This is a genomic window from Lachnoclostridium sp. An181 (assembly GCF_002160325.1).
GTDB lineage: Bacteria > Bacillota > Clostridia > Lachnospirales > Lachnospiraceae > An181.
Genome location: NZ_NFKJ01000009.1, coordinates 1 through 57,671 on the forward strand (window position 1 = coordinate 1; position 57,671 = coordinate 57,671).

At 44.8% G+C, this 57,671-nt stretch carries 52 protein-coding genes and 1 other RNA gene (1 of these 53 running past the window's edge); all 53 read right to left on the bottom strand.

Going from position 1 to position 57,671, the window contains the following annotated elements; all coding sequences use genetic code 11:
- Window positions 1-233 precede the first annotated feature (233 nt).
- Entirely contained in the window at window positions 234-2,366 is a 2,133-nt protein-coding gene (locus tag B5F18_RS07025; protein WP_087156972.1) for an InlB B-repeat-containing protein, read from the bottom strand.
- A 70-nt stretch (window positions 2,367-2,436) separates the two neighbouring features.
- Window positions 2,437-3,798, bottom strand: coding sequence for a DNA repair protein RadA (gene radA, locus B5F18_RS07030; RefSeq protein ID WP_087156973.1), 1,362 nt, complete (start codon window positions 3,796-3,798; stop codon window positions 2,437-2,439).
- Window positions 3,799-4,067: 269 nt separating this feature from the next.
- A complete protein-coding gene (locus B5F18_RS07035) occupies window positions 4,068-4,481 on the bottom strand; it encodes an endosialidase (RefSeq protein ID WP_087156974.1) in 414 nt (137 codons plus the stop codon).
- 79 nt (window positions 4,482-4,560) lie between these two features.
- Entirely contained in the window at window positions 4,561-6,996 is a 2,436-nt protein-coding gene (locus tag B5F18_RS07040) for an ATP-dependent Clp protease ATP-binding subunit (RefSeq protein WP_087156975.1), read from the bottom strand.
- A 13-nt stretch (window positions 6,997-7,009) separates the two neighbouring features.
- Window positions 7,010-7,378, bottom strand: a complete 369-nt coding sequence (locus tag B5F18_RS07045) for a GntR family transcriptional regulator (RefSeq protein ID WP_087156976.1) — start codon at window positions 7,376-7,378, stop codon at window positions 7,010-7,012.
- A gap of 154 nt (window positions 7,379-7,532) precedes the next feature.
- Window positions 7,533-8,459 carry a cysteine synthase A gene (gene cysK, locus B5F18_RS07050; RefSeq protein ID WP_087156977.1) on the bottom strand — a complete coding sequence of 309 codons (927 nt, stop codon included), beginning with the start codon at window positions 8,457-8,459 and terminating at the stop codon, window positions 7,533-7,535.
- Between the two features lie 120 nt (window positions 8,460-8,579).
- Entirely contained in the window at window positions 8,580-9,851 is a 1,272-nt protein-coding gene (purD, locus tag B5F18_RS07055) for a phosphoribosylamine--glycine ligase (RefSeq protein ID WP_087156978.1), read from the bottom strand.
- Window positions 9,852-9,861: 10 nt separating this feature from the next.
- The gene (gene purN, locus B5F18_RS07060) at window positions 9,862-10,497 is read right to left on the bottom strand and encodes a phosphoribosylglycinamide formyltransferase (protein WP_087156979.1); all 636 of its coding nucleotides are present in this window, start codon (window positions 10,495-10,497) and stop codon (window positions 9,862-9,864) included.
- On the bottom strand, window positions 10,491-11,516 hold the full coding sequence (gene purM, locus B5F18_RS07065; RefSeq protein WP_087156980.1) for a phosphoribosylformylglycinamidine cyclo-ligase: 1,026 nt from the start codon (window positions 11,514-11,516) through the stop codon (window positions 10,491-10,493). The genes purN and purM overlap by 7 nt, the downstream gene beginning before the upstream one ends.
- A gap of 48 nt (window positions 11,517-11,564) precedes the next feature.
- Entirely contained in the window at window positions 11,565-12,077 is a 513-nt protein-coding gene (gene purE, locus B5F18_RS07070; protein ID WP_087156981.1) for a 5-(carboxyamino)imidazole ribonucleotide mutase, read from the bottom strand.
- A gap of 142 nt (window positions 12,078-12,219) precedes the next feature.
- Window positions 12,220-14,304 (bottom strand): aminopeptidase, encoded by a 2,085-nt coding sequence (locus B5F18_RS07075; protein WP_087156982.1) that lies wholly within the window; start codon window positions 14,302-14,304, stop codon window positions 12,220-12,222.
- Between the two features lies 1 nt (window position 14,305).
- Window positions 14,306-14,683, bottom strand: a complete 378-nt coding sequence (locus tag B5F18_RS07080) for a hypothetical protein (protein WP_087156983.1) — start codon at window positions 14,681-14,683, stop codon at window positions 14,306-14,308.
- Window positions 14,661-15,134 (bottom strand): VanZ family protein, encoded by a 474-nt coding sequence (locus tag B5F18_RS07085; protein ID WP_242955821.1) that lies wholly within the window; start codon window positions 15,132-15,134, stop codon window positions 14,661-14,663. Before B5F18_RS07085 ends, B5F18_RS07080 begins: the two co-directional genes overlap by 23 nt.
- A 15-nt stretch (window positions 15,135-15,149) precedes the next feature.
- Window positions 15,150-15,302 (bottom strand): hypothetical protein, encoded by a 153-nt coding sequence (locus B5F18_RS12600; RefSeq protein ID WP_204217095.1) that lies wholly within the window; start codon window positions 15,300-15,302, stop codon window positions 15,150-15,152.
- 18 nt (window positions 15,303-15,320) lie between these two features.
- The gene (gene pyrE, locus B5F18_RS07090; RefSeq protein WP_087156985.1) at window positions 15,321-16,001 is read right to left on the bottom strand and encodes an orotate phosphoribosyltransferase; all 681 of its coding nucleotides are present in this window, start codon (window positions 15,999-16,001) and stop codon (window positions 15,321-15,323) included.
- Window positions 16,002-16,062: 61 nt separating this feature from the next.
- A complete protein-coding gene (locus B5F18_RS07095) occupies window positions 16,063-16,965 on the bottom strand; it encodes a dihydroorotate dehydrogenase (protein WP_087156986.1) in 903 nt (300 codons plus the stop codon).
- Entirely contained in the window at window positions 16,965-17,738 is a 774-nt protein-coding gene (locus B5F18_RS07100; RefSeq protein WP_087156987.1) for a dihydroorotate dehydrogenase electron transfer subunit, read from the bottom strand. The genes B5F18_RS07095 and B5F18_RS07100 overlap by 1 nt, the downstream gene beginning before the upstream one ends.
- Window positions 17,739-17,754: 16 nt before the next feature.
- Entirely contained in the window at window positions 17,755-18,681 is a 927-nt protein-coding gene (pyrF, locus tag B5F18_RS07105) for an orotidine-5'-phosphate decarboxylase (RefSeq protein ID WP_087156988.1), read from the bottom strand.
- Between the two features lie 17 nt (window positions 18,682-18,698).
- Entirely contained in the window at window positions 18,699-19,976 is a 1,278-nt protein-coding gene (locus B5F18_RS07110; protein WP_087156989.1) for a dihydroorotase, read from the bottom strand.
- A gap of 91 nt (window positions 19,977-20,067) precedes the next feature.
- Window positions 20,068-21,261, bottom strand: a complete 1,194-nt coding sequence (locus B5F18_RS07115; RefSeq protein ID WP_087156990.1) for a S41 family peptidase — start codon at window positions 21,259-21,261, stop codon at window positions 20,068-20,070.
- A gap of 1 nt (window position 21,262) precedes the next feature.
- Window positions 21,263-22,453 carry a murein hydrolase activator EnvC family protein gene (locus B5F18_RS07120; protein ID WP_087156991.1) on the bottom strand — a complete coding sequence of 397 codons (1,191 nt, stop codon included), beginning with the start codon at window positions 22,451-22,453 and terminating at the stop codon, window positions 21,263-21,265.
- Between the two features lie 23 nt (window positions 22,454-22,476).
- The gene (gene ftsX / locus B5F18_RS07125) at window positions 22,477-23,394 is read right to left on the bottom strand and encodes a permease-like cell division protein FtsX (RefSeq protein ID WP_087156992.1); all 918 of its coding nucleotides are present in this window, start codon (window positions 23,392-23,394) and stop codon (window positions 22,477-22,479) included.
- A complete protein-coding gene (gene ftsE / locus B5F18_RS07130) occupies window positions 23,384-24,070 on the bottom strand; it encodes a cell division ATP-binding protein FtsE (protein ID WP_087156993.1) in 687 nt (228 codons plus the stop codon). The genes ftsX and ftsE overlap by 11 nt, the downstream gene beginning before the upstream one ends.
- A gap of 17 nt (window positions 24,071-24,087) precedes the next feature.
- On the bottom strand, window positions 24,088-25,176 hold the full coding sequence (locus tag B5F18_RS07135) for a PucR family transcriptional regulator (RefSeq protein ID WP_087156994.1): 1,089 nt from the start codon (window positions 25,174-25,176) through the stop codon (window positions 24,088-24,090).
- A gap of 141 nt (window positions 25,177-25,317) precedes the next feature.
- On the bottom strand, window positions 25,318-25,995 hold the full coding sequence (locus B5F18_RS07140; RefSeq protein ID WP_162607557.1) for a WecB/TagA/CpsF family glycosyltransferase: 678 nt from the start codon (window positions 25,993-25,995) through the stop codon (window positions 25,318-25,320).
- 74 nt (window positions 25,996-26,069) lie between these two features.
- Window positions 26,070-26,273 carry a small, acid-soluble spore protein, alpha/beta type gene (locus tag B5F18_RS07145; protein WP_087156996.1) on the bottom strand — a complete coding sequence of 68 codons (204 nt, stop codon included), beginning with the start codon at window positions 26,271-26,273 and terminating at the stop codon, window positions 26,070-26,072.
- A 121-nt stretch (window positions 26,274-26,394) separates the two neighbouring features.
- Window positions 26,395-26,580 carry a PspC domain-containing protein gene (locus B5F18_RS07150; protein ID WP_087156997.1) on the bottom strand — a complete coding sequence of 62 codons (186 nt, stop codon included), beginning with the start codon at window positions 26,578-26,580 and terminating at the stop codon, window positions 26,395-26,397.
- Between the two features lie 14 nt (window positions 26,581-26,594).
- Window positions 26,595-27,413 (bottom strand): DUF4097 family beta strand repeat-containing protein, encoded by an 819-nt coding sequence (locus tag B5F18_RS07155; RefSeq protein ID WP_087156998.1) that lies wholly within the window; start codon window positions 27,411-27,413, stop codon window positions 26,595-26,597.
- A 3-nt stretch (window positions 27,414-27,416) separates the two neighbouring features.
- Entirely contained in the window at window positions 27,417-28,121 is a 705-nt protein-coding gene (locus B5F18_RS07160; RefSeq protein ID WP_087156999.1) for a DUF1700 domain-containing protein, read from the bottom strand.
- Window positions 28,118-28,441, bottom strand: a complete 324-nt coding sequence (locus B5F18_RS07165; protein ID WP_087157000.1) for a PadR family transcriptional regulator — start codon at window positions 28,439-28,441, stop codon at window positions 28,118-28,120. Before B5F18_RS07165 ends, B5F18_RS07160 begins: the two co-directional genes overlap by 4 nt.
- Before the next feature lie 122 nt (window positions 28,442-28,563).
- Window positions 28,564-28,827, bottom strand: a complete 264-nt coding sequence (locus B5F18_RS07170; protein ID WP_087157001.1) for a DUF1294 domain-containing protein — start codon at window positions 28,825-28,827, stop codon at window positions 28,564-28,566.
- Window positions 28,827-32,423 carry a helicase-exonuclease AddAB subunit AddA gene (addA, locus tag B5F18_RS07175; RefSeq protein WP_087157002.1) on the bottom strand — a complete coding sequence of 1,199 codons (3,597 nt, stop codon included), beginning with the start codon at window positions 32,421-32,423 and terminating at the stop codon, window positions 28,827-28,829. The genes B5F18_RS07170 and addA overlap by 1 nt, the downstream gene beginning before the upstream one ends.
- Window positions 32,420-35,755, bottom strand: a complete 3,336-nt coding sequence (locus B5F18_RS07180) for a PD-(D/E)XK nuclease family protein (RefSeq protein ID WP_087157003.1) — start codon at window positions 35,753-35,755, stop codon at window positions 32,420-32,422. The genes addA and B5F18_RS07180 overlap by 4 nt, the downstream gene beginning before the upstream one ends.
- 225 nt (window positions 35,756-35,980) lie before the next feature.
- Window positions 35,981-38,923, bottom strand: a complete 2,943-nt coding sequence (locus B5F18_RS07185; protein WP_162607558.1) for a glycosyl hydrolase 53 family protein — start codon at window positions 38,921-38,923, stop codon at window positions 35,981-35,983.
- 498 nt (window positions 38,924-39,421) lie between these two features.
- A complete protein-coding gene (locus tag B5F18_RS07190; RefSeq protein ID WP_087157005.1) occupies window positions 39,422-39,982 on the bottom strand; it encodes a class I SAM-dependent methyltransferase in 561 nt (186 codons plus the stop codon).
- A gap of 7 nt (window positions 39,983-39,989) precedes the next feature.
- Window positions 39,990-41,249 (bottom strand): GTPase HflX, encoded by a 1,260-nt coding sequence (gene hflX / locus B5F18_RS07195; RefSeq protein WP_087157006.1) that lies wholly within the window; start codon window positions 41,247-41,249, stop codon window positions 39,990-39,992.
- A 10-nt stretch (window positions 41,250-41,259) separates the two neighbouring features.
- Complete coding sequence (locus tag B5F18_RS07200) at window positions 41,260-41,790, bottom strand: tetratricopeptide repeat protein (RefSeq protein ID WP_087157007.1); 531 nt, start codon at window positions 41,788-41,790, stop codon at window positions 41,260-41,262.
- A gap of 22 nt (window positions 41,791-41,812) precedes the next feature.
- Window positions 41,813-42,178, bottom strand: coding sequence for an ArsR/SmtB family transcription factor (locus tag B5F18_RS07205; RefSeq protein ID WP_087157067.1), 366 nt, complete (start codon window positions 42,176-42,178; stop codon window positions 41,813-41,815).
- Window positions 42,179-42,198: 20 nt separating this feature from the next.
- Window positions 42,199-42,882: a uracil-DNA glycosylase gene (locus tag B5F18_RS07210; RefSeq protein ID WP_087157008.1), complete on the bottom strand. Its 684-nt coding sequence runs from the start codon at window positions 42,880-42,882 to the stop codon at window positions 42,199-42,201.
- A gap of 4 nt (window positions 42,883-42,886) precedes the next feature.
- Window positions 42,887-43,660 (bottom strand): imidazole glycerol phosphate synthase subunit HisF, encoded by a 774-nt coding sequence (hisF, locus tag B5F18_RS07215; protein WP_087157009.1) that lies wholly within the window; start codon window positions 43,658-43,660, stop codon window positions 42,887-42,889.
- Window position 43,661: 1 nt separating this feature from the next.
- On the bottom strand, window positions 43,662-44,276 hold the full coding sequence (hisH, locus tag B5F18_RS07220) for an imidazole glycerol phosphate synthase subunit HisH (protein WP_087157010.1): 615 nt from the start codon (window positions 44,274-44,276) through the stop codon (window positions 43,662-43,664).
- Window positions 44,277-44,303: 27 nt separating this feature from the next.
- Window positions 44,304-45,767: a sensor histidine kinase gene (locus tag B5F18_RS07225; protein ID WP_087157011.1), complete on the bottom strand. Its 1,464-nt coding sequence runs from the start codon at window positions 45,765-45,767 to the stop codon at window positions 44,304-44,306.
- Complete coding sequence (locus B5F18_RS07230) at window positions 45,764-46,447, bottom strand: response regulator transcription factor (RefSeq protein WP_087157012.1); 684 nt, start codon at window positions 46,445-46,447, stop codon at window positions 45,764-45,766. The genes B5F18_RS07225 and B5F18_RS07230 overlap by 4 nt, the downstream gene beginning before the upstream one ends.
- Window positions 46,448-46,483: 36 nt before the next feature.
- A complete protein-coding gene (locus tag B5F18_RS07235; protein WP_087157013.1) occupies window positions 46,484-47,188 on the bottom strand; it encodes a YoaK family protein in 705 nt (234 codons plus the stop codon).
- 192 nt (window positions 47,189-47,380) lie between these two features.
- The gene (locus tag B5F18_RS07240; protein WP_087157014.1) at window positions 47,381-48,676 is read right to left on the bottom strand and encodes a KAP family P-loop NTPase fold protein; all 1,296 of its coding nucleotides are present in this window, start codon (window positions 48,674-48,676) and stop codon (window positions 47,381-47,383) included.
- Window positions 48,677-49,238: 562 nt separating this feature from the next.
- Window positions 49,239-49,588, bottom strand: a transfer-messenger RNA (tmRNA) gene (gene ssrA, locus B5F18_RS07245).
- A gap of 161 nt (window positions 49,589-49,749) precedes the next feature.
- A complete protein-coding gene (locus B5F18_RS07250; RefSeq protein ID WP_087157015.1) occupies window positions 49,750-50,034 on the bottom strand; it encodes a DUF1905 domain-containing protein in 285 nt (94 codons plus the stop codon).
- 69 nt (window positions 50,035-50,103) lie between these two features.
- Window positions 50,104-51,978: a ferrous iron transporter B gene (feoB, locus tag B5F18_RS07255; RefSeq protein ID WP_242955822.1), complete on the bottom strand. Its 1,875-nt coding sequence runs from the start codon at window positions 51,976-51,978 to the stop codon at window positions 50,104-50,106.
- Window positions 51,939-52,178, bottom strand: a complete 240-nt coding sequence (locus B5F18_RS07260; RefSeq protein ID WP_087157017.1) for a FeoA family protein — start codon at window positions 52,176-52,178, stop codon at window positions 51,939-51,941. The genes feoB and B5F18_RS07260 overlap by 40 nt, the downstream gene beginning before the upstream one ends.
- Before the next feature lie 104 nt (window positions 52,179-52,282).
- Window positions 52,283-52,798, bottom strand: a complete 516-nt coding sequence (locus tag B5F18_RS07265; protein WP_087157018.1) for an FUSC family protein — start codon at window positions 52,796-52,798, stop codon at window positions 52,283-52,285.
- The gene (locus tag B5F18_RS07270) at window positions 52,788-53,327 is read right to left on the bottom strand and encodes a YbhB/YbcL family Raf kinase inhibitor-like protein (protein ID WP_330394133.1); all 540 of its coding nucleotides are present in this window, start codon (window positions 53,325-53,327) and stop codon (window positions 52,788-52,790) included. The genes B5F18_RS07265 and B5F18_RS07270 overlap by 11 nt, the downstream gene beginning before the upstream one ends.
- Before the next feature lie 45 nt (window positions 53,328-53,372).
- Window positions 53,373-53,738, bottom strand: a complete 366-nt coding sequence (locus tag B5F18_RS07275) for a winged helix-turn-helix transcriptional regulator (RefSeq protein WP_087157019.1) — start codon at window positions 53,736-53,738, stop codon at window positions 53,373-53,375.
- A gap of 232 nt (window positions 53,739-53,970) precedes the next feature.
- Window positions 53,971-57,671 carry the 3' portion of an NPCBM/NEW2 domain-containing protein gene (locus tag B5F18_RS07280; protein ID WP_087157020.1) on the bottom strand. The gene runs 1,276 nt beyond the window's last position, so only the last 3,701 of its 4,977 coding nucleotides appear in the window; its start codon lies off the right edge, out of view; its stop codon occupies window positions 53,971-53,973.

A 57,671-nucleotide genomic window follows, 5' to 3' on the forward strand; every position in this document is an offset into this window, starting at 1 on the left:
TTTTTCGACAGCTCCGTTATCATATCATCCTCCCCTCCTTCTGTCAACGCTTTTTTTCCACAACTTTTCCACATTTTCAACTTACTTTTGGGGATTTATGGGGATAACTTACCTGTCTTTTATGTTTTCCACAATGTTTGTGTGTTTACGAAAAAGAAAACAGGCAGTTTGTCCATCAGATTCATTTCTTTCTCTGTTCCAAAACTGCCTGTTTTCTTATTTAGAGATACTGTTTATTTCATTTTTCTGCGTTTCATCACCATTGCCATGGCCGCCAATGCCATCATCGCTGTACCTGCCGGGAGCACAGCAACTGCTCCGTCTCCTGTTTTTACGGATTTCTCAGCATTCTTCTTTGCATTGCTGTTCACTGTACTTGTCGTTTCTTTATTTCCGGATGCAGCATTTGCGACTGTCTTTGACGCATCTGCCAAAAGAGTATCCGTTTTCTCTTCTTTTGTCCTTGTGGAAACCGGAACTAATTTTGCCATTGCATTTTTCAGCCCATCCTCTGCTGCTGTGACTTCTTCTTTAGTGGCCTGTGCATTTTCATATGCTGTTTCTGCCTGTGCGATCGCTGCTCGCAGTACTCCAAATCCTGCTGGTTCATAATCTTTCTCGGACAGACTTTCTGCCTGGCCAAGCAGTTTCTCTAAAGCATCTTTATCCGGTTTTCTTCTCAATTCACTTAATGCCTTCAAAAGCGCTTTGCCTGCCTCATCCACTTCCGGCTGCATGGCATTTCCGTCATCATAAACTGTCTGCGCTTTTAAAAGTGCATCGTCAAATTCTTTCTGTCCGATTTCCAGGAAATCTTTCAGGTCAATCGTTTTTGCAAATGCTATAATCTTTCCAAGGTCTGTCTTATCTCCTTGTTTGAAAGAGAGATACTGCATCAAAGTGACAATCTCCTGCCAGCTTTCATCTACCATTTCCTGAGTGATCGTTGGATCCCCTGCTGCAGCTTTTGCAAGAATCTCTTCTCCCCTTGCGATCGCTGCATCCAGTTTTTCCACTACGGATTCCAGCACCCCTGTTTTGTCCGTCTCTTTTGCCAGTTTCAGTGCATATTCCAAAACTGCTGTGGAAATGTTGCTTTCTTTCCATTTTCCATACAGAGCCATATCTTCTGTGACAGTGGATGCAAAATCCCATTTTTGGGTGTATGCATTGTCCACATACCATCCGTCAAGTACATATCCGGGATTTGCGTCCAGTTTATATGCATCGACTGTCTTTCCTTTTGTCACGGCAACTTTATATGTCTCCTCTCCAATATGGAAGGATACGTTTGCCACAAATCCAGAAAGCATTTCCGGAAGATTTCCGACTGCTGACTCATAAAATTCCAAATCTGTCTTTTTTTCAACCTCTTCCTCTGTTGCAACCTGATCAGTTCCAAAATAAACTTCTTCTAATTTTCCTACTTTGCCGCCTGTCACAGACGCATTGATATACTCTACATCTGCGTTGTCCTCAAGATAACCGTCTGTTCCGACAAACAGATCGTCCACGCGGCCTCCATCCATGCTGAAATTGAGACTGTCCACTGTACCTCTTGCAGCTCCATACACGGTATTTACATACATATCACCTGTAACATGTACATACATATCACCGGATGTTCCATTTGCACCTGCAATCAAAAGAAATTGTTGCACTTCTCCTGCATTTAGCTCAATTCTCGTTTCCTCTGCAGCTTGATATGCCATACCTCCACCGTAAATTGCCTGCAAAACGCCGCCGTTTACATTGACAGCAGCATGCTCTAAGACACATTCATTTTGATGGTCTTGTGTTGTCGGACAGGAATCAATTCCGTGTCCGAAACCAATGGAACCTGCATACAAATTGGTGATCTGGCCGCCGTTTATTGTGACAGTGCCGTTCACCGTATGGCTTTTGTGAAGACCACCTGCGCTTAAAATATGGATCAGCCCGCCATTGACTGTGATATTCGAACTTTCTACAACTTCATCGGAGTTGTGGGAACCGCCGAAAATGTAAAGCCTGCTGCCATCTGCTGCCAGGTATTCTCCTCCATCCCAGCTTATGAGCACGGAATAGATCCCCTCTTCTCCTTCTGAAACAGTGATCGGAGTTCCGTTCGCAAAAAAGCAGGTCCATCCATTCAATGTTTCCACAGATGGGCCTCCCTCCAACTCCTGCATCAAAGCAGCATTGGCGTTTCTCGTGGCCATACTTTGTATCTCGTCATTCCAGACACCTTGTCCATTCTCGCTTACATAATCCGGTATCCCTCGTCCTCCCTGTGCCGCCTGTGCTGCCTTTCCCGGAACGAAAGCTGCGCCCATCAGTGTCAGGACCATACAGAATGCTGCAAGCACACTACACACTTTTTTCATAAGCCTCTTCCTCCTTTTTCTATTTCTTCTATTATACTTCCGAAAAATTCTGGAATCAAGCAATATATATCTAAGAAATCAGACGCACCGCCTCGCTTATATTTTTTACTGCAATAATACCGATTCCCTTTATATTCTGAACCGCTTTTCTTGACACCTCCGGAAGGATGCATGTCTCAAATCCCAATTTTTTTGCCTCTGCCACTCTCTGCTCCGGCATGCTGACTGCACGCACTTCCCCGCTTAATCCGACTTCCCCGAATACGATCGTCTTCTCATCGATAGGACGGTTTTTAAAGCTGGACGCAATAGCCATGACAATGCCAAGGTCAATCGCCGGTTCACTGATCTTCACTCCGCCTGCAATGTTGACGTAAGCATCGCAGCCTGAAAGCTGCATTCCAAGCCGTTTCTCCAGAACAGCCATCAAAAGATTCACACGGTTGTAATCTGTCCCTGCTGCAGTCCGTCTTGGCATTCCAAAATTACTGTGGCAGACAAGAGCCTGGATTTCCAAAAGGATTGGTCTTGTCCCCTCCATAGAACAGGCGACAACCGATCCGGACGCGTGCTCTGGTTTTCCCTCCAGCATGAATTCCGAAGGGTTTGCAACCTCCACAAGCCCTTCCTGGCGCATTTCAAACACTCCGATTTCATTTGTGGAACCAAAGCGGTTTTTCACGCCTCTTAAAATGCGGTAGGAGGCATGACGCTCTCCTTCAAAATACAACACCGTGTCCACCATATGTTCCAGCACACGTGGTCCTGCCACAGTACCTTCCTTTGTGACATGCCCAACAATAAAGATCGTGATGCCAAGCACCTTGGCCAGTCTCATAAAAACACCCGTCGCCTCCCTTACCTGGGAAACACTACCCGGAGCGCTTGCCACCTCTTCACTGTACATTGTCTGAATGGAATCGATCACCACGATCTGTGGTTTTTCCTTTTCGATCAGATTCTGGATGAGCGTCAAATTTGTCTCACAGAATAATTTCAGAGTGTCAGAAAATTCTCCCAGCCGGTCCCCCCTCATTTTAATCTGAGCCGCAGATTCTTCCCCCGAAATATAGAGCAGCTCTTTTCCTGCCCGGGAAAGTTTTTGGCAGACCTGCAAAAGGAGCGTGGACTTTCCAATACCCGGATCTCCCCCCACAAGCACAAGAGATCCTTTGACAATCCCCCCTCCAAGCACCCGGTCCAGTTCATGAATACCGGTGTGGATCCTCTCCTCGTCCGATGCAGACACCTCTTTCAATTTGACTGCCGAAACATTCCCTCTGTTTCCTCCGACAGGCGTGTCTTTCACCTGCACCTGAAGTTCCTCTACAAACGTATTCCATTCTTTGCAGGCCGGGCACTGTCCAAGCCATTTCTTTTCTTCATGTCCGCAGTTTTGACAATAAAAAACTGTCTTTTTCCCTTTTGCCATATATCCCTTTCCTTTCTGATTTGATCACATTGATGGAAGAACAAAGTGGGCAAGCCCACTTCAACTCCCCCCTCCCCTCACTCATGAGGGGCCCTCCACTTTGCGCGCCGCCGCAATACCGCAAAGCGGTAAAGTCCCCTTTTGCGACGTGCGCATCCTCCCGGAGGGTTTTGTTCTATAGGAAATCGAAATTTCCTATAGAATAAACAAAGGGCACTGCATGTTTCACGCTGCAGTGCCCTTACGCTCTTTTGTCCTCTTATGTGTTTTTAAGCTTTGACGATCTTTACATCCACGCTGACATCTTCGCCAAGTTCTGCGCTCACGCTCAATTTTCCGCTCAAGTTGGTCTTCATCCTGCCCACATTGACATCATCCATATACACTATGTATTCGCAGCCCTCTTCAAGCTCCACTGTGATCTGTGCATCCTCTGCGCCTGACACAGTAAATGTCACTGCCTCATCTGTCATGTAAAAATCTTCCACAGCTGTTCCCGGAACGGATTCATATACGAACATTCCGTTCTTTTCAAGCTTTGTGATCTCTCGAAATGTTTTTACTTTATATATATCTCCCTGGAATTCAAAACCATCCAGTTTTGTCTTCTTATCCAGAGTATAATCTCCAAAACTCAACCCACCGTCTACTTCTGTTCTTAACAACTCTTTGACTACTGCCATTGCTTTCTTCCTCCTGCTAGGTACTTTTACATTTTTCTATTAAGAGCATCTTTATTATATAATAAACAGTTTTATTTTACTACCTATTTGTGTTTTTGGTTTGAAATTTTACTTTCTTTTTCACAACACTTACATCCACATCCTGCCCTGGCGCCACTTCATTTTCAAGAATTGCATCTGCAAGTGCATCCTCAAGCTCATTCTGCATAGCACGGCGCAGCGGACGGGCTCCGTATTTTTTGTCTGTTCCCACTTCCACAATATGTTTTTTCACAGACTCCTTGATGTGCAGGGTGATGTGCATCTGCTCCTGCACCCTCTTTTCAAATGCCTTGCACAGCAAAGTGACGATCCGTTTCATGTTCTCTTCATTCAGTGCATGGAAAACGATGATCTCATCAATACGGTTCAAAAATTCTGGACGGAACAGCTGTTTCACCTCATCCATCACGTTGTCCTTCATCTTTTTGTAGTCTCCGCTCTCATCTTCCTTGGAAACAAAACCAAGTTTCTTTGGCTCGATGATCGCCTTTGCCCCCGCATTGGATGTCATGATGATCACTGTATTGCGAAAATCGACTTTTCTTCCCTGAGAATCTGTGATATGGCCGTCATCCAGCACCTGCAGCAAAATATTGAATACATCCGGATGCGCCTTCTCGATTTCATCAAACAAGATCACGGAATACGGGTGGCGTCTTACCTTTTCGCTCAACTGTCCTCCATCCTCATGACCTACATATCCCGGAGGAGACCCGATCAGTTTTGCAACACTGTGTTTTTCCATGTACTCGGACATATCCACACGGATCATGGATTCTTCATCACCAAACAATGCCTGGGCAAGCGCTTTGGAAAGCTCTGTCTTTCCAACACCCGTCGGGCCCAAAAAGAGAAAGGACCCAATCGGTCTGTTCGGATCTTTGAGTCCGATCCTTCCTCGTTTCACTGCTTTTGCCACTGCTGTCACAGCCTCATCCTGGCCGATGACACGTTTATGCAGAACTTTTTCCAGATTTTTCAGGCGCATACTCTCTGTCTGAGCAAGGCGCTGTACCGGAATCTTTGTCCATGCAGATACCACATCTGCGATATTTTCCTCTTTGATGCACAGTTCTTTTTTGGCGTTTCTTCCATGGAATCGCTTTTTAGCGTCCTCATATTTTTTCTCCACTTCCTTCTGCTCTTTCTGCAAAAGGGACGCTTCCTCAAAATCTCCTCTTCGAATACTCTCTTCTTTTTCTCTTATGAGTCTGTCATTTAACTCTTCCAGTGTTTTTAACTGCTGAGGTACTTTAAACCCTGCCAGGCTGACTTTGGAGCACGCCTCGTCCAGGACATCCAACGCTTTATCCGGCAGAAACCGTTCGTTGATATAGCGTTTGGAGAGCTCCACAGCAGCTTTGAGCGCCTCATCTTCAATCTTCACATGGTGATGTGTTTCGTATTTTCTTCTGAGCCCTTCCATGATGGCCATGCACTGCTCCTGTGTCGGTTCCTCCACAGTCACTGGCTGAAACCTTCTCTCAAGGGCAGCATCCTTTTCAATATATTTCCTGTATTCTGTGATAGTCGTGGCTCCGATAAGCTGGATCTCCCCTCTTGCCAGAGATGGCTTGAGAATGTTGGATGCGTCTATTGCCCCTTCCGCACCTCCTGCGCCGATGATGGTGTGCAACTCATCCAGAAAGAGAATGACATTTCCTGCTGTCTTTACTTCCCGCACAAGCCCTTTCATGCGTTCCTCAAATTCACCTCTGTACTTTGATCCAGCGATCATGCCGGACAGATCCAGCGTTTTTATCCGTTTGCCTTTCATTCCCTCGGGCACAGTTCCATCCGCGATCCTCATGGCAAGCCCCTCGATGATGGCTGTTTTCCCTACTCCCGGCTCCCCGGTCAGACACGGATTGTTCTTAGTCCTTCTGCAAAGGATCTGCATCAGTCTTTGTATCTCCTCCTCACGGCCAATGATCGGGTCCAGTTTTCCCTCCTGGGCCTGCACAGTTAAATCCGTAGTGTACTGTTCTAAAACGCCGCCCTTTCTTGCATCCTCCTGCATGGACTCCGCATATTCCCTTGGATCAGCTCCAAGCACAGACAAGATATCCTGATAAATCTTCTGCAGGTTGATGTTCAATGTGAGCAGAATCCGGGCGCCCACGCACTCCACATCTTTTAACATGGCAAGGAGCATGTGTTCACTCCCGATTTTTTCCGCTTTAAATCTCAAGGCTTCATTCTGACTCTCCCGCAGAATATAATCCATCCTTGGACTGTTCTCTAATTTTATGCCATTTTCCTTTTCTCCCACCGGGGAGACAAGCTCATCCACAACCCGGTAAATGTCTTCCTCCTTTACGTGGTTCATGGCCAGCACCTGCGCAGCCACACCCGTATAGACCTTGCGCAGCCCCAAAAGAAGATGTTCAGTCCCTATGTACGGATGGTCCAATTGCTTTGCGATCATCTTTGCTGTCTTTAACACTTCCTGGGCCTGTTTTGTATAATTCATCTGTTACCTCCTGCTATTCATATTCTTCAAAAATCTCGTCAACAAGCGCATGTACTTCCTCCCTGGAAATCTGCTTACACCTTGCCTTTGCAAGCTGGATCCGCATCTGCTCCTTTAAGTCCTCCACTGCCTTTGCTTTGTCCGCATTGACCGCGATGACTGCGCCTTTTCTCCTGTCAAGCTGTATGAAACCTTCCTGCTTTAATACAGCGTACGCCTTGTTTACCGTGTGCATATTGATTCCCACATTCTCCGCCATCTGGCGCACAGAAGGGAGGGAGTCGCCTTCCCGGATAATGGAAGTGGCAATCCCAACAATGATCTGATTTCTGACCTGCATATAGATTGCCTCGTCGCTGTTGAAATCTATCTCTATCAGCATGTTCTTCACCTGCCTCTTTTTCCTTTGTCGATATGAAATGCCATGTGTTATATCTATATTATAACACAACTGTATTTTTGTCCAGAAAAAAACTTCCGCAGGATATTTCTTCCTGAAGAAGTTTTCTTATCTCTCTTACAGCGCGTACCTTTCATCAATCAAACAGTGGTGTGGAAAAATAACGTTCCGCCGTATCCGGAAGAATTGTCACGACAGTCTTGCCTTTTCCAAGTTTTTTTGCAAGACGAAGGGCTGCAACTGTATTGGTTCCGCTGGAAATCCCGCACAGAAGTCCTTCTTCCTTTGCAAGTCTTTTTGCCATTCCAAGCGCTTCCTCATCTGTCACGATCGTAATCTCATCGTAGATTTCTCTGTTCATAATACCTGGAATGATTCCGTCTCCAATGCCCATCTGAACATGGGTGCCGACCTTTTTTCCCGACAAAATCGCTGCATTTTCCGGCTCCGCCACCCAGATTTCAATATCCGGCCACGCTGCCTTCAACACTTCGCCCACTCCTGTAATAGTTCCCCCTGTTCCAAATCCGCAGCAAAAACCATCAATCTTTTTTCCTGCCTGCGCAAGTATCTCGGCTCCTGTCCCCATTCTGTGAGCTTGTGCATTGGCCACGTTTTCAAATTGCTGCGGAACGAAAACATTCGGGTTTTCCCGTTGCATCTTTAATGCTTCCTTGAGACAGTTTTCAATGCATTCCCCAATATTCCCTGCATCGTGTATCAGCTTTACCGTGGCCCCGTACTGCTCCACCAGTTTCTGCCTTTCCTCACTCACGGAATCCGGCATGATGATGATCGTCTTATACCCTTTCACCGCGCCGATGAGTGCAAGCCCAATCCCCTGATTGCCGCTTGTCGGTTCCACGATAATCGTATCTTTATGGATCAATCCTTCCTGTTCTGCTTTTTCAATCATATTCAAAGCGGTCCTTGTCTTGATAGATCCGCCGATATTGACTGCCTCAAATTTCACAAGGACTTCCGCGTCATTTTCGCCCGTAAGATGTGCAAGGCGGATCAATGGCGTATTTCCGACTGCTTCCAGCACATTTTGATATATCATGTCTTTACCTTCTTTTTTATTAATATATGAAACTCTGATTATGATTGTACCACGCCACATTTCAGAATTCCATAGAAGAAAGGGTGATGCGAAATTTTTCTTCGCAGCACCCTTTCTTTTTTACGCTTCATCAATTGCTTTTCCAATATCGTTTCTCTTATATTTGTTTGCAAATTGTACCCACTCTGTCGCTGCATATGCATTCTTTCTTGCTTCTTTTAAGTCAGCCCCTTTTGCAGTGATCCCAAGCACCCTGCCTCCGTTTGTGACAATCTTTCCGTCCTGGAATTTTGTTCCTGCATGAAAACAATAGTACCCATCTTGATCCTTGAATTTTTCCAATCCTTCAATCGGGTATCCTTTTTCATACTTCACCGGATATCCGTCGGATGCGAGCACGACACAGACAGCCGCATTGTCCTCAAACTCCAGGTTCACTTCATCCAATGTTCCGTCAATGCACGCCTCCACCACGTCAATAATGTCGGTCTTCATTCTCGGAAGTACAACCTGAGCCTCCGGGTCACCGAATCTTGCATTGTACTCCAGCACTTTCGGTCCATCTTCCGTCAACATCAGGCCAAAGAAAATAATTCCCTTAAATTCTCTTCCCTCTGCTCTCATGGCGTCGACGGTTGGCTGGAAGATATGCTTTTCACAAAATGCTTCCACTTCTTTTGTATAGAATGGACTTGGAGAAAAAGTTCCCATTCCTCCGGTGTTAAGTCCTTTGTCCCCGTCTTTCGCTCTCTTGTGGTCCTGAGCAGAAGTCATGGTCTTTACTGTCTTTCCATCCACAAAGGAAAGCACTGACACTTCACGCCCTGTCATAAATTCTTCTATAACCATGCAGTTTCCGGCAGTTCCAAACTGTTTATCCATCATAATAGAGCGCACACCGTCTTTTGCCTCTTCCAAAGTATTGCAGATCAATACCCCTTTTCCAAGTGCCAGTCCGTCTGCTTTGAGCACGATTGGGAATTTTGCCTTTTCCAGATACGCCATCGCAGCATCCGCATCTGTAAAATTTTCGTAGCCTGCTGTCGGAATATTATATTTTTTCATCAAATCTTTGGAGAATGCCTTGGAGCCTTCTAAGATCGCTGCGTTCTTTCTAGGCCCAAAGATGCGAAGTCCTTCTCTTTCAAATACATCCACAATGCCGCCCACGAGTGGATCATCCATGCCAACGATCGTTAAGTCAATGTTCTCTTCTTTTGCAAACGCCGCCAGTTTTTCAAACTCCATGGCCGCAATATCCACACATGCGGCATACTCTGCAATCCCGGCATTTCCCGGTGCGCAGTAAATTTTATCTACTTTTTCACTTTTTGCAACGCTCCATGCAATCGCATGTTCTCTTCCGCCGCTTCCTACAATCAATACTTTCATGGCCCTCTCCTTATCTTTGTGCCGTATCAATGGCTACCAATCCATCTTTTACCGATACTTTTCCGTTTGCTATCAAGTCCACTGCTTTTGGAAGGATCTTCCACTCTGCTTCTTCCATCACGCGTTTCTGAAGTGTCTTTGGAGTGTCCCCCGGCTGTACTTCCACTGCCTTTTGGAGAATGATAGGGCCCGTGTCCGTTCCTTCATCCACAAAGTGTACGGTGGCGCCCACTACCTTTACCCCTCTTTCAAGAGCAGCTTCGTGGACTTTGAGCCCATAAAATCCTGTTCCGCAAAAAGAAGGGATCAAAGACGGATGGATATTGATAATCTGGTTTCTGTATCTTTGTATCATTTGTTCTGGAATGACTACTAAGAATCCAGCCAGAACAATAAGGTCTGGCTGCAATTCGTCTATTTTATTCAAAAGTGCATCATTAAAAATTTCTCTGGAATCATAATCCTTTGGGGAAACGACATATGCCGGAATATTGTTTTGTTTTGCACGCTCCAGGGCAAATGCGTTTTTATTGTTGCTGATGACTCCGATGATCTGTGCGTTCGTAATCGTTCCGCATTTCCCGGCATCAATAAGCGCCTGGAGATTTGTCCCTCCGCCGGATACCAAAACGACTACTTTTAGCATACTGTTACTCCTTTTTCTCCTGCTTCCACATGTCCTACAATGTATCCGTCTTCCCCTGCATCTTTGATCGCTTTCAATGTAGCGTCCACATCGTTTTTGTCAACTGCCACGAGCATGCCAAGTCCCATGTTGAATGTATTGTACATCATCTGCTCTTCGATATTGCCGTTTTCTGCAAGCATCTTGAAAATCGGAGGGATCGGATAGCTGTCCTTTTTTACAACAGCATGCATTCCGTCGCAGAGCATACGAGGAATGTTCTCATAAAATCCACCGCCTGTGATGTGGCTGCAGGCTTTGATCTTTACACCGCTCTCTTTGATGGTGCGCAGCGCTTTTACGTAAATCTTGGTAGGTGCAAGCAGTGCCTCCCCAAGTGTTTTTCCAAGGGATTCATGGTATTCATTCAAAACCTCTGGTTTCATGTCAAAAACTTTTCTCACAAGGGAAAAACCGTTGCTGTGCACGCCGGATGATGCCATACCGATCAAGACATCTCCGTCTTTTAACTCTTTTCCTGTAATCAGGTCTTTTTCGTCCACAACACCTACAGCAAATCCGGCAAGGTCATATTCTTCTACAGGATAGAATCCCGGCATCTCTGCTGTCTCTCCGCCGATGAGCGCTGCGCCGGACTGCTTGCAGCCCTCTGCCACGCCGCTTACGATTGTAGCGATCTTTTCCGGTTCATTTTTCCCGCATGCAATGTAATCCAGGAAAAACAGAGGCTCTCCTCCTGCGCATGCAATGTCGTTGACACACATAGCCACACAGTCAATTCCGACTGTATCATGTCTGTCCATGACAAACGCCAGTTTTAATTTTGTTCCCACGCCGTCTGTCCCGGATACCAAGGTTGGTTTTTCCATATTTTTAAATTTTTCCATGGAGAATGCTCCGGAAAATCCACCGATATTTGTCAGCACTTCCGGTCTCATCGTCTCCTTGATATGTTTCTTCATCAATTCCACTGATTTGTAGCCAGCCTCGATATCTACTCCTGCGCTTTTATAATCCATAATGTCTCCTCCATCTGTCCGCATTTTTCTTTCGCGGAAATTGTATTTTTACATCTGTTCCATGTATGCCTTGTATCCAAGCTTGTCGAGCTTTTCGGCTTTTGCCTGCACGGTCTCTTTCATTTCTTTTGTATATGCTTTCAGTCTTTCAAGCAATTGTGAATCAGAAGTTGCAAGAATCCTTGCAGCAAGGATAGCTGCGTTCATTCCGCCGTCGATCGCAACTGTTGCAACCGGAATTCCAGGCGGCATCTGGACGATGGAGTAAAGAGCATCCTGTCCATCCAGGTTTTTTCCTGACATCGGAATTCCAATGACAGGCATCGGGAAGATCGCCGCGCACATGCCCGGAAGATGTGCTGCCATTCCTGCTCCGGCGATGATCACCTTAAAGTCTTTCTCTTCCGCAGATTTCGCGTATTCAAAGAATACATCCGGTTCCCTGTGTGCGGAAATAATTGTCATTTCGTATTCAATTCCCAGTTTGTCCAGCATGTCGGCTGCCTTTGCCATCACCTTCATATCTGAATCGCTGCCCATTACAATTCCTACCTTTGGCATAATGTTCCCTCTTTTCTTTTGATTTATTATTTTTCTTATAAGTAAAACCCTATTTATAAGTTATTTTACTAATACAAAAGAGCCCTGTCAATAAGGGCCCTCCTGTTCAATGATTATTAATTCTAATAATTGCACATCCTCTTTACTTATGACCTTTTTCAAATTCATCCAACGGGACATTGAGCTCTAATGTTCCCTCTAGCACAAAACGGCCGTCTTTTAAGAGCATCTCTCTGCTCCCGTCTCTTTTTACCACCTCAATGGACGCAATCTCCTCATAAGGGATCGTGATATCTGTATGGCACTGAAAATATGCCTTGGAAACATCTTCTTTCCTGAGAATAGAGATGGAGTTGTCCTTTGCCACGATTTCTTTTCCGTCCGGATTATACACCCGGTTCTCCTCACTCCAGGAATAGCATGTATCGCCCACTGCAAAATGCGGTCCCATCTTCTCCGCGATCAGAATGGTCAGTTTATCCTCAATTCCATACTTCTTTGCTGTGACATAAGCAGTTGTGTTCGTGCCGATCGCAAATTCTCCAAGCGGAAGTGTCTTGTGGTTGTAGAGAATGTTGTCTTCTATATATTTCTTGTTTTCCTCTTCCGAGTCAAAATTTGTACAGTTATATTTTGTGATCTTTCCATCCAGGAACTGGAGCTCCAGATTTTTGTACTGCAGCTCGTTCAAATATACTTTGCTCACGAACAAGGTTCCGTTTGTGCCTTCCAGAACCGGGGAGGTGAATACTTCTCCCACCGGGATATTGACATCTGCCACACAGTTTTCAAAAACCGTCTCCTTTTTGGGATCCTTTGGCTTATAAAGCTGCACTTTTAAATCTGTCCGGTTTTCCCCTTTTCCAAGAATGTGTACGTACTCTCCCTGGTCCAGTACATCAATAAGTTTTTGCTGGATCCGCTCATATTTTTTTGCATCCAGTGTATTGATCTTGATGACCTCCCCGAAGATTTCTTTATAATCCTTCCCTATCTCCGGCACAGGATAAGAAATGATGGTAAAGCTTCTTTCCTCGCCTTTGATGTAATGGTTGACCATCTGACCTGCCCTTCCATCGTACATGACAGACAATTCCTTTTGCTTTTTATTGTAGCGAAGAGCATGCACACAGGATTTCGGCGAAAAAGGATGTTCGCCGAACGTCTCCATCACCGCAGGACCTGCGTATGTCTCTGCAATCTTTTTATTTTGTTCATAGACTGTTTTCTGAACTTCCAGTTTGCGCTCTATGAACCGTTTATCTAAAAACAACGCTGCATCTTCCTTATGATCATAATCGTACTGCTTGTTAGGCACGCCTCCCGTATATCCGATTTTATGCGTTCCTTTTTTTGTGAGCACACTCATACCCGGACGCAGTGCCACAGTTTTTAAGCCCATGGCGGCAAAATTCTCCATCGCGATCTTCACAACTCTCTCAAATCCTATCGGAAAACGAACCTCCACAATTTTCTTTTTTTCCAAAGGTTTATTGCCATTGACAAATCCCATCCGATAGCCTTCTGTGTAGACATCCGCCATTTTTTTAACTGTCTCTTCATCCAACGACAGTAAATATCGCGCTCCCAGCATTTCGTTTTGAGAAATGTATTCTCCATACTTGTAAAGATAGCGCAAATCCCCAAGATCGCTCTCCTCCACGATCTTGACGGCAAAGCTATCTGTAATCCCAAGCTGCTCTTTGATTCTGTCAGCAAAAAACACATCGCAGTAGTCACTTGCATACCAATAGAGCGTATCCTTGATCTGCTTGATATCCGGAGTCTGTTCTTCTTCAAAAAGATTATATATCTCTATGAATAGCTCATTGAGTACTGCAAGATAGGACAGTTTTTCTTCATATACATAGGCGATCGCCCCGCGAAGTTCTGTATACAAAAAGGACAGAACAGCCCCGTACTCTTCCCCAATCTTTTCCGCTGCATAATCCGGGTTTGCATAGCTGCACTCATAGTTTCCCGGCAGAATGTCCTGGTAGAGAAGTTCATTTTCTCTTTGGCATTCTTCCAAAGAAAGCTCCCCGCCCTGTCTTAGCCTTCCGTGGACACTGTCGATCATAAGAAGAAAACGGGCAGTTTTTTGAAAAAAAGCGCGATAAGGCTCTGCCACTGTCTCCTCATCCAGACATTCTCTGATTCGTCCGATGGAAAGCTCATACCTTTCCAGAACCTCCTCGTTTCCATGCTCATTTACGTACTCTGTCATTCTACACCAATCCTCCTACAAACAATGCTGTCAGTCCAACACCCAACAATGTATTACATACAATGCCGATCTTACATGTCAGGTACTTTCTCTCCCTTTCTTTGAATCCTCTTGCCGCTGTGATCACTCCGTACCAGGAAATGAGCCAACAGATCGCCCCTCCGCCGCCAATAAGCCCTGGTGCATTCCCCCTCAGCAGATATGCTGCAAGGACGGAAAGTGCAAGCACTATACATACGCACGCAGCCGTAACACAGGAATAGACGCCTTTTTTTGCAGCTTTTAATACCGGTTGGCCGTGTTTTTTTCTGCCTCGTCGGCTGTGCACTCTTTTTTTCCTTCCTTCCTCAGAGCTTTTATCCGTGTCTTTTTTTCTCATCGTAACGTCTCCTCACCGTATTGCATATCATGAATAAAATAAATCCTGCCACGCCTCCGACAGTGTTTAAAAATAAATCGTCCACATCGAACGAACCTACTTTTGCAAAAAATTGAAAAATTTCCACACAAAGGCTCACACCAAAGCTGTAAAATAATGTGGAAAAAAAACTTCTGTATTTACTTGCCATCGGAAGGAAAAATCCGAACGGCACAAAAATCAAAATATTCCCAATCAAATTGGTAAATGTGGCAAAAAAACCGAGCTGTTCCCGGTATGTCCAAAACCGTTTGATTTCTTTAAACAGTTCCAGATTATACCGGAAATCTCTCAGTTCTCCTGACCTTCCATACCAGTCCGAAAAAAGCAGAAAATAAATCAAAAACAAAACATACAGGAAAAACAGTAATTTCCCAAGCATGCGCATGTGTTTTCTTCTATTTGTGTTCAAACCAGCACCCTTTCATTAAAACGTCAATTCTTTCTTGTTCTTCAGCAGTCTTGCTCCGCCGATGACTGTCAGGACTCCTGCCACGACACCTGTCACGATCATAACAATACCAAGCGCGATGCTGCCTGCTCCCACGGTTCCCATAGTCTTATATGCTTTTTCTTCCATAATCAAAACCGACCTTTCTTACTTTGCTCCGTATTGTTTATAATATGCGTCAATTGCCGCTTTTAATGTATCGTCAATGACAATTTCTCCTTTGTACGGTTTATTGTAAAGGCATTCCACCACTTCCTCCATGGTCACTATCGCCGCTGTGTCAAATCCATAAAGCTCTTTCACTTCATCCAAAGCACATTTTTCTCCGCCTTTTCCTACTTCCATGCGGTTTAGGGATACCATAAGTCCCACGATCTTTACATCTGCTGCACCTTTTACCTTTGGCACTGTCTCTTCCATGGACTTACCGGATGTGGTCACATCCTCGATCATGATAACCCTGTCCCCATCCTTTAACTTGCTGCCGAGAAAACTTCCTTTGTCTGCACCGTGATCTTTCTCTTCTTTCCTGTCTGAGCAGTAACGAACTTCTTTTCCGTACAATTCGCTGTATGCGATTGCTGTCACTACTCCAAGCGGAATCCCCTTATACGCTGGTCCGAACAGCACGTCAAAATCATCTCCGTATGTGTTGTGAATGGCTTTTGCGTAATACTCCCCCAGTTTTTTTAATTGAGAGCCTGTCACATATCCTCCTGCATTCATAAAGAACGGAGATTTTCTTCCACTTTTCAAAGTGAACTCCCCAAATTTCAAAACCTTGCTCTCCACCATAAATTCGATAAATTCTTTTTTGTACTGTTCCATTTTTTCATCTCCCTTATTTTTTATTTACGCTGATAGAATAGTCTGCAAAGCGTACTTTCTATTATTTTACAATTCCCACCAGATCAGATATTTGGTCAAATCCATATGTTTCCATATACTTTTCGATTCCTTTTACAACTTCTGCGGTGACATGTGGATTTACAAAATTTGCAGTCCCCACAGACACTGCGCTTGCCCCTGCAAGAAGAAATTCGATGGCATCGTCCGCTGTGGCAATGCCTCCCATTCCAATGATCGGAAGGGAAATCGCATTTGCCACCTGGTATACCATGCGCACGGCGATCGGTTTGATCGCAGGACCTGACACACCTCCGGTCTTATTTGCCAGGGCAAACGCTTTTTTATGGATGTCGATCTTCATTCCTGTGAGCGTATTGATCAAGGATACCGCATCCGCGCCCCCGGCCTCCACGGCCTTTGCCATCTCTGTGATGTCTGTCACATTTGGACTTAATTTCATGATCACCGGCTGTTTTGCATAGCGTTTCACTGCTTTTGTGATATCTTCAGCAGCTTTTGGATTCTGACCAAAGGCAATTCCGCCTTCCTTTACATTCGGACAAGAGATGTTGATCTCCAGCATGTCCACGTCCTCATTTGCCAGTCGTTCCACTACTTCACAGTAATCCTCTGTTGTCCTTCCGCACACATTCACGATGATCTTTGTATCATATTTCCGAAGAAACGGAATATCTCTTTTGCAGAACACATCAATCCCGGGATTTTGCAGACCTACGGCATTCATCATTCCTCCATAGGTTTCTGCGACTCTCGGGGTCGGATTTCCCGGCCAAGGTACATTTGCCACGCCTTTTGTGGTCACCGCACCAATTTCATTTAAGTCCACAAACTCGGCGAACTCTGCACCGGATCCAAAAGTACCTGATGCTGTTGTCACCGGATTCTTCCACTCTACTCCTGCTATCGTTACTCTTGTATCCATCAGATTTCCACCTCCGTAGCCAAAAATACCGGTCCGTCTTTGCAGATTCTTTTATTGTTGACATTGCTGTGTTCATCTTTTTCCTTTGTTTTACACACACATGCCAGACATGCGCCGATTCCGCATGCCATGCGCTCTTCCAAGGAAAGGTAGCATTCTATGCCATTTTCCAGAGCATATTCCTTGATCGCTCTAAGCATCGGTGTCGGACCGCAGGCATAGATGACTTCTGCATTCAGCGCGTTCTCGCGGATCGCATCGCAGACATTTCCTTTTGTCCCAATACTGCCATCCTCTGTGGCAATGTAAACTTTTCCGTTTTGTTCCAGTTCTTTATCCAAAAACGTATCGCTGTCCCTGTATCCGATGATGATCTGTTTCTCGCCTTTCAATTGTTTTGCCAATTCCAGCATCGGAGGAATCCCGATTCCCCCTCCAATTAAAAACGCCTTTTTTTCTTTTAACGGGAAACCATTTCCCAAAGGTCCGATGATGTAAAGCTTGTCTCCTGCCTGCATCCTGGAAAATTCTTCTGTCCCGGTGGAAGGTCCTGTCACACGGTACACAACTCTTAATGCCCCGTTTTCTTTATCAATCTCGCAAATACTGATCGGTCTTGGCAAAAGCTTACTTCCGTCATTGGTGTACATGGAAATAAATTGTCCCGGAACTGCTGTTTTTGCGGCATCTGTGCGGATCCACATACTGAATATATCCTTTGCCAGCGCTTCCTTCGAAATGACTTCCACCAGCTCTTTTCTTCTTTCTGCCATCGTCCTCTTCTCCTTTTTATCTGTTATTCAAAGCCTGACTGATATCTTTTACCATATCTTCCACAGCTGCCCTGGATGCGTCCGCAAAATTCTCCGGACCGAATTTGGCATATGCCTCCTGTTTATAGGCCGCAATGATTCCACGTGAGGAGTTTACGATCGCTCCAAGTCCGTCCTCATTGAAGAAATGTACCAAATCCTTTCCTTTTCCGCCTTGTGCGCCATAACCCGGAACGAGAATATAGGATTTTGGCATTACTTTTCTCAAAACTTTTCCCATTTCCGGATAAGTTGCTCCTACAACCGCTCCGATATAACTGTATTCTTCGCCCATGCACTCTTCGCCCCACTGAGCCACCTTCTCACCTACAAGCTCGTACAATGGCTTGCCGTCAATAAGCTGATCCTGGAACTCCCCGCTGGACGGATTGGATGTCTTAACAAGAATGAAAAGTCCCTTTTTTTCTTTTTTGCACACATCGATAAACGGATTCACCCCGTCAGATCCAAGGTATGGGTTTACTGTCACAAAGTCCTCGTCAAACGGTGTGCACTCTTTGCTGCCCACCATCACTTTACCAAGGTGTCCGACCGCATAGGCAGCGGACGTGGAGCCGATATCCCCCCGCTTGATATCGCCGATCACTACAAGTCCTTTTTCTTTGCAGTAATCCACTGTCTTTTTAAACGCGGCAAGTCCCGGGATGCCAAACTGCTCGTACATGGCGATCTGTGGTTTCACGGCAGGGATCAGATCGTATGTCTTGTCCACGATTTCCTTGTTGAACTGCCAAATCGCCTCTGCTGCACCTTCCAATGTCTCCCCAAATTCTGCAAACGCTTTTTTCTGGATATGCTCCGGAATGTAAGCGAGCATCGGGTCAAGTCCTACCACGATCGGTGCGTTTGTTTTTTTGATATTTTCTATTAATTTCTGAATCATAGATTATCTCCTCTCAATTATGCTTCGTAAACAACTTTTCCGTTTACAAGTGTATATTTTACTTTCCCCTTTACTTTCCATCCAGCAAAAGGGGTATTTTTTCCTTTTGATGCAAAGTCTGCAGGATCGATCACATACTCTTTGTCCGGATCAAACACAACAATGTCTGCGGTCATGCCCCGGGAAACAGAGCCTTTGTCCGAAAGCCCCAAAATTTTAGCCGGAGCATAGCTCATCCTCTCTGCCATCTGCATTGGAGTCAGGATTCCTTTATCCACAAGATATGTGTAAGTAAGACTGGCGGATGTCTCAAGACCCACGATTCCAAAAGCCGCTTTTGTAAAAGAACAATTTTTCTCCTCTGCAGCGTGCGGTGCGTGATCTGTGGAAATTGCCTCCATGATACCGCTTTTCAATCCTTCTCTCAACATTTCCACATCTTCTTTTGCGCGCAGCGGCGGATTCATTTTAAAGTTGCCGTCATCGCTCTTAATATCATCTGTTGTCAGGATAAAGTGGTGCGGACACACTTCTGCGCTCACTTCCAAATGGTCCTTCTTGGCCATCTCTACCATGGTCACGCTGTCCTTTGTGGAGCAATGGCAAAGGTGCAGTTTCACTCCTGTCTCTTTTGCAAGCAGAATATCTCTTGCAACGATCACATCTTCCACTGCATTGGAGATTCCCCTAAGGCCAAGCTCTTTTGCCTTTTTGTCCGCATTCATCACGCCGCCTTCCACCATGTTGATATCTTCACAGTGCGCAAACACGGCAATGCCATTCTCCTTTGCCAGTCTCATAGCCTTGCGGTAAAGCCCGGAATCCATCACAGATTTGCCGTCTTCGCTGATCGCCATACATCCGGCTTTTGCCATTCCCTCGATATCTGCAAGCTCTTTTCCATTCTGTCCAACTGTCACGGCCCCAAGCTGGATGACGTTGACCGGGCTTACTTCTTTTGCACGGCGATGCACGTCCTCCACTTTTTCTTTTGTATCGATCACAGGTTTCGTGTTCGGCATAGCACAGATAGTCGTCACTCCGCCCCTTGCCGCCGCACGTCCTCCGGTCTCCAATGTTTCTTTGTATTCGAGTCCAGGGTCACGAAGATGCACATGCAGATCAATAAATCCCGGCATCACAAAACATCCTTTTGCATTGATCACCTGTTCTGCCTCTTCCAAAATCTTCTCTGCAACATCTAAAATCTTACCGTCTTCAATCAGTACATCGCACACTTGATCCTTCTTGGTGTGCGGATCCACTACGCGTCCTCCTTGAATCAATACTTTCATTCTTCATTTCCTTTCTGAAAATTTACATACTATGTTTATTTTACCATACCCCAAAACAAAAAGGAATGCATAAATTGCATTCCTTTTATAGCTACATATTCTGTTTTATCACTTCGTATGCCCTATTAAGCTGATTATCTACATCCGGGTTATCCTCGTCATAAATATATTCCACTGTCTCATCCGGTGTGATACCTTTCCCGTCAATATTTCTTCCTTTTGGCGTGAAATATTCTGCGATCGTAAGTTTTACTTTTGTTCCATCCTTCAGATCAAAAATCTGCTGTACAACCCCTTTACCGTAGGTAGTCGTTCCTACAATGGTCCCTTTGCCGTAATCCTGAATGGCCCCTGCAAATATCTCAGATGCACTTGCGCTGTTTCCGTTGACAAGTACTGCCATCGGCTTATGGAACTCATGCTCTGCATCGGAAGTGATCTCCTGTTTCTCTCCATTTTTATCCTCTGTGTACACGATCAGGCCTTCCGGTAAAAGAAGATCCAGCATCTGGCATACTGTTCCAAGATTTCCTCCCGGATTGTTTCGAAGATCCACCACAAGCCCCTCCATGCCCTGGTTTTCCAGTTCACTCAGTGCATTGGCAAACTGATCATATGTGACTGTGTCGAATTCTGACACCTGAATATAGCCGACATTGTCATCCAGCATCACATAGTCAACCGTGTGCGCCTCCACTTTCGCGCGGGTTGCTGTCATTTCAATCTCCTGCTGGTCCTCACCCCGGAGAACAGAAAGTTTCACCTGTGTTCCTTCCTCTCCCTTGACTTCCTGTACAACTTCACTGAGATCCACTCCGGTGACTTCCTTTCCTTCTACCTTGTAGAGGGTATCCAACGCCTGCATTCCCGCTTTTTCAGCCGGTGAATCTTTATACACTTCCGTTATTGTGATGATACCGCTCTCTGGATCCTGCTGCATGACAGCGCCAATGCCTCCGTACTCACCGGCAGTACTTTCCTCAAGCGCCTTTGCTTGTTCCGCATCATAGTATACAGAATAAGGATCGCCGATCTTATTTACATATCCGGAGTATAGCCCCTCCTCCAGCTCCTCTTTGTCCAATTCATCGCTGCGGAGATAGTATTTGTCGATCAAATCTTTTATCTCCTCCAGTTTACTCTCATTCTGTTTTTCCACAACAGTCTTTTCCTCTGCAAAATAGGAAAATGCTGTTCTTGCGCCAAACAAGGCTGCTATTACGATTAATACAGCAAGGGCGCCACAGAGCGCCCCTTTTCTAAATTGCCTTTTATTGTCTTCCATTTTATTCCTGCCCCGCCTTTAATAAATAATCCATTGGATCTACTGCTGTCCCGTTTACTTCCACCTGAAAGTGAAGATGCACCCCGGAGGAATATCCTGTATTGCCTGTCACTCCAATCTGCTGTCCTTTTTTCACAGTCTGATTTGGCCTTACAGTCAGTGAAGAGTGATGCATGTACTTTGTCACAAGCCCTCCGCCGTGGTCAATAACTACCCAGTTTCCAGCGCTTTCACTCCATCCGGCAATGACCACCTTTCCATCCGCTGCAGCATAAGTTGGTACTTTTGCACCTCCTGTGGCAAAGTCCACTCCTTTATGGAAGGAATGGTCAAAGTCCCGGTACCCAAATCCGCTGCTTATCTGTCCGCTCGGACACGGGTAGGCAAAGATGCCCTCCCCTACAATCCTGCTTGCCCCGGCTTCTGTAAAGATAAGACCGCTCTCTTCCCCGAATTCTGTCTGTATCTTTGCGATCAACGTCAAAAGTTCCTGGTTTTCCGTGTCAAGGTATTTGTTGACCTCTTCCCGCCGTTTATTCTGCTGCTCTTTTAATTTCTGCATTTCATCGTACTCTTTTTTGAGCTGCTCTTCCTTTTCCTCGGTTTTTGCAACCGCTTTCTTCAAACTATCCATGGCAGCCTTATCGTACTTGGATACTTCTATAATATAATCTGCACGGTTGATAAAATCCGCAAAATTATGTGCACCGAGCATGATCTCAAAAACCTGCGTATTCCCGCTCTCGTACATATATTTGATGCGGTCTTTCATCTCATCATACTGCCTGTTTTCATCCAATTTGATCTGTACATACTCTTCTTCTGCTTTTTGGACTTCTTCCGCCTTCTTTTTCAGCGTCTCTTCCGTCCGCTGCATCTCTTCCAGTATCGCATTAAGCTGGCTTATCAAAAGCTGCTGTTCCAGCAAAGACTCTTCCGTCTGTTTTTTGTACTCCTCTGCCTTTTGCTTCTTCTCCTCTTCCAGCAACTTTCGCTCCTCTTCTTTTACAGCGTCCTCTTCTTTTGAAACCTCTCCGGTATCTTCGCCTGAATCTTCGGGCTCTTCCTGTACACCCAAGCCCTCCTCCGTTTGTATACCTTCAACTTCTGTGGCTTTGGAAGGAATACCAGGTGAAATGCCAAGTATCCCTGCAAGAGCGATTGCCAAAAAGCGTTTGCTCTTTCGTCTCATTCTTTCACCTTATTTTCAAATTATCACACTTTCAAATGTTTCCTTATGGTAAAGAAACTTCCCACAAACCCGATTCCGATTCCAAGTATCAGACCAATCGGCAAAAGCAGTTCGTAAACTGTGGATACCGGAAGGAAATCCAGAATGTTTTGCAGGATCCGGAATTTCACCAAAATGTAACTTACTGTCTTGCTGTACATAAAGTACAACAGAGTCAGCGGAATGACCGCTCCCAAAATTCCGATGAAAATTCCTTCAAACACAAACGGCGCTCGGACAAACATATCCTTCGCTCCTATGTATTTCATGATCGCTATCTCTTCACGCCGCACCGTGATTCCCATTGTAACGGTGTTGCTGATAAGGAAAATGGATACGGCCAGAAGGATCAGGATAATGGCAGCTGACACATACAGCACAAGACGATTGATACTGGATAAGGTATTGGCCACTACATCTGATTTGTTGACCTTTCGAACACCGTCCATGCCTTCTGCAAAGGATACAAGCTCTTTTTGGCCTGACACATCCTTCATATAAACGGCAAAGCTGTCGGAATCAGCCAGGGGATTGTCATCAGAAAATCCTTCTGCCAGTTTTTCTCCCTCTTCCGTGTCTCCAAAATACTGTTTCTGGAACTCTGACCAGGCCTCATCCGCGGATATATACTCGACCTTTTCCACATCATCCCTTGCCTCAAGCTGGGTTCTGATATTTTCACGTTGCTCCTCCGTGATATCCGGATTGAAGAACACGGTGATCGCTACCCCTTTCTCCGCCATCTTCACGATATGATTAAAATTATATACGATGGAAAAGAACAGTCCGAAGACAAATATACAAGCTGACATGGTTGCGATCGATGCAAAGGAAAACAGCTTATTCCTCCAGATGTTCTTGACTCCCTGTTTCACTGTGTAACCTACTGTACTAATCCTCATTGATATAACCACCTTCTTCTTCGTCACTGACAATGACGCCCTTCTTCATTGTAATGACACGTTTTTTCATCGCATTTACGATTTCCTGATTGTGGGTCACAACCAATACAGTCGTTCCCCTTTGGTTTGCTTCCTCCAACAGTTTCATGATCTCCCATGAGTTGGTAGGGTCGAGGTTTCCAGTCGGTTCATCCGCCAGCAAAAGTAGCGGTTCATTTACAACTGCCCTTGCAATGGCCACGCGCTGCTGCTCTCCTCCGGAAAGCTCCTTTGGAAATGCCTTATATTTCTGCGCAAGACCTACGAGGGAAAGCGCGGCCGGTACTTTCTTTTTGATGACTCTTGTCGGAGTCTCTGTTACGCGCAGTGCAAAAGCAATGTTTTCGTAGATATTTCTGTCTTTCAGTAAACGGAAATCCTGAAATACAACGCCCAGCGTTCTTCTGTATTTCGGGATATGTCTGTGCTTTAACCTCTCCAGATTCTGCCCGTTTACGATCACACATCCGGAAGTCGGCTCAAGTTCCTTCAATATCAGCTTGATCAGGGTGGATTTCCCGGAACCGCTGTCTCCCACAATGAAAACGAACTCTCCCGCCTCAATCTTCAGATTCACTCCGTTCAAGGCGGCGACTCCCTTTGAGTATTCTTTCGTTACATCCTTGAATTCTATCATATGTGCCTCCTGAATTATTAATACTCCAAAGTCTCCATGTACTTCATATATTTGACAACCATCAGCGCGATCTTGAACGTGATGGCATCCTCAAACACCCGAAGATCAAGCCCTGTGCTCTTCTGCAGCTTATCCAGTCTGTAGACAAGCGTATTTCTGTGGATATAGAGCTGTCTGGATGTCTCGGACACATTCAGGCTGTTCTCAAAGAATTTGTTGATCGTTGTCAAAGTCTCTTCGTCAAATTCATCCGGAGATTTCCCCTCAAAAATTTCGCGGATAAACATTTTGCAAAGAGGGATCGGCAGCTGGTAGATCAGCCTTCCGATACCAAGTTGATTATATGCGATAATGTCCTTCTCGTCAAAGAATATTTTCCCGACATCCAGAGCAAGTTTTGCTTCTTTGTAAGATTTTGACACTTCTTTGATGTCGCTTACAATCGTGCCATATGCGATATGGAGGTCGTCATCATTCTCTTCTTTGAGGACTTCCAGCATCTCTTTCGCTGTTTTTTCCATCTCCGGATAACCTTCCTGGGCACCGAGTTCTTTCACTACAATAATGTTTTTCTCATCTACTGCCGTGATAAAATCTTTTGTCTTTGCCCCCAGAAGTGTGCGGACATGCTCCAACGAAGAGATATCCTTTTCTTTTGGAGTCTCTATAAGGAAGATTACCCTCCTTACATCCGTATCAATATGAAGCTTTTTCGCACGGTTGTAGATATCCACGAGCAAAAGATTGTCCAAAAGAAGATTTTTAATAAAGTTGTCCTTGTCAAATCTTTCTTTGTATGCAACGAGAAGATTCTGAATCTGGAATGCAGCTATCTTCCCTACCATATATACTTCATCGCTGCCGCCGTTTGCGAGCAGGACGTATTCCAGCTGGTGCTCGTCAAATATTTTAAAGAACTGGTAGCCCTGGATCACCTGGCTGTCTGCAGCTGATTCCACAAAGGCAAGCACCGCGTTTTCACAATTGTCCGGCTCAGTAAACGTGCTGGCTAAAGTCTTTCCATCTATGTCCATCACACATAAATCTATTCTCGTTATGGCCTTCAACCCTTCGATCGTATTTTGAAGTATTTGATTCGATATCATATTTCATTCCTCCACTTGTCAATGTATATACTGCTCCACAATGCAGTTTTTCACTTATGCGCACGTATACCTTTTTATATAGTAAAATAAAACAACAAAAAAATAAAGAGTAAATCATACTTTTTTATGCATTTTTCTGATTTACACTTCATTTTTCTTTTTTTCTTTCTCCAGTTCTTTTTTTAAAAACTGTTTCAAAACATATGCTCTAAGTTTTCCCGTCCAAGACTCGTTTCTTGCATAGAGCTGACGGTCATTCCCCAGGCCAATCCAAAGCCTGCTGTCAAGAAGCGTTCTGTTTCTGGCCACAAACGATTCCTGTTCCCCCGGCGGCAATACGGATAAAATGCAATCCGCCTCTGTCCCATTGATCTGGTTGACAACCATATCATCCGCAATCTCACTCTCATGCATGGCAAATGTCCCTGCAATCTTTATTCCGCTGTAACGGCTTTTTACATAGTCTTCAAACCGCCTGATCTCCTCTTTTGTCAATGCAAGGAGATAAACTTTTTTATGATTCTTGTGCAGATAACGGATGAACATTTTCAAAAAACGTTTTCCTTCCGGCTCTTTGTAGCTGTTTTCTCCCTCAATCCCAGCTGCCTCCAATATCATCCTGTCACCAATCAGAATCAAATCCGACTGCGCGATCATCGCTCTCAATTCCTCTTCCTCACGCGCCTGCACAATCGTATTGCCATTCAGCATTTCAATCACATTCAGGGCTTCCGTTTCCATATACTGCATCGCACACTGCATGGCCTCTTTTGCAGTACATTCATCCATCTGGATATCCCATATATCGATTCTTTTCATGATCATCACCTGTTGTTTCTTCCCCAATTGTGTCATTGTACCAAATAGCATACCATTTTTCAAGCTGAAAATTATTAAATCTTGCCCATCCCCTTCTTTTCCATCCGTTTTTTCTTTGTGATCAGTCCTCCGATCCTGCCTGTCTCCTTTGACGACAAAGATTTCCATCCGCTCTCCATCACTTTATCCAAAAGTCCCAGCTCACCGGCTATCTCGTACTTCATCCTTTCCTCGTCCGTCATCTTTTCAAGATCAATCTGTTTTTCCTGATTTTTCATCACAAAACACCTCCATTTTCAAGAAGTATTCCCTGATTTTTTTGAAGTTAAACAGACTACCCCAAAAACAAGAATGGCGGTGCAAAGACTACGCTTTACACCGCCGGACTACTTTTTCTTTTTAAGGTTCATCAGGCACAATGACTGCTGCCACCAAATAGGCAAGAATTCCCGTACCAGTACATCCAAAAAGCACAAACGCAAGGCGAATCAATGTAGGATCCACGTTAAAATAATTGGCGACACCACCGCATACTCCGCAGACAATCCTGTCCTTCCTGGAACGGTATAAACGTTTTGGTTCCATATCGGCACCTCCTTTTATTCCTCCATAAACTCTATGACCATTTCTCCTGCAGCACAATCAAGTTCCATGTTTTTTGCCGCATGATTGTTGATCTCCTGCTTTTTTTCAAATTGCATCTCGTCATTTCCTACAAGAACGGTTCCCCCAGAAACATCTGTTTCATAATTAAAATCCGTCTTCTTGCCTGCCCACGTTGCAGAAAGACTACCGGCCCTGCACTCAAGCTTTGCCTCTTTTTTTACGTCTCCTTCCAGGGTAAGTCCTCCTGCCCCGACTTTTGCAGACAGTTCTTCTGTCTCAATGCCCAAAACCTCACCTGCCCCGGCTCCAACTTCCATCTCCATCTTTTTTGCCCGCAGTCCGTCCACGCTCAGGCTCCCGGCCCCTATGTGTACTCCTGCCTGCTCAAAATATACAGACTTCGGAAGATAAATATCTACCGTCGCATCTTCAGTACCATTGCTTACTTTTTTTCTTGTCTCTATCTTCAGTTTTCCACCGTCCATATAAGCATTATACTGCAGGTCGGATGGAATATTCTGACATTCGACTCTCACCTCGTCTTCCAGCTCTTCATCCGTGTAAATATTGACCCATGACGCATACACATCTACTTCGATCTCTTTTACGCCCTTGTATGTCTTAATAAATTCCTCACCGCTGTAGTACTCTCCTTGGCGTTCGTTTCTCCATACAACACCGATTCCATGCGGATACAAACGCTTTGCCTCTTTCCAGGAAAACCCAAGAGCCAGGGAGACAATGCACAAAATACATCCAACGGCAAACACACTGCCGCAGATTCCCCAAAAAATCTTCCATCCCTTTTTCATCTCTTAGACAGCCTCCTTCCTGTTTCTTTGGAATATTCTCCGCAACAGGGATACCACAAACCGGAATATGGCCGGGATCGCCAAAGCACATGCCTTTACAAAAAGTGCGGTGAGAGCCACTCCAATTGACAGTGCAATTGCTCCAAGTCCAATGATCATCAATCCGATGACCGGATGATAAAACAATTGGATCACTCCTGCCACAAGGCAGATGATTCCGGACACAGCAATCGCTGCCATCGCGCAGACAAGCCCTACAAGCATTCCGCCAATCCCAAGTGCAAGCCCCAAAATAAGTGCTACAAGTCCAATACCAAGTGGAATGACGATCGGGCCAAAGAAAATGGCAAGCAGCACGATCAGGATGATCTTTAATGTCCTGTTGGATTTCTGTACCTTCTCCACATCCACCGGCTCCTTATATTTTTGATATGGTCTGCCTGCTGGCATATCTCTGTCTTCAAATCTGGTATCCGTGTATCCGGTCTCCCGGTATTCAGTTGTTTCTTCGTCTGTCCCTCTCATCCCCTGCTTGATGATATCCGCCACTTTCTTAGGACTTCCAAGCTCCTCAATGATCTGGTCTTCCATCTCTTCACCGGCATCGTCAAAATAATCATTATAATATTGCAGTGCCTCCTCCCTTTCTTCATCCGGGATATCTCTCAGCAATGCATTTAACTCTGACATAAACTGTATGCGGTTCATGCTCCTCCACCCCCTTCAAAGATTTCGCTGATCTTTCCGGAATAGTTTTTCCACTCAATCCGGTATAAAGTCAGCTGTGCACTCCCCTTTTCCGTCAGCTTATAGTATCTCCGGTTCCTCCCGTCAAACTGCTGGTCATACACCTCCAGGCAGTCATCTTTCTGAAGTCTCCTAAGAACCGGATATAATGTAGACTCTGAAATATCGATCGCTTTTCTGACATCCTGAGTAATTTTATAACCGTAAGTTCCCTGCTCCTCTTTGGATACAACCGCTAAGACAACAGCGTCCAGAAGTGCGGAACCTGTATTAAAAACCATGTCATCGCTCCCTCCCTTATATCCATCATTATATTGTTCTTACGGATATATTATATGATGTATAATATTGTTCGTCAACAATATTTCCTTTAAGAGATTATGAAGAAATTCTTAAGGCGTCCCTAAAAGAAAAAATACATCAGTACCAGCGCCTGCACAACAAGTATGAGCGGAACTCCAAAGGAAAACTTTTGGTGTTTGGTTTTGTGATGAAATGCTTTCATCCCAATCCAGGCCCCTGCGCTGCCCCCTGCGATGGCAATGCCAAGGAGCACTGCCTCCGAAATCCTCCATCTTCCTTTTTTTGCTCTCCTTTTATCTATTCCATAGAGAACCAGTGCGGCCAGATTGACCGCACACAAATAATATGTCAAACCATCGCTCATCATTCTTTCACCTCTATCAGCTGTCCCAGCGCAAAAGAATAAATGAGATTTTCTTTCACCCTTTTTCCCGTCATTCTTTCAAGCGCCTCTGCATAGTAGTACAACTGTTTTTCATATCTTCTTTTTAATTCTTCTGTCGAGGAAACACGGTCTGTTTTGTAGTCCACCAAAACGACACCGTCCGGTTCTTCAAACCATGCATCAATGATCCCCTGAACCAAAATCAGATCCCCGTCTTTCTCGCCTTCATATATTTCCTCTGGCTCTACCCCCATGACAAAGGGCTGTTCCCGATATAAGCTGCCGTTTTTCTGGGCATCTGTCATCCGCTTTGCAAGACTGGTATACAAAAATTTTTCCAGCTTTTCAACATCCAGAAGCTTCAGCATGTCGCCATCCATATACCCGCTCTCTCTCCACTGTTTCATCTGTCTTTGTATGGAAGTTTTTGTCCCTTCTTTCGTGAAATCCCAAAGCTCCAGCATCTTGTGGAATGCCGTTCCCCGAAAAGCTCCTCCGCTCTTTTCTTCGCGCATAAAGCTTGGCACATAAGTCTCATCTTCTTTTTTTCCGTACATATTCTCGCTGTACTCATCCTCAAACTCTGGCCTCTTAAGTTCAGACACTGAAAATTTCTGCTTTCTCTTCTGCTCATTTTCGTAAGGGTAGGAAAACGCAAACTGTTCGTTTATATTTTTCTCCATTTCTCTGTCAAAAGGTTTCTCCACAGGCAGATTTTCATAATTATCCTTTTTCCATCCTGTCTCCCTTATCTCCAGTTGTTTCTCCTCATATAACTCAAGAGGATCTACGATTTTCACTTTCACATCCGGAAGTTCTCTCTCCCCTTCCAGCGCAGGGATCAAAAATCCATAGTACGAATCCGCACTTGCGCGAAGATGAAACGGCATTTTGATCTTTCCGTTTCCTTTCCAGACCGCATACTTTTCCACTTTTTGCTCCGCGTCTGCAGCACTTCCCACAAGGATAAGTTTTTCTTTTGCCCTCGTCATTGCCACATAAAGAAGACGCAGTTCTTCTCCTGCATTTTCCAGTTTCAGCTCACGCTGCATCATTCGTTTCAATATGGTCGGCGCTTTTGTCCTGCGCTCCAAATCCACACAGTCCATACCTATTCCAAACTTTGGGTGCACGCAGATACTGTTTTTATAATCCTGTGTGTTAAATTTTCCGCTCATCCCTGCAACAAAGACAATTGGAAATTCCAGGCCTTTGCTTTTATGGATGCTCATGATGCGCACTACATCCGACACCTCGTCTGTCACACTGGCCTCCCCATAGTCGACCTCGTATTTGTTCAGCTTTTCAATGTAGCGCACAAAATGGAACACACCCTTGTAACTTGTTTTCTCAAATGCTCTCGCCTTTTCCACGAGCATGCGAATGTTCGCACTCCTCTTTGCGCCGTCCGGGAATGCGTCCATATAGTCCTCATACCCCGTCTCATCCATGATCTGAAACAACAGTTCATGGATAGCGGTGTAGGGGATCCGCTCCCGAAACTTCTCCACACCTGCCCAAAATGATTGGATTTTTTCCCGCAGACATTCATCCTCACCTTCTTTTGGATACCCGATCATGGCCTCGTGGAACTTCATACCCGGAAATTCCGCTCTCATCTTTGCAAGCTCCTCACTTGTAAACCCTCCAATGACCGACAGCATCACCCCTGCAAGCGGAATGTCCTGCCTTCTGTTGTCCAGAATCTTTAGATAATCCAAAAGTACGCTGATCTCCTGCGTCTGAAAATATCCTTCCCTGCTGCCTGTATACACCGGAATCCCCTCATCTGCAAATGTTTTTGCAAAGGTTTCTCCACAGCTTTTCGGACTCCTGACAAGAATGACGATGTCCCCGAAACGTACTGGCCTTTGTCTTTTACTTGTTTTATCCAAAACCGTGTGGGAACACAGAAGTTTTTTGATCTTTGCTGCAATGACTCTTGCCTCCCACTCCTTTGCATCCAAGCCTTTCCCATTTTCCTCTTTTGTATCGATCAGATACATTTCTGTCTTTCTGTCTTCTTTGGCCGGTCCCTGCTCGTCCCCGCCAAAATCTGCGCCCGGATACAGGGCTGCTTTCTCATCGTACGCCACATCCCCAAGATCCTTATCCATGATTTTTTCAAAGAAATAGTTTACGCTTGCCAAAACCTCTTCTCTGCTTCGGAAATTTTTGTGCAGGTCAATCCGAACCTTTTCTCCGCCTGTCTGGCTGTACGTCTCAAATTTTTCAATGAACAGCTCCGGCCTTGAAAGGCGGAACCGATAGATGCTCTGCTTTACATCGCCCACCATGAAAATATTGTAGATTCCATTCTCCACACCGGATACACTCTGAAGTATCGTCTCCTGGATAAAGTTGCTGTCCTGGTATTCATCGATCATGATCTCTTTGAACTGTTTTTGATACTCCTTTGCTGTCCTGGAAGGATACCGTTTTCCATCCTTGGAAACTGTCAGGATCTGCATGGCCATGTGCTCCATATCACCAAAGTCAATGAGATTTTTTGACGCCTTCTCCTGCTGAAATTCTTCAGAAAAACGGGACACCAGCTCAAACAGTACCCTCGCCATTTTCTCTGTATGGCACAAATCTTTTCTCATTTCCTCAGGTTCTTCGTAAAAATACTGCTTTACAATATCGTCCACCGTATCTTTCGCCTGTTTTTTTAGGTCTTTGACCGTATCTTCCAGCTCCTTTTCCACTTCAATCCCTTTGTTTGGTTTCAATCTCCCCCAGTTTAAAGATTTCATCTTTTCGTACATTCCGCAAAATGTTTTTTCCCTGCAAAGACTGTCCACATTTTCCCATGCAAGGTGCACATTTTCCTCATAATTTTTCGGTCCCAGCTCCATCCGGCAGATATCCTTTGCATTCTCCAGCACCTGTTTTAAGCTTTCCATATAACTATGGGTATTTTTTACGATTGTTTTTATAAATTCCTTTTCTTCCAACCCTGCAAGATTCTCTGCATGATATTGTTCCCTGCATTCGCTCATCCACTGAGCCGGAGATGGAAAACTTCTGGAAAATTCATAGACTTTTAAAATCAGTTCTTCCAGCTTTTTGTCATCCCTTCCTGACGCATAGCTTTCCGTGAAATCCAAAAATCCTTCGTCTGCTTCCTCATAGGCATTTTCCAGAACATTGTCCAGGACATCCTGTTTTAAAAGTTTCAGCTCCCCTTCCTCCGCAATGCGAAATCCCGGATCCAGATCAATCTCGTGGAAATGTTCCCGGATGACGGAAAGGCAAAAACTGTGAATGGTTGTGATCTTTGCATTGTGTACAAGGGTCGCCTGCTTTAAAAGATGAACATTTCCAGGATTTTCCTCGAGCGCTTTTTCAAGAGCATCTCTAAGGCGTTCCTTCATCTCCGCAGCCGCTGCCTCTGTGTAAGTCACGACCAAAAGCTCATCCACATTTAAGGGCGGGACATCTTTTGTAAGCCGCTTTATGATGCGCTCCACAAGGACTGCCGTCTTTCCGGAACCGGCTGCCGCGGACACGAGGATATTGCACCCTCTCATATCGATCACTTTTTGCTGTTCCTTTGTAAAAGCCACACTCATGATTCCAATTCTCCCTTCATCTTCTCAAACAGCTCCCCGTCATCCAGTTTTTTCCATCTTCTGTACGCATATCCTTCCAGCTTTTCATCAAACCCGCATACGGACCGGAACCTGCAGTAATCACACCCGCTTTTTCCCTCCATCTCATATGGATTCGGGGTGATCTCACCTTGGTTTATTTTCTTTTTCGTATCCTCCTCCAGTTTTTTTGCATAATCCTGCAAAATATGAAACTCCTCTGTCCCAATGGCTTTGGAGTACCGGTTCAATGTCCCGTCCTTTTTTCTCCCCGCCGGGATGACTTCTGATGATTGTCCCATATATTTGTCCAGATGCGCAATCACCTCGTCATTTTCATTGAGGAGCCCATCCAGCCTAAGCTCCTTTAAGATTGCGGACTTTAACTTCTCCTCGTCCATTTCCTTTGGCACAAACGGGTCCTTCATCTGATAATAGAAAATCCCTGCCGGAATGATTTCTTTTCCCGGGAAACGGTTTTTCTCGATGGCCAGAGCTGCATTTAAGTAGACTACAAGCTGCACCTGGATCCCGTGGTAAAAAGCAGTCATGTCAAAACTTTTGCTTCCTGTTTTATAGTCAATGATCTTGACGTAAACTTTATCCTCCTCTTCACAAATATCAAGCCGGTCAATCTTTCCTCCCGCAAACTTCACCTCATAGGCATCCGGTTTAAAATCCCCGCACGCAAGCTGATTGGTCAAAGCCCAGATGGTGCGCCGCATCATCTTTTTGAGTCTTGTCACAAGATACTCATTTCTCGCAGAACTGTACAGGATCGTATTACCGTAATCTGCAATGCTTTCTTCCACACTGTCACAAATCCACTCTTCCCGTTCCTTTTCGCCGACCTCCGTCCAGCTAAGCCCTTCCCGCTCCACTTTTCTTGAATACCGCTCCACTGCACGGTGGAAAATATTCCCAAAATCCAAAGCTCGAAATTCATACTGTTCCCGTTCTTTTAGCCTAAGTCCATAGGTCAGATAATGAGAAAAGGCACATGCCGCAAACCGTTCCATCCTCGTAGCGCTTGGCACCTGACCGTTTCCGTATAATTTCTCTGCCGTGGTTTCCATAAGAGTAAATTGGGGACTGCAATAGAATGCCCCGTCCAATATCCTCCTGATTTTTTCCTCCCATTCGGGATGGTTTTTATACCAGCGGTACAGCTCCAGCCACTCTGCACTCAAGTCCCCTTCCTTCAGCCCCCGGATCACATCTTGAAACGCTGTCCTTGGTGACAACTCCTTTTCTTTCAGTGCACACGCCTTCTCTTCCTCAACAGAAAGTCCCGGAAACAGGCGCAAAAGATCAGACACCAGATAAGCAGGACGCAGGCTTTTCCCTTCCGAGGATGTCCTGCTGTAGGATAAGATCAGTTTCTGTGATGGTTTTGTAAGATTTAAGTACAAGTAATATTTCTGTACGTATGCTTTTTCTTTTGCTCCCGGTGAGAGTTCCACATGAAGATTTTTCAGCTCTTCTCTGTTCTGAGCGCTTAAGATTCCCCCATTGTCCAGGCTGCCCGGTATGATCGTATCGTTCACCCCAAGGACAAAGAGCACCTTGATATCCTTTAGCCTTGTCCTCTCAAAATCCCCTGCCAGCACCTGATCCATGCTTGGCGGGATGATGCCCACTTTTGCCTCCGCAAGCCCTGCGTCTATCAGCTCACAGTACTCCAAAAGGCTGACCTCCTCCCCTCCAAGAAGACTGACAAACTGTTCCAGCACTCCAAGAACGATTCGGTATATCTGCTCATACTCTTTTGAGAGTGACACTTCTCCTGCTTTTGCAAGTTTCTGCCCCTGCTCCTCTAATTTTTTCTCTATATTCTGACTCACAAAAAATTCATAGAGCGCAGCGCTGATATCCTGCACTGTCTTCTTTCTCTGCCTTAACACAAACATCAAAGGCTCCATCCTCTCCACAAACTGCACCCGCATCCGGTTGACTTCTTCAAGATAAGCGGTATCCATGGAGTCTGTCCTTCTTATCCATGCACTCTGCCACTTTTTATACCCTTGTATCCCAAGCGCCCTCACATAATTTTCCAAAAGGTCTACCTCATCTCTGGAAAATCCAAATAGTTCTGTCCGAAGAAAACGAAACACACTTTCATAGCTAAAATGCTGGTTTGCCATTGCCAAAAGACTCCGCACATACTCCACAAACGGATTTAAGAGAATACTCCTTTTGTGGTCCATAAAAAGGGGAATATCAAATTTGACAAACTCTCTTTGAAGATAGTCTGCATACGCATTCATATCCCCGGCCACCACCGCGATCTCCCTGTAACGGATCCCTTCCTGGCGCACCATGCGTCTGATTTCCCCGGCAGCTGCCATGGCCTCCTTTGCAGGACTTTCAAGACAGCGGATCCTAAGGACGTCCTGTTCTTTTTGATACCGCCTCTTTTGATAACGGAAAATCGCCTTTTCCAAAAATGCCAGCACCTCATTGTCCTCAAATCTTCCTTTTGCATTTTGGTACAAAAGGATTGGCTCTTCTATCTCCACTTTAAGCTCTGCTGCCATTTTGCTCAAAGATACCACTGTTTTTTTCCCAAGTGCAAACAGCTCATACGGTCCTTGATACTTGTATGGATCTTCCCTTTCATCCATATTGACTGTGACCATGACTTTGCCGCAAATCTGCATGAACTTCCCAATCAGTCGGTTCTGTACAGGAGTAAACCCGGTAAATTCATCCAGCACGATCACACTGTCCTTTAATATCCTGGACTTACCGGCTACCTCGCTGAAAAGATCCAAAATCTCCTCTCCTGTGATATACGTATTTTTTAATATTTCAAGGAAACTTTCGTACAATGTCTGAATCTCTTCCAGTTTGTAGGACAGCGCATTCGTCTCCCCTAACTCCTCTCTGATCTCATCCAGTTTTTCCGGTCCTATATCATACTGCATCAGCTCCGATATAACGGACTTGATTTCGCTGATATACCCAAGTCTTCTTAAATTTTTCCCGAAAATTTTAAGTTCTGATTCTTTTCCCGATGCAGCTTTTCTCAGCACCAGATTTTTCCCCATGTCATCCAGCACGATTCGTTTCTGATTGCCCGTCTCTTCAAAGATGCGGTGCGCCAGTCTTCCAAAGCTTTGCACATCGATATTCATGATCCCGTGCGCCGGGTGCATATTCACAATCTCCTTTTGTATCTGCATGGTGAACTGTTCCGGCACGAGGATAATGTAATTTTTCCCAGGATTTTTTATGGATTCTTCAATTACTTTTTCATATACGTAATGGGATTTTCCGCTCCCTGCATTTCCAAATATAAATTGTAATGACATGTCCTGCCCTCCTATGGGACTTAGTATATCATGTTCTTTTGTTGTTGACACATATAGATTGTTTAATTTCGTGGTACCAAGCCCGTTGTGGACACGACATTTTTATGGATGGTCTGTAAATCCAAAAAGAAGAAGGCATCTCCCCTGTCATTTCATGACTTTTGAGACGCCTTCTTCTCTTATCCAGATCAAGGTTCCTTTGAACTTGACCTTGAATTTTCAGTATTATTTACTTGTTTCATCTTTTTTCTTCCAAACAAACGCTGCTGCTACGGCCGCCAGTATACCAGCTGCTGCCATTGCGGATGCATTTGTGGAATCTCCTGTCTTTGCAGATTTTTCTACTGTCTTCTGCACGTTATCCGCGGTATTTGTTTTTTCTGCGCTGTTGTCTGTCGTTGATGCCGCTGTACTTGTCTGTGCATTTGCAACGATCTCCTTTTCCGTTTCAGCCGCAGGTGTCAGTTTTGCTATTGCTCCTTCGAGGTTTTGTGTCGCTGTTTTTACTTCTTCTGCATTTGCCTGGTCGTCCTCATACACTGCTTTTGCCTCTGCAAATACAGTTCTAAACACTGCAAAACTTGCTGCTTCGTAATCGTTCTCATTGAGGATTGCTGCTTTGCTCAAAAGTTCTTCAAGCGCTGTCTTGTCAGGAACTCTCTGAAGTCCTGCCATTGCTGTAAGAAGATTCTGCCATGCATTATTTACATCCTCCTGCATAGCATCTCCGTCTGCCTGCACAGCCTTTGCAGCATCGAGAGCATCCGTAAATGCATCCTTTCCTTCGTCCAGATATACGGAAAGATCCGCATTCATTGTATCTGCAAGAGCGATCACTTTATCAAGATCAGTCTTATCGCCTTGTTTGAAGGATAGATACTGCATAACTGTGACGAGTTCCTGCCATGCATTGTCTACCATATCCTGTGTAACAGATGCGTCGCCGGAATGTACTTTTGCAAGGATATCCTGTGCATTTGCAAGTGCTGCATTGTATCTTTCCACTACAGATGCCACTACCCCGTCTGTGTTTACTCTGTCTGCAAGAGTCAATGCGTATTCCAATACATCTGTGGAAATTTCCTCTGCTTCTTTTTCTACAACGGCTGTTACTTTTGTCATTGCTTTTCCTCTGCCTTCGGAAGGAACCGTGACATCAGCGACACCGTCTACTGTGTAGTTTCCGTCTTCATCCATCTTACCTGTTTCGATATCTTCTTCATCCCAGTCTACCTGTACATCTTTCACCTCTCCTGTTGCCAGGTCAAGGCTCTTGACTGTATCCGGAAGATCCGCTGTTTCGCCCTCTTCTGCCACTACACTGATATCGCTCTCCAGAATATTCTTTGCAAACGCATCGTTCCAAACTTTAAAGGATGCGTTTAATGTAGCGTTATCTCCTCTTCCGCTGCCAAAGACATTGGTTCCTGCCCATGGCCAAACGCCCATTCCTACATTGTTTGGCACGTCGTTGATCGTCTTCATGATATTCATGGCATCATCGCCCTGAGACTGAATACTGTATTTGAATCCTACTTCATGGTTAGGATCTGCCATCCAGTCTGTGACTGTTCCGCTTGCTTTTGGTGAGCACTCTGCAATGTTAAACTGTACACCCGGGAGCATTTTGGAAAGTTCTACAATATTGCGCTGTACAGTGTCATATGTACCATGCCAGTCCGGATAGTAGGAAATACCAAGACGGTCTACCATTCCCCCTTTTGCCTCCAGACGTTCTGCAAGTCCGCTGATCAATGTCTTCACTTTTTCCAGAACAACATCCGGGTCAAGCTGCACTTTATCCTGTCCGGTTGGCTGCTCAAAGACGTTAAAGGCAAAATGCATCTCAGTCTGGATATCCAGTCCATTTTCTTCGTTCAGTTTCTGGACTGCCCGGTTTCCTGCGTCCACCAGACAAGACAGATTGTCAATGGAACCTAAAAATTCCTGATATGCCTCGGACGTTTTATCTCCGTTCGCCTCTTCGTATTTCATCCATTTGATTCCGCCGCCCGGAGCCAATTCATGGAGTCCTTGATTGTAATAATCGTGATGATGTACATACGGTGTGATCTCATCGTATTCCTGCCCCCACATCATACCATTTGTGATTTCATTTCCAATTGCCACGATTGATGGCGCTGTTCCCTGTTCGATCAGTGTTCCGATAGTCTCATAAGTATAGTCGTAAGTTGCCTGTACCAACTCATCAAAGCTAAGCCCTGCCCATGCATATGGTTTTGGCTGATTTTGCGGGTCTGACCAGCTGTCCGAATAATGGAAATCAATTGCAAGATTCTGGCCTGCTCCCTTGATCGCTCTTGCCACTCTATATGTATTTTCCGGTGAACAGTTTCCTGCGCTTTCATTTGGTTTTCCGCTCGTCTCGCTCTTTGGCTCATTCCAGATGCGCAGTCTTATGGTATCCCATCCAAGATCTTTGGTCAGACCAAAGAAGTTATTTCCGTTCTCAATAGATCCTTCGTCCGTAAATTTTCCGCCGCGGATCCCTTCCACAACAGGATTATTGCCTGCATTGTAATAGTAGGCATTCGTGTTGCCGCCCTGTTCGGAAGTATCGGAACCATTGTTCATATCCGGGCGCAGATAGTTTATGATCTGGAATTCTTTTAATCCGCCCGCATTGCCGGAAATCACATTTAACCGAAGATACCTCAGTCCTTCCATAGAAAAGATATCCGTAAATACTCCGCCCTTTCCCTCGTTTTTGCTGCGGTCTGCTAAAACTGTCCACTCTTCTCCGTCTTTTGATCCTTCGATTGTATACTTCCATGCATTTGTTCCGTTTGCAAAAACATTTACGATTTTATGGATGGCATCGTAACTTCCTCCAAGATCCACATTGAACACTGCCGGAAATTCCTCCGCTACCCAGGCTGTGTCCTCATCCTGATCCATTGCATTTTCTGCATTTCCCGTATCTGCAGCTGCTGTTACCCAATACTTGCCTGACAAGTTACTTTCCGCTGGTTCATATTCGGCACTTCCTTCCAGCGCCATACTGTTTGACGGAATCATACCGGCTGCTGTGACTGTCATAGCTGCTGCCAGCAAAATAGACAATACCTTTTTCTTCATCTTTTTCTTCTCTCCTTTCACACTTTTCTTATCCCGTTTTCTTCCGACTTGTATTTTCTGTTTTTTCACCCCCATTTTCTCTTTTATTTGCAATAGCTTTCTTCTATTGCCTTTCTTTGCTAATGCCTCTGTAAATAATTATATTTTGAAATAAACTTTTTTTCTATCCTATTTTCTATTATTTTTGTATAATTTTCTATTTAGTTTTTATTAGTTGGTCTATTTATATTTTTAAATTTATTTTTATACCAAAAAAACAAAACAACCAGCAGTTAAGCAATAATTATTACTCAACTACTGGTTTTATTGTATTTATTTTTAGCAAGAAAGCAATCTCTGCCGGCAAATCTCCGAACTTGCATTATTATTGAAATACTAAAATCATCAATAGGGAAGGTTTTTCTAATAATCCGTACTGCAACAAATGCTGCTCACTTAACCAGACCACTTTTGGATTTTAGGAAAAGGATATGCCTCCCTGATCATGAAATATCCCATTCTGTCCTTGCAGGACAGAAACGGTATGATATGGCATTGTTTTTTGAAAGAGAAAAATAGTATCACCGGTTACAATTTTACTATCATCACTGGTATGGGCGGGTGATTTGGCCTGTTGTAATACTGGCTCACGATCACAAGATACTTTTTTGTATCCAAATGATTTAAATAGTCCAGGATTGCATCCCGCTCTTCAAAGCCACTGTCCCCTCCACTGTAAATGCAAAGGCTCATAAGGCCTTTTTTCTGCAGCAATTTGAGTCCTTCTTCAATAGCCAGAATGCTTGTCTTGGCTTTTGTTGCAAGGGAATGGTCCCCGCCGGGCAAATATCCGAAGTTAAAGACAATACAACTCACTTCCTCTTTTACATATTTTGCCATCTTTTCATGTCCATCCAAAATCAAAAGGGCTCGCTTTAGCAGGCCCTTTTCGTTTAACCTTTTTTCTGTATTTACAAGCGCCTCCTTTTGAATGTCAAAGGCATAGACCTTGCCATTCTCACCGACAAGGCTGCAGAGTTTTTCCGTATCATTTCCATTTCCGGCAGTGGCATCCACACACACATCCCCTGGCTTTACATGTTCCTCCATAAAATGGTGGCACCACTGCGTGATCTGATAATTTTTCATCTTGTTTTTATTTTCCTTTTCCTAAAAGTTCTTTTCCTATATCCACCGGCACATAGGCGCGCACAAACACACCTTCTTCCCGGTACTCTTCTTCCAAAAGTTCCCCGTACTTGCGGATGGTCTGGATCTTCCCCGCCTCCTCATACGGATAGACATGCTCGATCGCCATCTTGCCCTTGCGAAGTATCTGCTCCAGGCTCTCCGTCAACCTGTCAAGCCCCATCCCCGTCTTTGCGGAAATAAAGACGACTTCATCTGCCTGGAAATCTTTTGCCGTACCGGAAACTCCTTCTTTGTCCTGCTTGTTAAATGCTGTCAGTATAGGTTTGTCCACAACCTCAAGCCCTCTTAACGTCTCATAGACTGTGTACATCTGCTGCTCCATCTGCGGGTTTGACGCATCCACCACATGCAGGATCACATCCGCATATTTCGCCTCTTCCAATGTACTCTTGAATGCTTCGATCAGATGATGGGGAAGTTTCCGGATAAACCCGACTGTATCTGTCAAAAGGATCTCCTGGCCGCTTGGAAGTTTCAAATTTCTCGTCGTTGGATCCAGGGTAGCAAACAACTGATCCTCCTCCAAAACACCTGCTCCTGTCAATGTATTTAAAAGCGTGGACTTGCCCGCATTCGTGTATCCCACTATAGCGATCACCGGAATCTTTGTGCGAAGTCTCTGTTCCCGTGTGATCTCCCTGTGTTTCCTCACTTCTTTTAATTCTCTGGAAAGCTGGGCAATTCTGTTTTTGATAAGGCGCCGGTCCATCTCCAGTTTCTTTTCTCCAGGTCCCCTTGTGCCGATTCCGCCTCCAAGCCTTGACATGGCGCGGCCAAATCCTGTCAGCCTGCTCTGTCTGTATTTTAACTGCGCAAGCTCCACCTGGATCTTTCCCTCGCTTGTCTTTGCGCGGCCTGCAAAAATATCCAGGATCAAAAGAGTCCTGTCCATGACTTTTGCGTCCAGCTCCTCCTGCAGGTTGTTCATCTGTGCAGGCGTGAGCTCATCATCACAGATGATCCCGTCTGCATCCGTCTCCCAGATAAGCTCCTTGATCTCATCGATCTTCCCTTTCCCCACATATGTGGCCGGATGGACGCTCTCCCTGTTCTGGATGACAGCGCCGACTGTCACAGCCCCTGCTGTCTTTGCAAGTTCTTCCAGTTCTTTCATAGAATTTTCGGTGTCATCGCCCTCCCTGGCACTGACACCGACCAATATCACTCGTTCCTTCTCCTGTTTTAATTCAATCAACTCTGCCATAAATCTTCCTTTACCTAGTTCTCAAAAATTGGGCCTCTCTCGCCGCTTTCTCATCATCCGGGTATTCTTTCACATAGGCCTCGATAGCCTCTTTTGCCTCATCCCATTTTGCCTGTTTCTCATAACAGATGACCTGGTTATACTTCATCTCCTGCACAAGCTCTTTGCTGTCCTCCTCAAGCGCCAGACCTTTTTCAAAATATCCTTGCGCTTCCGCAAATTTTTCTTCCTCCATAGCGCTGCATGCCATGAGATTGTAGAGGGATGCAGTTTCCTGCACGCCGTTTTCCAGCGCGCCCTCAAGAGACTCCCTTGCTTTTGTATATTCCCCCATTTCCCAGTAAGCCATACCAAGACCTTTATAAGCCTGCCCAAGTTCCTCGCTTTTTCCGTTTTGAACAGCTTCCGAAAAACTTTCCGCGGCCTTTTCATAATTTTCTTCGTTCAGATACTCTACCCCTTTGTCAATCTGGCTTGCCTGGCATCCACTCAGCACAAATACCGCGCCAAGCGCCAAGGCCGCCACCTTCTTTTTATTCATATTCTCCTCCTGATTGTTATGGTCATTCTTTGATATGTTCCATTCCCTGACTCATAATGGTTTGAATATGTCCATCTGCCAGAGAATAATACACGGTTTTTCCATCCCGCCTGTTTTTTACAAGTTTCATCTGTTTCAACACCCGAAGCTGGTGAGAAATCGCAGACTGGGACATTTCCAAAAGCTCCGCCAGATCGCACACACACATTTCAGACGAGAGCAGTGCATACAGAATACGGATTCTGGTACCGTCGCCAAACACCTTAAAAAAATCTGCCAGCTCTTTTAAATCCTCCTGCTTTGGCATGCCCCTTTTCACCTGTTCTATTACGCCATCGTGGATATGCACACTTTCGCAGCACTCCACTTCCATATTTTCTTTTTTCATCTTCTTCACTCTTTTCATGTTTATGCCTGCCACAGCTCATCAATCTGCCAGTCTATCGGCTCCACGCCGTGGGCCTGTAAAAATTCATTCGTTTTGCTAAACGGCCTGCTGCCGAAAAATCCACGGTATGCAGAAAGCGGGCTTGGATGCGGCGCCTCCAGGATGAGATGTTTGGGATTGTTCAGCATACTTTTTTTCATCTGGGCAGGTCTTCCCCAAAGAATGAATACGATAGGGCGATCCTGTCCATTCAACGCCCGGATAGCTGCGTCCGTAAACTCTTCCCAGCCAATCCCTCTGTGGGAATTCGCCTGATGAGCACGCACAGTCAAAACAGTATTTAAAAGGAGCACTCCCTGCTTTGCCCACTTAGTCAGATACCCGTGGGTTGGAATGGTGCATCCAAGATCATCGTGCAATTCCTGATAAATGTTTACAAGCGACGGGGGAATCTCCACTTCCGGTTTTACGGAAAAGCAGAGCCCATGGGCCTGTCCATCCCCATGGTAAGGGTCCTGTCCAAGGATGACAACCTTCACATCCTTTAGAGGTGTCAGGTGAAATGCATTGAAAATATCGTTCGCAGGAGGATAAATCCTCCTCGTCCTGTACTCGTGGTTTACTGTGTCGTAAAGTTTCTTATAGTAAGGCTTGTGGAACTCCTCTCCAAGGGCCTCAAGCCAGTCGTTATTGATCGCTCCCATATCATTACTCCTGATCTTCCAAGCGCACGGAAATCCCTTCCCTGCGCAGGTATTCTTTCACTTCTCTGATTTCCAGTTCTTTATAATGAAACAGCGATGCCGCCAGCGCAGCGTCCGCTCCTCCTTTTGTCAGTGCGTCCCTAAAATGGGCAAGCGTCCCTGCTCCGCCGGATGCAATGACCGGAATGGATACTGCCTCTGCCACTGCCTTTGTCAATTCCAGATCATAGCCCGCTTTTGTACCATCACAATCCATACTTGTCAAAAGAATCTCCCCTGCGCCAAGCTCTTCCGCTTTTTTCGCCCATTCTATGGCATCGATCCCCACATCTACTCTTCCGCCGTTTTTGTAGATATTCCATCCGCTTTTGTCTTCCCTCTTTTTTGCGTCAATGGCAACAACCACACATTGGCTGCCAAACTTTTGTGCAGCCTCATAAATCAGATTCGGATTGGCAATGGCTGCGGAATTCACAGAAATCTTATCCGCGCCTTCCCTCAAGATCTCCCTGAAATCCTCTACTGTGCGGATACCGCCTCCTACAGTGAAAGGTATAAACACACTCTCGGCAACCTTTCTCACCATATCCACAACCGTTTTTCTCTCATCGGATGAGGCGGTGATATCCAGAAACACAAGCTCGTCTGCTCCTGCGGCATCATAGGCTTTTGCGATCTCCACCGGATCCCCGGCATCTCTTAATTTTACAAAATTCACACCTTTTACCACACGCCCTGCGTGCACATCCAGGCATGGAATGATTCTCTTCGTAAACATGCTATCCCTCCTGCAGCCTTACAAAATTCTTTAAAATCTGAAGTCCCACGCTGCTGCTTTTTTCCGGGTGGAATTGGCAGGCAAACACATTGTCCTTTTCCACGGACGCATGAATCCTTGTACTGTAATCTGTCACTGCTTTTACAATCTTTTTATCCTCAGCTTTCAAATAGTAGGAATGTACAAAATAGACATATGGATTACCCTCCAGACCTTTAAAAAGTCTTCCGCTATTGGTGAGTTCCAGAGAATTCCAACCCATATGCGGTATCTTAAGTCCTTCTTTGTCCGGAATCCTTAAAATCTCTCCCTTTAAAATCCCAAGACCTTCCACCCCAGGGGTCTCTTCACTTCTCTCAAACAAAAGCTGCAGTCCAAGACAAATGCCGAGAAACGGTGTCCCTCTTTCTGTCACTTCTTTTATCACACTCTCCAGGCCAAACCGCCTGATGTTTCCCATCGCATCGCCGAAAGCTCCCACTCCTGGCAGGATCACTTTGTCAGCGCTCAAAATTTCTTTTGCGTCCCGGCTAATACATACGTCTTCACCAAGGTACAAAAGCGCCTTCTCCACACTCTTGATATTCCCGGCATCGTAATCGATTATCGCTATCATCTTTCCACAGCCTTTCCGTTTTTTGTTCTATTTTACATCAAGTTCAAACCAGAATTCAACACCATTATCATAATTGCGCACACCATACCCTTTTTGCATTGCCTCCATGATCGCCTTTACAATGGAAAGTCCGATGCCGTTACCTCCGTATTCTCTTGTGTGGGCCTTATCCACTTTGTAAAACTTATCCCAGATACGTCCGATATCCTCCTCTGGAATCGGTTTTCCTGTGTTGAACACAGAAATTCGCGCAATCTTTTTATCTTTCCGGACTTTGATGTCAATGACGCGTTTTCCATCCAGGTGGTTGAGTGCATTACTGAAATAATTGCGCACCACCTGCTCAACTTTATACTCATCCGCCCATACATATACCGGAGTGCCTGTATCAAATCTTACTTCAGCACTTTTTTGCTGGATCAGAATCTCACAGCTTTGGATCACTCCCTGGATGAGTTCCACAATATTAAACCGGTCAAACTGGACATCCGACTCTCCAAACTCCAGCTGATTCAAGGTCAAAAGATTTTTCACCATCCGGTTCATCTTTCCTGCCTCATCCATAATAACATCACAGTAGAAATCTCTGCTCTCCGCATCTGAGTTTACGCCTTCCTTCAGCCCTTCCGCATACCCCTGAATAAGGGCGATCGGGGTCTTCAGCTCATGGGAGACATTTCCGATGAACTCTGTACGCATCTCCTCAATCTTTTCTTTCTTTTCAATATCCTGTTTCAGTTCATAGTTTGCATTCTTAAGCTCTGATATCGTCTCCTCCAGTTTTTCAGACATGGTATTGAAATTTCTTCCCAGAACTCCGATCTCATTCTCTCCGCCGCTCGTGTATTTTACCTCAAAGTCCTGCTCTGCCATACGCTCGGACAATGCGGCAAGCTCCAGTATCGGCTCTGTGATCTTTTTGGAGAACAGCCACACAAGGAGAATGCCGACAGCAATAATGATAACACCAACGTAGGCAAGAAACTTGCTGGACAATACTACGCTCTCCCGGATACTTTCCAGCGGAGATCTCATAATAAATGTATTGCCATTGGACAGCTGTCCCCACATTTCCAGATAGCTGGACCGGCTTTTTACGTCCTTGGACTTCCATATTTCATAGTTATCGGCTTTGTCCAAAAGTTCCCCTTCATTTTTTCCATACAAGTATCCCTTCAGCTGGTTTTCCAACACATCCATCTCATGGGCTGTCGCAAATCCTGCCTTCATCTTATTCTCGTACACATCGTAAATTCCAAACGAAATATTGGCCCGCTCCGATTCATCCAGGAGCCGTTGTATTGTCACATTATTATAAAGGTCATCGTTCTGTGATTCCAGGATCTCATACACTGCAATCAAATTTGGTTTTTTCTGTGAAACATAGTACTCACCAAGAAAAACATTGTTCACCATCAAGATTGCGAACAGCATGGCCAGGATCAGCCCAACAAACATGACCAGCATTTGTTTTCTTATAGAATGTTTCATGATTTTGTTACCTCAAATTTGTAACCCATGCCCCAGATTGTTTTGATGTATTCTCCTTTGTCTCCAAGCTTGCTGCGCAGTTTTTTCACATGAGTGTCAATGGTCCTCGCATCTCCAAAATAGTCATAATTCCAGACATTGTTCAAAATCTTTTCCCTGGAGAGCGCAATCCCCTGGTTTTCCACAAAATAGGAAAGCAGCTCAAACTCTTTGAAACTTAGATCGATCACATTTCCGTCTATCGTCACCTGATGGGCAGATTTATCCACAACGATGCCGCCGGCATCAATGGACTCTGCACCGGAAAGCTGATTTGTCCTGCGCAAGATCGCGGAAACTCTTGCCACAAGGATTTTGGGACTGAACGGCTTGGAAATATACTCATCCACTCCAAGCTCAAATCCTAGCAGTTCATCCTTCTCCTCTGTTCTTGCAGTCAGCATGATGATCGGGACTTTGGAATTTTTCCGGATCTCCCTGCACACATCCCAGCCATCCATCAAAGGCATCATCACGTCGAGAATGATCAGGGCAATGTCTTTTTCATCGTAAAATTTCTCGAGTGCGTCCATCCCGTCTTTTGCCTCGATCACTGTATATCCTTCGCGCTCCAGAAAGTCTTTGACCAGCTTTCTCATTCTGGCCTCATCATCCACCACTAAAATCTTTATCTTTTCCATCCTGCGGCACTCCTTTTCTCTTTCATTCTGATCTAACTATTTTATTCTATCAGATAAGTATGATTGTTCTGTGAATTTTTCTTCTTTTCCAAACATCATGATAAATCCAGCTGCCAAAAGACCTGCTGTTATCCAGATCGTGCGTTCCCCAATCTGTTTTGTCAAAAGTGCTCCAATAGCCGCTCCGATCGCAAACACAAGGATAATAAAATAGTAGTACAAACTTTTCTTTTTCATTTCTTCATCCTTTGTCTGCCGATATCTGCACAAAAACTCGGTCGCGCTTCTCATATTTCCAATGCACATCGTCGTGGCGCATGGGATCCCCTGAAACTTGCGGAAACTGTCCACCTGCATGGCGCATGCAAAGGATAGGACTGCATTTGCTGCAATATTCACAGACTGCGGCAAAAATCCCACAAGAACAAGCAACACAATCTCCGCTGCCAGCACGATCTGTCTCCAATGTATTTTCTGCGCCTCCTTGTACCTGTATTTCACCCATTCGCTGACATATACGCCGCCCACAAATGCCAAAAGCGGCACCAAATAGCGAAATGCGTGCGCAAAATCAGCCATGGCCAGATTTTGTCCAAAAAGAACGATATTTCCGGTCTGCGCATTGGCAAACACATGATCTCTGCAATTATACGAATATGCGTCCTGAAATCCTCCCGCCAAAGTGAGGACCACTCCCAATGCCATGGATTCGGATACCTGTTGGTTTTTTGCCTTTTTCATCCTACCTTCCTCTTGCCTTTCCATAATCGATACGTTTCAAAGTTATACATCTTTTCTCCCATATTTGGATAGTTAAAATTTTATAACAGCATTTCTGCAATTCTTTACTTCCTTTTGTCTAAATCAATCAAATATCTCTGGATATCGGATTGTTAGCTTTTTGTTAAAAGGCCCGTAATATCTACAGTTAAGTTACTCAAGACTCATCAATATTCGCATAAACTCCTCTGCTTTTATCTCTTCTTCACTAAATTTGAATTTTTTAGAATCATCATATAGATTTAGGATTAATTTCAAAAATCTCCCGTATATATTTGCTTGCGATGGTCTTAGAGATCCAATATCACTCCATTGATTATATCCATTTCCTCTATCTACAATATCCTTAAATTTTCCCCATTGCTTTTGGTCCATCTCCCCTGATTGATCAAGAGAACGATTACACATCATTAACCAACTTAAATCTTTGGATTCTGAATTATGAAATCTAACCGCCATAATCTCTAAAAGGGCTAATGCAATATCTACCTGTCCTTCCATTAGTAATTTATGTACTATCCGAGCTTTTTCCATTGCCTGTTCCTGGCTTCTAATATCAATACCTTCCCACATGACTGAAAAAAATGTTTCTATTTTTCTTTTTTCTTCCTTTGATGGTTCAGAAAAAAAACTAAAATAATCTCGATATTTTTCAAAGATTCCTTCTGAAAGTCTTCCGGTGTCCAAACTAAAAGTCAAACTGATAAACTTTTTTAAGTACTCGTTTACACAAGTATCCTTTCCGTAAATTTGTTTTACGGAATGTTCTAACTGAACTCCATCTACTGCTATAATGACAATTACATTATCCAGCTCTGCAAACAAATGATGCAGTCGTTCCAGTACTTTGATTGCATAAGAAGGAATACATCTATCCAATTCATCCACCACAAAAATCAAAGTTTTTTGTTCTGCTATCCGTTTTAAAGACTCTCGTGTTTGATCTAATGTTTCTTTAAATCCAAATAGCATATCAAAACTTTTATCTTCTTCCTCTAACTTTGATTCTTTCTTTTTGACAGCGTCTATTGTATCAATTAGATTTAATCCGATGTGTTTCTCAATAAACCTTCCTGCTATTTTTTTCACCTCTTCTTTTGCAATCACCCAAGATGCCTGAACCGTTCTGTCTATTGTTCCTCCAAAAATGTTCTCTTCCCCCTTCACCGTATCTAACAAGGAGGACACCATTGCCACAGCTGGTTCCTCATAATAATCGTACTGCCAGCAATTATAGTGAAACAAAAAATATTGGTTATCCCCTGTGGTTTCCGATTGCTCTTCTCTCAATCTTTCTTCCAACATTTCCATCAAAAAGGTTTTTCCACTTCCCCATTTTCCATCAATAGCAAAGCTGCATCCCCTCTTTAACTCAGAAAGTGTATGGACAAACTCTGTGATTGTATTGACAAATTCTTCTCGATTCAAAACATCCTTTTTCTTTTCCATTTTCCTTCTCCTTCGTATTAAATCACCCGTCCTGCATTTCACAAAACTGGTGATTTTTCTTCCTTTTGCGGAACATATTCTATTTAAATATTTCTACATACCCTGATACTATTTTCCTGCAATACTCTGCCTTGAAGAAACCACTTTTAAACAAAAATGATATTTTATCAGCTCCTGAGATAACGTTTTCTGATAAGCGGATATCATCTCATGAAACCTCGTGAAGTATCCGGTTGTTACTCTGTCAATTGACTTTCCTCAATCTTGTTGAAATTATACGCAAGCATATACCGAATCAATCCATAAATGCCGCTTTTATCCTGCTTTTAAAATTCAACTCGAACACGTTTTCTAAACTGCAAAGCATCTTCTATATCCATTTTAACTTCATTGATATTTTTCCTTTTCCTTCATTGTAATGCATCTATCCTTTTGTTTCAATTAAGCACCTTAAAAAGTTACTGATCATAGAGACCATTCCCGTTCTTGATTTTCACTATACGGTTTACCCAGTTCTTCTATCATAAAGCAAAGAAAAAACGCTGTGCAAACACAGCGTTCCAAATGGACCTGGCGGGAGTTGAACCCGCGTCCGAAAGCCCTTCCATTATAGCTTCTCCCAATCACAGTCATCGTTTTGACATTCCCTCCATGAAACGCCCGGTGACAGGCTTTTCACTTCAGTAGCTTCATAAATTCTTTTATCCCCTCAAAGCTTTGGAGACAAAGTGCCTCACCTTGTTGAAGCCGGTTACTTAAGCGGTGAGATACCTAAGGCCGACTGCTGCACAATTAGGCAGCGTACGCTAAATTTTCGTCTGCGTTTAATTTTAAGTTGCAGGTTTTAACGCAGTCCCGCGCTGCGGATGGCTACTCTAACTTCTAGACCCCCGTCGAAACCAGTACAAGCCCTTATTGTTATTGAATGTACTGCCCACAGACTTAGGACTATTATATCGAACGGATCTGTATACTGTCAAGGGGCGAAAATCGCCCCCTGTATCGTCTTACTCCCTCTTATTGTGAACAAAAACGAAATTCACAATTTATTGTCACTATAAATGCTGTGTGTATCACAGCACCTTTACCGTCACCTTGACCATATCTCCATGCTGTTTCCCGATTTTTTCTCTTATATCTTTCCGCACTCCTATAATATAGCAGATGGACCCATCGCTGTTTTTGACGCCCATATTGACAATACTGCCGCAGTACGGCTCCCCGTCAAATGTGGCCTCCACTTTGACGCGGGCTTTCCCAAACTCTTTTCTGATATCATAGGGAAAACGGACATATGCTCCGTTTATACCCGGTACCTTTTCTAAGACAGCCTCAAACTCATATATTTTTGATTCCATCGCCCTTTTCCTCTCCGTCACCTTTTCTTCTTATTATACTGTTTTTTTGACTGTTTACACTAAAAAGTTTTAGAGCACTCCTGTCACAAAATTTACCACTGTTGTGTTCAAAAAACAGATGACAAGTCCAACTGCTGTCGGTATCAGGATTGCAAGCGCCATCCATTTCACACTTCCGGTTTCTTTTCGGATGGTAAGGCAGGTTGTGCCGCAAGGCCAGTGCAGGAGTGAAAACAGGATGGTATTGAGCGCAGTCAGCCATGTCCAGCCATTCTCCGTTAAAATCTGTTTTATGAGATAGATATCGGAAATGTCCTGAAGATTCCCCTGGCACAAATATGTCATCAGGATGATAGGCAGCACGATTTCATTGGCAGGCATTCCAAGGATAAATGCCATCAGGATCACACCGTCCAGACCAATCATTCTCCCAAAAGGATCCAAAAAATTGACACAGTGCTGCAAAATGCTTGCATCTTTTGTCTGTACATTGGCCAGCACCCAGATGAAAAGGCCTGCCGGAGCCGCCACAAGGACTGCACGGCCAAGCACATACAATGTTCTGTTTAAGATAGAATTGATAAGAACTCTCCCCACCTTAGGACATCTGTACGGAGGAAGTTCCAGGGTAAATGCAGACGGCATTCCCTTTAGTATTGTGCCGGAGAGAATTCTGGATACAAGCAAGGTCATACCGATTCCAAAAAGAATGACAAACGAAAGGCAGACTGCTGCCAGTACAGAGTCTGCGCCAGCCCCTGTACTGCCCACAAAAAATAGGGACAAAAGGGCAAGCATTGTCGGAAATCTTCCGTTGCACGGGACAAAACTGTTTGTGAGAATGGCGATCATCCGCTCTCTTGGCGAATCAATGATCCGGCATCCGGTCACACCCACTGCATTGCAGCCAAATCCCATACACATGGTCAGAGCCTGTTTTCCACAGGCGCGGCATTTTTGAAAACATTTATCCAAGTTAAAAGCCACCCTTGGAAGATACCCAAAATCCTCCAAAAGCGTGAACAGAGGGAAAAAGATTGCCATCGGCGGCAGCATCACGCTGACTACCCAGGACAGTACACGGTAAGCTCCGCAGATGATCGGTTCATAAGCCGCAGGTGAAATCCCAAGAAAAACGGCTCCTTCTATGAGCTTTTCCTCCAGCCAAAATGCACCTTTCTGCAAATATGCGGAAGGAATATTGGCGCCTGCTGCCGTAATCCAGAAAATCCCAAACAGAAAAAGAAACAAAACCAAAAATCCGGTTACTCTCCCTGTAAACAGGCGATCCAGCATCCGGTCTTTTCTATCATACTCTGCCTTCTCATACACAACTGCACGCTCGCATAATTTCCGTGCTCTTTTTACAAATGGATCCACTGATTCCAAACATGCTTGATGGACAATGCCTGTTTGCTCTTTACTTTTCTCCTGCAGACTTTCAATGGCATCCAGGATCTGCTCCACACCCTCCCCGCTCCTGGCTGAACAGCCGATCACCGGGATATGTAACTCTCCGGAAAGTTTCTGCAAGTCCACGTGGATTTTTTTCTTTTTGGCCTCGTCGAGAAGATTGACACAGAGCACTACTTTGGGCGTGATCTCCATAATCTGTAAAAGCAGGATCAAATTTCTCTCAAGGCAGGTGGCGTCGCAGACAACCACAACTGCATCCGGTCCTTCAAGACAGATATAATCTCTTGCAATCTCCTCTTCCCTGGAATGGGAAGACAGAGAATAGCATCCCGGCAGATCCACAAACTCATATACCTTACTTCCTCTTTTGCATGTTCCGCTTACGCATTCCACTGTTTTTCCGGCCCAGTTGCCTGTGTGTTGTCTTAGTCCTGTCAGATGATTGAAAACCGTGCTTTTCCCAACATTGGGATTTCCGGCCAGAGCGATTACCTTGCGCACGTTTCCACCTCCTTCACCATCACCCACCTGGCGTCTTCCTTTCGGATGGCAATGACTGCCCCGCACACCTTGTAGGCCACCGGATCACCCAAAGGACTTCTCCCCACACATACAACTTTTGTGCCGCTGATAAATCCCAGATCTTTCAGCCTTTGTTCTATGGAGATACCTTCCAAAAAGCCCGTGATCTCTGCCTTTTGCCCAGGTTTCATATCCGCTAAATTCATCGTCCATCTCCTTTTCCCGACAACACGCCAAACTCATGCGCTTGTTTTCGCGTGCGGGAAAATGTGCTTACTATCAAAATATGCACAATGACTTCAAAAGGAAACTAAAAACGTTTCTTTTTATCCCCCTTCTTCTTCAGGATATGGGGGAACTGATTTACCGCCAATGCGACCACGATCCCAATCGTGGTGTCTATCATACGGTTGATGGCAAATTCCACTGGACTTACATCTCCTCTGTGTGTGACTGTGACACAAAGAAAAACCACGCACATCAGATAAGTCCCTTTTTCCTGTTTCAGACCAACCGAAAGCTTGATGATAGGGATGAGTAAAAGCGAGAGTATTGCATAGCGGATGATTTCTCCAGGTGCAAATCCCGTACTTTTTTCAAAGATGAGAAACAGCATTCCCCAAATACCTCCGATGATGGTGGCGATCTCCCTGTTTTTTGCTGTTTTTAAACTGTCCTCCCAATTATTCTGGATACACAAAATAGCTGCGATCGCCGCATAAAAGGGCACGCCCTCCCTCCAGATATCATCAATCAGAAAACATAAGAAAACGGCCGCAACTGTCTTCCAGATACGGCCACCGATTTTAAATGTATTATTTTTCATAGACACCTTTCAAAGTGAAACTCTCCAGCACATGTCCTTCCATGGCGTGATAGAGTTCATTCATAAAAAATCCGTTTTCCAAATCCAGCTTTGTATCCAGCGCATACACATGCACTTCATATGTATGAGCTTTGTCCGGAGGCGCCATGCCGCCATAAAAACTGGACAATTCTCTGCTCTGACTGTTTCCCTGTACGCTCGCCCAACTATTGCATCCTTGCACAAAGTCTGTAGCCGTCACACTCTCATTTTCCTTTAATTCATTTCTGGTGATATTTGCCGCAAGCCAGTGCACCCAGGAAAATCCCATTGTCACCGGATATGCGTCCTTATCTTCCAGTACGATTGCAAAAGAAACGGTTTCGTCCGGAGCGCCTTCTATCTTTAACGGTAAAGAATAAGACGGCATACCGTTTTCATTAAATTGTGTTCCATTTGCACCATATTTTTCTTCAATTACGCCATTTACAATTCCTGTACTTGTAACGATCATATCTGCACCTCCAAGTCTTTTTTCTTTTGTAATCATACTCCATCCTCACACCCACGTAAATTACCCACTTTTTTGTAAGTATCAGGGACTGATGATTCCTCTGTCTATGAGCATCTGTTCTTTTCCCTGCTCCTTGAGATAGGCAATCCCAATGCGCTGCATGATCCCAAGCGCCTCCAAAAGCGGCTCCCCGTACTCCTTTGTCAGAGAGTACTCCACGCGCAGGGGATATCCCTCAAACACTTTTTTCTCTACAAACCGATATTCCTGCAGCTCTTTTAAATGCTCTAAGAGCATCTTCTGGGTAATTCCATCGATATCCTTTTCCAGTTTTGATAAGGAAGTGGGGCCAAGGCGCAGCCTCCACACAATGATCGGTTTCCATTTTCCTTTTATCATATCATGTACCAACTCTAACGGGCATGTAAATTCTTCTCTTACTTTCATTTGGCATCCCCCTTTTTTCGTCAGTATTATATTAACATACTTGGGATGATTTACGGAAACTTTATCAGCAAAAACAGCCTACTATTCACTGGTAGAAAAGAATACGTAAATGTATTGCAAAAATTGCGGCAGATAGGCGTTAATCTATCTGCCGCTGTCTCCCTTTTAACCTCTGTCATATCCAGTCTATTTCAACCGTGGTAAATTGATTGATTTTCAGATTATCATAAGCTTATGATCTTCGTATTCTGTTTTTCCTCCTGCATACAGGGGCTGCCGCCAAAAGCGCTAATGCGGAAACGGTAAGAAACGCCATAACTTTGCCCCCGTCATCTCCTGTTTTCGCACTTTTTTGTTCTGTACTTGTCATGGCTTTTGCTGTTGTGCTCTCGCTTTGTTTTATGTTCTGCCCACTCTGTGCATTTGTGCTCTTTATTCCTCCGGATGCTTTTACTTTTTCCAAAGCAGCCGCCAGTTCTTCTGACGCTTGCACAACTTCTCCTTTTGTGGCCTCCTCATCTTCCAGGACACTCACTGCTTTTGCCAGTGTTTCCCCAAGAAACTGCCTGTAAGGTTCACATTCTTTTACAAGACGTTCCAGTAAGGATTTGTCCGGTTTCAGGCGCAGATTGCTCATTGCCTCCAAAAGCATTCTCCACGCTGTATCCACTTCCTCCTGCATGGCATTTTCATCTTTGTACACATTCTGTGCATCTAAAAGTGCCTGTTCAAATCTATCTTTGCCAGAGTTTACATATTGTTCCAGGTCAAGCCCTTCTGCCATGGCAATGACTTTGCCAAGATCTTCTTTGTCCCCTTGTTTGAAATATAAATACTGCATTGCTTTTATCAGTTCCTGCCAGCTTTCATCGATCATCTCCTGCGTAATGGATGGATCTCCTGCTTTGACTTTGTCCAAAATGGCTTTTGCGTTTTCCTTGGCTTTATCAAAATGTTCCAGTACTTTTGGAACTACGCCTTTCGTATCCGCTGTTTTTGACAGCTCATATGCATATTCAAGTACTTCTGTGGACAGTTCCTTTTGTTCTTCTTTTTGCTGCAAAGCCTCCATCTTTTCTTTCAAAATCAAAGCTGCCCCATTGATTTCTTCTTTGGATGCCGTTTCATTGATCAATATATAGTACGCCTGCCATGCCGCATCCGCTGTTTCCTTTCTGGATTCTTCCGTGTAGATGGATGCTGTATCGGTTTCCACAAAGTCCACAAATGCCTGCAGTTCCTTCTTTAGATTCTTCTTATCATCATCTGGCTTTGATCCTTCTGTCTCTTTTTTTACTCCGTATTCAATGTAATCAATACCAAATTTTCCTGTTGGTACAAGCTTGATTGTATGTTCTCCTTCTGACAGTTCCCGGCTTTCAAACACTTGTCTGTACTCATTGACCACTTCTTCAGAGTGATTGTCGATTTCCCCTGCTTTTTCTCCGTCAATATAGACTTCTGCTCCAACCTGACTTTGGTCCACTTTTGCGCCAACTCTCACCTTTGATCCGGTGAATGTATAGGAAATGGATGCGCCCTCCACAAGCGGAGTGTCTGTATCTCCGGTGTAAGTCTCCGTGCCCTCATAAGCATCCGCGCTTGGCCACATCTTCCAATTTCCTACTTTCTCCATCTGTTCGCCGTCTGTTTTTATCCATTCAAACGTCTCTTCTTCCTCTTCTGCATCAGATCTGTCCGCCTGGTTGCTCACATAGGTTGTCTTCGCGATCAGTTCCAGCGTATCTGTCTTCCATACATTGACATGCATCCTGTATCCCTGGATATGATTCGGCAGTTCCATTTTCAGAAATACCCCTGCTTTTTCTCCCTTATCCAGGTAATCCTTTGTCATTTCCATGTCCAAAAGACTGCCATCCGCATCGTACAGACTGATCGCTGCTGTAAATCCATTCTCTTCGCTCTCCTGATTGCTAAGTCCGATCCTTACCTGGAATGTCTCTTTTGCCTGCATCTCCATTGTATTGCCCGTCATGTCCGCTTTATATCCGCTGCCTTCTTTTGAAATATCCCGTATCGCACCAAGTACCTGCGCATCCGCCCAGTCTGTATGGTCATTGGAATCACTGCCGTTTTGTTTTGTCACAAGTTTCAGTTTCTCCACACCGCTGACACTTACATCAACCACATCACTTTGTCCGGTGACCAGATTTTTCTCATAAATCAGCTTTTCATCCGCAAACACCTGGAAGATCGCATCCCCGATATTTCCGCCGACTTCATCATCGATTCCTGCCACTGCATAAAATCTGGAATATTTTCCATCCAGGTTATAGACGATTTCACTGTCAGCATGGAAACCAAGGCCTTTTTCATATGTTTCTCCGCCTACACGGATCGGATTTCCCTGACAGGAGACATCCACGCCTTTTTCTCCCCAAAACGTAGTTGCCGACTCCCATTCCATATCTGACAGATACGTGCTCTCTGCCATATACTGCGGGGACTGGGAGGAGGTGGTTCCGTATACCTCGCATTCCGACAAAAATGCCTTCTCATCCTTAGGGACATCTGTGAATGTGATCTTCACGTATCTTGCCTCATTTCCGTCAATGGATTCCTCGTAAGGTCTGTCCTTTATCGTCTCTTTTGTGTACTCTGCCACAGTTGTCCACGGACCTGTATCTTTGTCCATGGCCACCTCGATCTTATATGGATACGGTTCTTTTGAAAATCCCAGTTTGATCTTGTATACATACTGGGCAAACTCAAGGTCGCTCATCCAGTACTCTCCGTTTCCTGACACGCCTGCAACCCATGATGTCGCCATGTCGCCGTCCACTGCCAGTGTTCTGTCTTCGTCATTGCTGCTTGGAAATGCCGGACGTCCGCTTGCCACATTTGCCGTACCGTAAAGTTTTGGATCTTCTATTTTTTCTGTGTTGTCCTCTTTCTTTACCGTGTAAAATCCATCCGGCTCCTCCCCTTCTTCTACGCCGTCTGTGTTGACAGTCGTCAACCGAATCTCCGCATCCGGAAGACCTTTTGAAGTAGCTCTTATGATGGTTTCCCCGGAATAATAGGAGCGGAATTCAATAGCTGCTTTTCCATCCCGGATTGTTTTATTCGGGATAAAAGTGTACTCCTTTCCGCCAGGAAATACGCCCGGCCCGGATACAACTTCCAGTGTGACTTCCTGCGTCTGATTGACCCACTGATCGTTCTTATCCTTCATGGTAACGATGATCTGTGCGTCATCCGTACCATTATTTCCCAGCGTTTCCTGGGATGCACGAAGTTCCATTTTCACTGCAGTGCCGTCCACAGACTGTTCCGGAGCCACTCCTGTATTGTGTTCTCTGTACCAATACCAGCTATTCAAAGGAAGACGGTAATAATCCACAACTCCCATGGTGGCAAGTCCGTTTCCTCCGATCGTACCGTGATGGAATGCACACCAAAGCGCCAATCCGGCGCTGTTTTTTTGCAGCTGATATTCATCTATTGTTCCAGGTTTGGCAATCTGATCATAAAATGGCCGATATTCTCCCGGACGGTTTGCTGCTTTGGAGCCGTATTCAGCCACAATGTTTGGCATGGTCAGATTCTCAAATTTTCCTCCGTCCCCGTTGTACCCTGCAATATCACAGATTTCAAGGCTGTCATATCCTTCTCTTTGCACGCCGCCCATGCCTGCTTTTCTTGTCGGGTCCAGAAGATGAGAAAGATTTCTAAGCTCATTGACCAGATCCTTTGCTTTTTGCTGGGTATCGGAATCTGTAAAGAAGACTTCATTTCCCATGCTCCAGTTAATGACAGAAGGGTGGTTTCGGTTCACCCGGATCATATCCGTAAGCGCCTGCTTACAGCTGTTTTCAAATGCCTCCTCATCCGCAGGATTTTGTGGGTAGGCGTCTTTAAACCAATCGCTTGCCGAAAGCGTGGCCGGCTCATCCTTTCCTGCACATCCGC

Excerpts from the sequence above, each read along its gene's own strand:
- B5F18_RS07145 (WP_087156996.1), bottom strand. The coding sequence starts at position 26,273 with ATGAAAAATCAGGAAAAACAGATTGATCTTGAAAAGATGACGGACGAG.
- ftsX (WP_087156992.1), bottom strand. The coding sequence starts at position 23,394 with ATGAGGATTAGTACAGTAGGTTACACAGTGAAACAGGGAGTCAAGAAC.
- hflX (WP_087157006.1), bottom strand. The coding sequence starts at position 41,249 with ATGGCAGAGTTGATTGAATTAAAACAGGAGAAGGAACGAGTGATATTG.
- B5F18_RS07140 (WP_162607557.1), bottom strand. The coding sequence starts at position 25,995 with ATGAAAAGAATCGATATATGGGATATCCAGATGGATGAATGTACTGCA.
- purE (WP_087156981.1), bottom strand. The coding sequence starts at position 12,077 with ATGCCAAAGGTAGGAATTGTAATGGGCAGCGATTCAGATATGAAGGTG.
- purD (WP_087156978.1), bottom strand. The coding sequence starts at position 9,851 with ATGAAAGTATTGATTGTAGGAAGCGGCGGAAGAGAACATGCGATTGCA.
- B5F18_RS07235 (WP_087157013.1), bottom strand. The coding sequence starts at position 47,188 with ATGAAAAAGGCAAAAAACCAACAGGTATCCGAATCCATGGCATTGGGA.
- B5F18_RS07100 (WP_087156987.1), bottom strand. The coding sequence starts at position 17,738 with ATGGCAGAAAGAAGAAAAGAGCTGGTGGAAGTCATTTCGAAGGAAGCG.
- hisH (WP_087157010.1), bottom strand. The coding sequence starts at position 44,276 with ATGATAGCGATAATCGATTACGATGCCGGGAATATCAAGAGTGTGGAG.
- B5F18_RS07170 (WP_087157001.1), bottom strand. The coding sequence starts at position 28,827 with ATGAGCGATGGTTTGACATATTATTTGTGTGCGGTCAATCTGGCCGCA.
- B5F18_RS07270 (WP_330394133.1), bottom strand. The coding sequence starts at position 53,327 with ATGATTACAAAAGAAAAAAGACTTGGAGGTGCAGATATGATCGTTACA.
- B5F18_RS07045 (WP_087156976.1), bottom strand. The coding sequence starts at position 7,378 with ATGCTGATAGAGATAGATTTCAACAGCGACGAGGCAATCTATATGCAG.
- B5F18_RS07275 (WP_087157019.1), bottom strand. The coding sequence starts at position 53,738 with ATGAAAGTAAGAGAAGAATTTACATGCCCGTTAGAGTTGGTACATGAT.
- B5F18_RS07025 (WP_087156972.1), bottom strand. The coding sequence starts at position 2,366 with ATGAAAAAAGTGTGTAGTGTGCTTGCAGCATTCTGTATGGTCCTGACA.
- radA (WP_087156973.1), bottom strand. The coding sequence starts at position 3,798 with ATGGCAAAAGGGAAAAAGACAGTTTTTTATTGTCAAAACTGCGGACAT.
- B5F18_RS07250 (WP_087157015.1), bottom strand. The coding sequence starts at position 50,034 with ATGGAATCAAAAATATATGAGTTTGAGGCTGTCTTAGAAAAGGTACCG.
- ftsE (WP_087156993.1), bottom strand. The coding sequence starts at position 24,070 with ATGATAGAATTCAAGGATGTAACGAAAGAATACTCAAAGGGAGTCGCC.
- B5F18_RS07075 (WP_087156982.1), bottom strand. The coding sequence starts at position 14,304 with ATGACAGAGTACGTAAATGAGCATGGAAACGAGGAGGTTCTGGAAAGG.
- pyrE (WP_087156985.1), bottom strand. The coding sequence starts at position 16,001 with ATGGAACAGTACAAAAAAGAATTTATCGAATTTATGGTGGAGAGCAAG.
- B5F18_RS07115 (WP_087156990.1), bottom strand. The coding sequence starts at position 21,261 with ATGGAAGACAATAAAAGGCAATTTAGAAAAGGGGCGCTCTGTGGCGCC.
- B5F18_RS07150 (WP_087156997.1), bottom strand. The coding sequence starts at position 26,580 with ATGGAACCAAAACGTTTATACCGTTCCAGGAAGGACAGGATTGTCTGC.
- B5F18_RS07040 (WP_087156975.1), bottom strand. The coding sequence starts at position 6,996 with ATGAATTATACAAAACAGGCCCAGGAAGTGTTAAAGACAGCAAAGATG.
- B5F18_RS07205 (WP_087157067.1), bottom strand. The coding sequence starts at position 42,178 with ATGAAAAAAGAAAATATGGAAGTGGAGTGCTGCGAAAGTGTGCATATC.
- B5F18_RS12600 (WP_204217095.1), bottom strand. The coding sequence starts at position 15,302 with ATGGAAGAAAAAGCATATAAGACTATGGGAACCGTGGGAGCAGGCAGC.
- hisF (WP_087157009.1), bottom strand. The coding sequence starts at position 43,660 with ATGTTTACGAAGAGAATCATTCCATGCCTGGATGTGCACGCAGGGCGT.
- B5F18_RS07155 (WP_087156998.1), bottom strand. The coding sequence starts at position 27,413 with ATGAAAAAGGGATGGAAGATTTTTTGGGGAATCTGCGGCAGTGTGTTT.
- B5F18_RS07135 (WP_087156994.1), bottom strand. The coding sequence starts at position 25,176 with ATGATATCGAATCAAATACTTCAAAATACGATCGAAGGGTTGAAGGCC.
- addA (WP_087157002.1), bottom strand. The coding sequence starts at position 32,423 with ATGAGTGTGGCTTTTACAAAGGAACAGCAAAAAGTGATCGATATGAGA.
- B5F18_RS07265 (WP_087157018.1), bottom strand. The coding sequence starts at position 52,798 with ATGAAAAATAATACATTTAAAATCGGTGGCCGTATCTGGAAGACAGTT.
- B5F18_RS07080 (WP_087156983.1), bottom strand. The coding sequence starts at position 14,683 with ATGAGAAAAAAAGACACGGATAAAAGCTCTGAGGAAGGAAGGAAAAAA.
- B5F18_RS07120 (WP_087156991.1), bottom strand. The coding sequence starts at position 22,453 with ATGAGACGAAAGAGCAAACGCTTTTTGGCAATCGCTCTTGCAGGGATA.
- B5F18_RS07160 (WP_087156999.1), bottom strand. The coding sequence starts at position 28,121 with ATGAACCGCATACAGTTTATGTCAGAGTTAAATGCATTGCTGAGAGAT.
- B5F18_RS07240 (WP_087157014.1), bottom strand. The coding sequence starts at position 48,676 with ATGGAAAAGAAAAAGGATGTTTTGAATCGAGAAGAATTTGTCAATACA.
- B5F18_RS07200 (WP_087157007.1), bottom strand. The coding sequence starts at position 41,790 with ATGAATAAAAAGAAGGTGGCGGCCTTGGCGCTTGGCGCGGTATTTGTG.
- purN (WP_087156979.1), bottom strand. The coding sequence starts at position 10,497 with ATGCTAAAAGTAGTCGTTTTGGTATCCGGCGGAGGGACAAATCTCCAG.
- B5F18_RS07225 (WP_087157011.1), bottom strand. The coding sequence starts at position 45,767 with ATGAAACATTCTATAAGAAAACAAATGCTGGTCATGTTTGTTGGGCTG.
- pyrF (WP_087156988.1), bottom strand. The coding sequence starts at position 18,681 with ATGATTCAGAAATTAATAGAAAATATCAAAAAAACAAACGCACCGATC.
- B5F18_RS07095 (WP_087156986.1), bottom strand. The coding sequence starts at position 16,965 with ATGGATACAAGAGTAACGATAGCAGGAGTAGAGTGGAAGAATCCGGTG.
- B5F18_RS07110 (WP_087156989.1), bottom strand. The coding sequence starts at position 19,976 with ATGAAAGTATTGATTCAAGGAGGACGCGTAGTGGATCCGCACACCAAG.
- B5F18_RS07210 (WP_087157008.1), bottom strand. The coding sequence starts at position 42,882 with ATGGGAGCGATCAATAACGACTGGCTTGAGGCCCTTGGAGAGGAGTTC.
- B5F18_RS07165 (WP_087157000.1), bottom strand. The coding sequence starts at position 28,441 with ATGGTTTTTAATACAGGTTCCGCACTTCTGGACGCTGTTGTCTTAGCG.
- B5F18_RS07190 (WP_087157005.1), bottom strand. The coding sequence starts at position 39,982 with ATGAAAAATTATCAGATCACGCAGTGGTGCCACCATTTTATGGAGGAA.
- B5F18_RS07260 (WP_087157017.1), bottom strand. The coding sequence starts at position 52,178 with ATGAATTTAGCGGATATGAAACCTGGGCAAAAGGCAGAGATCACGGGC.
- purM (WP_087156980.1), bottom strand. The coding sequence starts at position 11,516 with ATGGATTATAAAAGCGCAGGAGTAGATATCGAGGCTGGCTACAAATCA.
- B5F18_RS07035 (WP_087156974.1), bottom strand. The coding sequence starts at position 4,481 with ATGGCAGTAGTCAAAGAGTTGTTAAGAACAGAAGTAGACGGTGGGTTG.
- cysK (WP_087156977.1), bottom strand. The coding sequence starts at position 8,459 with ATGATATATCAAAATGTGCTGGAAGCAGTCGGAAATACGCCATTGATC.
- B5F18_RS07230 (WP_087157012.1), bottom strand. The coding sequence starts at position 46,447 with ATGGAAAAGATAAAGATTTTAGTGGTGGATGATGAGGCCAGAATGAGA.
- B5F18_RS07180 (WP_087157003.1), bottom strand. The coding sequence starts at position 35,755 with ATGTCATTACAATTTATATTTGGAAATGCAGGGAGCGGAAAATCCCAT.